The organism is Herbaspirillum sp. YR522 (assembly GCF_000282575.1).
Lineage (GTDB): Bacteria > Pseudomonadota > Gammaproteobacteria > Burkholderiales > Burkholderiaceae_D > Herbaspirillum.
In genome coordinates this window covers 1-57,671 of record NZ_AKJA01000154.1, presented here as the reverse complement: position 1 = coordinate 57,671, position 57,671 = coordinate 1, and the positions used below count along the sequence as shown (strand labels likewise).

Sequence of the window (57,671 nt, the reverse complement as noted above, 5' to 3'; positions counted from 1 at the left end):
GGATAGTCGGCAAAGACGCGGGTGAAAGCCCCCGAAAGGTAATCGGCCAGCGCCGCGTCGCTGGCCTTGGCTTGTGTTGCAGGCGTCGGCGCGGCAGGGGCGGCCAGGACGGTGCTGGCGCTGGCGCGGGCGCGGCCGGCGCGTACTGCCGGTGCGGCCGGCTGGTGTGCGCCAGGGCGGGCAGCGGCACGTTCGTCGGAAGAGAGGGGCGGCTGCGCATGTGGCGTCGGGAGACGGCCGCTTGGCGAGATTGTCTGCATGGAACGGGTCCTTGGGCGGGTGGAGACATGACGATGCTATGTGGCGCCCGGTCCGCGATGTGCTACATGTTCATTATTTGCATCTCGACATCGCCGGCCTGGCGTAAGCACATCGCGGGCCATCTGCCGTAGAATTTCCGCTGGCCCTTTTTTTGCAGAGATCCGTCCATGACCGACACCACCCGCATCGATAAATGGTGCTGGGCCGCGCGCTTCTTCAAGACCCGCTCGCTGGCCACCGACGCCATCGAGCGCGGCCGCGTCAAGCTCAACGGCGAGCGCACCAAGCCAGCCCACAGTGTCAAGCCGGGCGACCTGCTGCAGATCGACAATGGCGCCACCGAATGGCAGGTGCATGTCACCGGCATTGCCGATAAACGTGGCTCGGCCGCGATTGCCGCCACGCTCTATGCCGAGACCGAGGACAGCCTGCAGCGCCGCCAGGCCGGTGCCGAGCAGCAGCGCCTGTTTCGCGAACCGGCATCCCGGATCAAGGGCCGGCCGACCAAGCGCGACCGGCGCCTGCTGGATCGCTCGTCGCAATGAATGGCCGCGCCATTGGGCGTTGTAAGATAACGGCAGATCTCCGGCCACTCTCCTGACAGAAGGTACGAATGTCCCAGGCAGCCCTGTTCCTGCAAGCGATCCGCAAGGAGTGCCCGCCCGGCGCATGCAAGTGCCAGCGCGAGCAGTTGCTGGACGACCTGGCCGCGCCCGCGGCGCGGGTGTTGATGCTGACCCGCGAGGAAGAAAAACGCCTGATCGAGCGCATCGCCCGGATCGACTCCTTCGAAGACCTGCAGCGGGTCGGCATGCTGATGCAGCGCAACCTGGGCATCGTGCTGCAGATCGTGCCCGTCGCACGCGAGGTGCGCACCGTGCGCGGACTGCAGATTCGCCTGCTGGACCAGCCCGGCCTGTGCCACAAGACACGCCAGACCATTCCCGCGGCCATCCGCAAGCGCCTCGAGGAAACCCCGACCATCGTCTATGCGCTGCTGGACGCCCACGACCTGTTGGGCATCGCCGCGCCCGGCGCCGACTGAGGTCTTGCCACCCGGCAAGCGGCCGGCCGTTGCCCACCGAATTTCGTTTGACATTTGGGTGGCGATGAATAATAGTACGATCGTTCGAATATATTCAGTGCGCTGAAAAACGCCGGCAAGACGGCAACACGCAACACGGCGGAGTGGCGCACGGCAGTGACGGCAGTCGGCATCCCGGCGCCGATATCAACGAGACAATAATGAACGAGACCAGCAAGAGCACTGCCGCCATCGCGCGGCCCAAGTTTTTGCGCAAGGGCGAGCAGACCCGGGCGGCGATCCTCGACGTGGCGCTGGAACTGGCCAGCCGCGATGGCCTCGAGGGGCTCACCATCGGCTTGCTGGCCGAGAAGATGAAGATGAGCAAGTCGGGTGTCTTCGCCCATTTCGGCTCGCGCGAAGATTTGCAGATCGAAGTGGTGCGCCTGTATCACAACCGCTTCGAGCAGGACGTGTTCTATCCCTCCATCAAGGAACTGCGTGGCCTGCCTCGGCTGCAAAGCATGTTTGCGCGCTGGGTCAAGCAAGTCACGGTCGAAATCGCGCTGGGCTGTATCTATATCAGTGGCGCGGTGGAGTACGACGATCGCCCCGGCGCCATCCGCGACCACCTGGTGGCCATGGTGCAGGCCTGGCGCGACGCCCTCGAGCGCAGTATCAAGCAGGCGGTCGAACAGGGCCATCTGCGCGCCGACCTTGACGTGGGCCTGATGGTCTACGAGATCTACGGCCTGATCCTGGCGCTGCACCACGATGCCCGCTTCCTCAACATCCCGGGCAGCGTCGAGCGCGCCCAGGCCAGCTTTGACCGGCTCATCGAGAGCTATCGCCCCAGCGGCAGCGGCGACGCCGTCAAAGTCACCAAGAATTCCAAATCGGTTGCCAAGAAAGCAGCCTGAACCCAAGACCATCGGAGACAGCCATGCCCCAATACCAAGCCCCCATTCGCGATATGCAATTCGTGCTGCACGAACTGCTCAACGTCGAAGAGGTCTTGAAAGACCTGCCGCCGCACGCGGACACCAACCGCGAACTGATCGACCAGGTGCTCGAGGAGGGCGGCAAGTTCACCTCGCAGGTGCTGTTTCCGCTGAACCATCCGGGCGACCGCGAAGGCTGCCATTTCGACCGCGAGACCCACAGCGTGACCACGCCCAAGGGGTTCAAGGAAGCCTACCGGCAGTACATCGAAGCCGGCTGGCCGGCCCTGGCGTGCGATACCGAATACGGCGGCCAGGGCTTGCCGCTGGTGCTCAACAACTCGTTCTACGAGATGCTCAACTCGTCCAACCAGGCCTGGACCATGTACCCCGGCCTGTCGCATGGAGCCTATGAATGCCTGCACGCGCATGGCTCGGACGAGCAGAAGAAGCTGTACCTGCCCAAGCTGGTCTCGGGTGAATGGACCGGCACCATGTGCCTGACCGAAGCGCATTGCGGCACCGACCTGGGCCTGCTGCGCAGCAAGGCCGAGCCGCAGGCCGATGGCAGCTACAAGATCACCGGCAACAAGATCTTCATCTCGGCCGGCGAAAACGACATGTCGGCCAACATCGTGCACCTGGTGCTGGCGCGCCTGCCCGATTCGCCGCAGGGCTCCAAGGGCATCTCGCTGTTCATCGTGCCCAAGTTCCTGCCCCAGGCCGATGGCTCGCTGGGTGGGCGCAACCCGGTCACCTGTGGCGCCATCGAGGAAAAGATGGGCATCCACGGCAACGCCACCTGCCAGATCAACCTGGACGGCGCCACCGGCTGGCTGATCGGCCAGCCGCACAAGGGCTTGCAGGCGATGTTCGTATTCATGAACGCGGCGCGCCTGGGCGTGGGCATGCAGGGCCTGGGCCTGACCGAGGTGGCCTACCAGAATGCCGTGACCTATGCCAAGGACCGGGTGCAGATGCGTAGCCTGTCGGGCATCAAGGCACCCGAGAAGGCGGCCGACCCGATCATCGTGCATCCCGATGTGCGACGCATGTTGCTGACCGCGCGCGCCTATGCAGAAGGCGGTCGCGCCTTCTGCTCGTATGTCGCGCTCGAGCTGGACCGCGAACTGAGCCATCCCGACGAGCAGGTGCGCCGCGACGCGGGCGATATCGTGGCCTTGCTCACACCGGTGGTCAAGGCATTCCTGACCGACAATGCCTGGAGCGCCACCTCCGAGTGCCTGCAGGTCTATGGCGGCCATGGCTATATCTCGGAATGGGGCATGGAGCAGTACGTGCGCGACGCCCGCATCAACATGATCTACGAAGGTACCAATACCATCCAGTCGCTCGACCTGCTGGGGCGCAAGGTGCTGATGGACAATGGCGCCAAGCTCAAGAAGTTCGGCGCGCTGATCCAGGCCTTCGTCGAAGAGCACGGCACCGACGAGGCCATGTCCGAATTCATCACGCCGCTGGCCGACATCGGCGACAAGGTCAGCAAGCTGACCATGGAAATCGGCATGAAGTCCTTCGCCAACCAGGACGAAGCCGGCGCGGCTGCGGTGCCCTACCTGCGCGTGGTGGGACACCTGGTGTTCGCCTGGCTGTTTGCCCGTTCGGCCAGCATCGCCCTGGCCAAGCAGGACAGTGGCGACAGCTTCTACACCGCCAAGCTGGCCACGGCGCGCTTCTATTTCGCCCGCCTGCTGCCGGAAACGGCAATGCTGATCCGCCAGGCCCGTTCCGGCTCGGCCAATCTCATGGCGCTGGATGCCGACCTGTTCTGAGGTATAACTAGCACCTCGGTGGTCCCGGCGCAGGCCGGGACACAGGCCCCCCGGCCCCAGGCTTTCAGTCCGAATTCGTTTCGCCTCATTGAAGCATCAGCAAAGGAGACTTGCGTGTCCAATTTCATCGTCAAAAAAGTGGCCGTACTTGGCGCCGGCGTCATGGGGGCGCAGATCGCCGCCCATTGCATCAACGCCCGCGTGCCCGTGGTGCTGTTCGACCTGCCGGCCAAGGAAGGCCCCAAGAATGGCATCGTGCTGCGCGCCATCGACAACCTCAAGAAGCTCAGCCCGGCGCCGCTGGGCAACAAGGACGACGCCGCGCTGATCCAGGTCGCCAACTACGAGGATGACCTGGCCCAGCTGGCCGGTTGCGACCTGATCATCGAAGCCATCGCCGAGCGCATGGACTGGAAGCACGACCTGTACAAGAAGGTCGCGCCCCATATCGGTCCCGACACCATCTTCGCCTCCAATACCTCGGGCCTGTCGATCACTGCCCTGGCGGACGGTTTCGATGCCGGGCTCAAGGCGCGCTTCTGCGGCGTGCACTTCTTCAACCCGCCGCGCTACATGCACCTGGTCGAGCTGATCCCCACCGCCACCACGGCGCCCGAGATCCTCGACAAGCTCGAGGTGTTCCTCACCACCACCTTGGGCAAGGGCGTGGTGCGGGCTTTCGATACCCCCAACTTCGTCGCCAACCGGGTCGGTATCTTCGGTATCCTGGCCACCGTCATCGAGGCCGACAAGTATGGCCTGTCGGTCGACGTGGTCGATGACCTGACCGGCGCCAAGCTGGGCCGCGCCAAGTCGGGCACATTCCGTACCGCCGACGTGGTCGGGCTCGACACCATGGGCCACGTGATCCGCACCATGCAGGACAACCTCAAGGACGACCCCTTCTTCGCCACCTACGCCACGCCGCCGCTGCTGGCCAAGCTGATCGAGCAGGGTGCATTGGGGCAGAAGAGCGGCGCCGGTTTCTACAAGAAGGTGGGCAAGGACATCCTGCGCATCGATCCGGCCAAGGGCGATTACGTGGCCGGCGGCGGCAAGGCCGACGACATCATCGTGCGGATCCTCAAGGAGAAGGATCCGGTCAAGCGCATGAAGGCGCTGCACGACTCGACCAATCCACAGGGGCAGTTCCTGTGGGCGATCTTCCGCGACATGTTCCACTACATCGCCGTGCACCTGGAATCGGTGGCCGACAACGCGCGCGACCTCGATTTCGCCATGCGCTGGGGCTTTGGCTGGAGCGTGGGCCCATTCGAAACCTGGCAAGCCTCGGGCTGGCAGCAGATCGCGCAGTGGGTCAAGGAAGACATCGAAGCCGGTCGCGCCTTGTCCAGCGCGCCCCTGCCGGCCTGGGTGTTCGACGGTCGCCAGGGCGTGCATGGCGCCGGCGGTTCGTATTCGCCATCCAGGCAGGCCGATGTAGCGCGCTCCCAGTTGCCGATCTACCAGCGCCAGGCTTTCCGTGCGCCGCTGGCGGGCGAAGGCGTGGCCGACGGCAAGCTGGCCGGCACCACCTTCTTCGAAGACGAATCGGTGCGCGTCTGGCACCAGGGCGACGAAGTGTTGATCCTGTCGTTCAAGACCAAGATGCACGTGATCGGCCAGGGCGTCATCGATGGCATGAATCGCGCCATCACCGAAGCCGAGCGGAACTTCAAGGGCCTGGTGATCTGGCATCCGGACGCCGCCGAAGGCGGCGCCTTCTCGGCCGGTGCCGACCTGCAGTCGATGCTGCCCCTGTTCATGTCGGGCGGCGTCAAGGCCATCGAGCCGGTGGTGCATCAACTGCAGCAGGCGCACCAGCGCCTCAAGTATGCCGGCGTGCCGGTGGTGGCGGCGGTGGCCGGGCTGGCCCTGGGCGGCGGCTGCGAACTGTTGCTGCACGCCGCCAAGCGGGTGGTATCGATCGAGTCCTATATCGGCCTGGTCGAAGTCGGCGTGGGCCTGATTCCGGCCGGTGGCGGCCTCAAGGAAGCGGCGGTGCGCGCCGCGCGCCAAGCCAAGGGCAACGACATCCTGCCGTTCCTCAAGGACTACATGCTGGCCGCGGCCACCGCCAATGTGTCCAAGTCGGCGCTCGAAGCCAGGAAGCTGGGCTACCTGCGCGAGGACGACGTGATCGTCTTCAACCCCTACGAATTGCTGCACGTGGCCAAGGTCGAGGCACGTGCCCTGTTCGATGCCGGTTACCGGGCGCCGTTGCCGCCGCAGATCCCGGTGATCGGGCGCAACGGCCTGGCCACCATCATGGCGCAGCTGGTCAACATGCGCGACGGTGGTTTTATCTCGGCGCACGACTTCAAGCTGGGCAAGATGATTGCCGAGACCGTCGCCGGTGGCGAAGTGGAAGAGGGCAGTATCGTCAACGAACAATGGCTGCTCGACATCGAGCGCAGGTTCTTCATGGAGCTGCTCAATCACCCCAAGACGCAGGAACGGATCATGGGAATGATGCAGACCGGCAAACCAGTGCGCAATTGATGCCAGGCCGTAGCCAAGTCCTAATAAGCATTCGCCCCATACAGGAGCAACAACAATGAGCAAACAACTGCAAGACGCGTACATCGTCGCCGCCACCCGCACCCCGATCGGCAAGGCGCCGCGCGGCATGTTCAAGAACACCCGTCCGGACGACCTGCTGGTACGCGCCATCCAGTCTGCCGTGGCGCAGGTCCCGGGGCTGGACCCCAAGCTGATCGAGGACGCCATCATCGGCTGCTCCTTCCCCGAAGGCGCGGCGGGCCTGAACATGGCGCGTAACGCCGTGCTGCTGGCCGGCCTGCCCAATACCATCGGCGGCGTCACCATCAACCGTTTCTGCGCCTCGGGCATCACTGCCGTGGCGATGGCGGCCGACCGTATCCGCGTCGGCGAAGCCGACATCATGATCGCCGGCGGTGCCGAGTCGATGTCGATGGTGCCGATGATGGGATTTCATCCCTCGGTCAACATCGATGCCTTCAAGGACGAGAACGTGGGCATGGCCTATGGCATGGGCCTGACCGCGGAAAAGGTGGCCCAGCAATGGAAGGTCTCGCGCGAGGCCCAGGACGAGTTCGCCCTGGCGTCGCACCAGAAGGCGATCGCCGCCCAGCAGGCCGGTGAATTCGCCGACGAGATGACGCCGTTCGAGATCATCGAGCGCTTCCCCAACCTGGGCAGCGGCGAGATCGACGTCAAGACCCGCACCGTGAGCCTGGACGAAGGTCCGCGCGCCGATTCCAGCATCGCCGCGCTGGCCAAGCTCAAGCCGGTGTTCGCCGCCAAGGGCAGCGTCACCGCGGGCAACAGTTCGCAGACCTCCGACGGCGCCGGCGCGCTGATCATCGTCTCCGAGAAGATCCTCAAGCAGTTCAACCTGACCCCGCTGGCGCGCTTTGTCTCGTTCGCGGTGCGCGGCGTGCCGCCCGAGATCATGGGGATCGGCCCCAAGGAAGCGATTCCGGCCGCGCTCAAGGCCGCCGGCCTGACCCAGGACCAGATCGACTGGATCGAGCTCAACGAAGCCTTTGCCGCCCAGGCGCTGGCCGTCATCGGCGACCTCGGGCTGGACCCGGCCAAGGTCAACCCGATGGGCGGCGCCATCGCACTGGGCCACCCGCTGGGCGCCACCGGCGCCATCCGTGCGGCCACCACCATCCATGCGCTGCGCCGCAAGAACCTGAAGTACGGCATGGTGACCATGTGCGTGGGCACGGGCATGGGAGCCGCCGGTATTTTCGAGCGCATGTAATCGATGTGATGCCCCAGGCGACAGCCGCACCGCTTGCGCCGTGCGGCTGTTTTTTCAACCTATCCACAGCCGGCGTACGAACCGGGAGACCCATGGACATCGAACTGAGCAAGCAGGACGGCATTCTGACCATCGCCTTCGATCGTGAAGACAAGAAGAACGCCATTACCGCCGCCATGTACCAGCAGCTGGCCGACGCCCTCAAGGAGGCCGAGCAGGACGCTGCCGTGCGCGCGATCCTGTTCTGTGGCAAGCCCAAGGTATTCACTGCCGGCAACGACCTGGAAGATTTTCTCAGGCACCCGCCCAGCGACAAGGACGCACCCGTGTTCCAGTTCCTGTGGCAGCTCAGTCACGCCGGCAAGCCCATCGTGGCCGCCGTCGCTGGCGCGGCGGTGGGCATCGGCACCACCTTGCTGCTGCACTGCGACCTGGTCTATGCGGCCGACAACGCGCGCTTCTCGATGCCGTTCACGCAATTGGGCCTGTGCCCGGAGGCGGCGTCGTCGCTGCTGCTGCCGCATATCGCCGGCTATCAGCGCGCCGCCGAAAAGCTGTTGCTGGGCGAGCCTTTCGATGCCCTTGAGGCGCGCGACATGGGCTTGGTCAACCGCGTGCTGCCGGGCGACGAATTGCTGCCTTTCGCGCGCCAGCAGGCCAGCAAGCTGGCTGCGCTGCCGGCGGCATCGATCCGGGTGACCAAGCAATTGATGAAGAAGAACCGAGTGAGCGCCACCGAGCAGCAGATCAGCGCGGAAGTGGAACACTTCGCCCGCATGCTGGTGGCGCCCGAGGCCAAGGAAGCCTTTACCGCGTTCCTGGAGAAGAGAAAGCCGGACTTTTCGCAGTTCGCGTGAACGATTCCCTTTTTGCCGCCCCGGCAGCGTAGGAAAGGCGCTGCGCCGGTTGCGACCGGGAGCGCTCAAGTCAGCCGTTCCAGCGAAAAAAAAATGCCGTCCAGTCGACACTGGACGGCACCACGTTACCGGGCTGGCGTCAGCCCATCACGAGTTGTTCTTTGCCCGGCCATGCTTGCGCTCGTACATGGCCTTGTCGGCCGCTGCCAGCAAGGCGTGGAAGTCGCACATCTCGGACGGGGTGACGGTGGCCGCGCCCAGGCTGACCTCGATGTCGGTGTGCGGCCACTTCACGCGCGCGACTGCCTGCTTGATGCGGTCGGCGACCTGCATGGCGCCGATCTCGTCGGTGTCGGGCAGGATCAGCGCGAATTCGTCGCCGCCGTAGCGGGCCAGGAAGTCGCTGGCGCGCAGCGGCGAGCGCAGCACCAGGGCCAGCTGGGTCAGCAACGCATCACCGGCGGGGTGGCCGTAGGTATCGTTGTACTGCTTGAAGTAGTCCACATCCACCATCAACATCGACAGCGGGCGCGCATTGCGCAGGTGACGCGTCCATTCTTCACGCAGGCGCAGGTCGAAGTTGCGACGGTTGCCGATGGCAGTGAGCGAGTCGGTCAGCGTCTGCTGCTCGAGCTTTTGCATGGTGCGGCGGCTTTCGAACTGGGCTTCGAGCTGGCGCGCCAGCTTTTGCAGGCCATCGCGCTCGGCCGCGCTCAGGGTGCGCACCGTGCGGTCCATCACGCACAACGTGCCCAGCGCATCGCCATTCTCGGCCAGCAGTGGTACGGCGGCATAGAAGCGCACGTGCGGCATGCTGGTAGCCAGTTCGCTCTGGCCGAAACGCAGGTCGGACTGCAGGTCGCTGATTTCCGTCAGGTTGCGGCCACGACGCACGGCCGCTTCGCACAGCGAAAAATCGACCGCGCTACGGGATACGCCGTTCTGCCCGGCAAAGCGCCACCATTGGTTGCGCACATCGCCGCGACCATTGACCACCGACACGAAGGGATGCTGCAGACCGAGGTCGCCATGCAATTGGGTCATCATGCCGAACGGCGCATTGCATACATTGCAAGCCAGCGACAGGAAGTCGGCCAGCATCGGCTCAAGCCAGGCATCGGACTCGCCACCGAAGTTGGCCAGCTGCAGGCGCGAATCGGCCGGACCACGAGTGGTCATGCCCCGATTGGACGGGCCGCGCTCGCGCGCTGGTTGCATGGAACGCTTGAAGGCATCCGGTCTAACAGGTGTCTGTAGGTTTCTGATGGTCATGGCGCACTATTGTCTGGTTGGGCTCGTTGCCTGACATCCCGTGGTGGACATCAAGACAACGTGTTGCTGTTAGTTGGCTTTTTCGCTTTCCGTCGTTTCTTATTCGCATTTTGGCCGGAAGCCTTTATTGCCCTGCGACATCAAAGTAGCAGATAAAAATCACTTGTAAATGTTTTTGCTACATCCTCTTACAAATTAAACGTTTCGGTAGCAGAAACAGTGCAATTCCGCTCACAAATGCCGCTATTTGCATGATCATGATGACAATTGATCGCTTGTCATCAAGGCTGGAAGGGCTATCCGATGTTGACAAGATTAGCCCATTTCGATGCCGGTCGGCATCGGACATCGCCACCGATTGGTGTAGGCAATGTCCTATATTGCGATGCACTATTCGTATTTGTCGCCGGGAGGCGACATGGACGCAATGACAACGGAAGGCGACAAAAATGGACTTGCCAAGCCAGTACCACAAAAATAAACTCTGCCGTTCCCGGCAGCGGTGCGCCTGCATCAGGCATGGCACCGAGGCGCCTGACCACGTTTTTTTTTGAAAGCAGAGATGTCGATCCAGCCCAAAGCAGGCGCAGTCCTGTTCGCCAAGGATGTCGCCCGGCTTGCCGCGTTCTACGCGCAGGTCCTGGCGGTGGTGCCCAAGCATGCCGAAGCCGAGAAGGTGGTCATCGAAACCGACACCTTCCTGCTGGTGATCCACGCCATTCCGGCGGCGGTCGCGGCCAAGGTCGAGATTGCCTCGCCGCCGGTACTGCGCCAGCAGGTGCCGGTCAAGCTGTTCCTGCCGGTGCGTTCACTGGCCCAGGCACGGGTGAACGCGCAGGGTAGCGGTGGCGACATCAGGCCGGTTGAGTTCGAATGGAGTGCGGCGGACGTCACCGCCTGTGATGGCAACGACCCGGAAGGCAATGTGGTGCAATTCCGGCAGGCATTGCAATGAAGGCACGGCTCCATCGCACCGATGGAGCCCGACCAGGCCGCTGGCTCAGGCCGCCGGCGGCAGCACCAGCTTGCCGTAGATGTCGCGCTGCATGTCGATCACCTCGGCGGTGATCTGGACCTGGGTGCCGGTCGGCCAGGTCTGGCCCTGCTGCACGGTTGCCACCAGCAGGTCGGCGACCTGCTTCTTCACCTCCGGTGTTCGTCCCGAAAGAATCGTCAGCCGAATGTGCAGGAAGCCGCGGCGCGCCTGCGGCTCGGTGCCGACCAGGTAATCGTCGAGCTTGATGGCGCGTGCCTTGATGGCATTTTCATCGAAGTGGCCGCTGGCCACCAATGCCTGGTTGATGTTGTGCAGGGTCTGGCGAGTGTCGATGTCCAGGTTGTCGGTGTATTCGAAAAACAGATGCGGCATGGTGGTCCTCGTCTTGTTCGGGAAAGTTGAAGCCTGCTCAGCTTGCCAGATAACCGGCCAGCTTGCCCAGGTCGACGTTGCCGCCGCTGATGATCACCCCCACCCGCTTGCCCTGTAGTTGCTCGCGCATCCTGCGGGCGGCGGCAAAGGCCAGGCAGCCGGTCGGCTCGACCACCATCTTCATGCGTTCGGCAAAGAAACGCATGCACTGCACCAGTTCGGCATCGCTGACGGTATGGATGTCGTCCACGTCGCGCCGGATCACCTCGAAGGTATAGTCGCCCAGGAAGGCCGTCTGGGCGCCATCGGCAATCGTCCTGGGGGTGTCGATGCTGATGATGCGCCCGGCCCGCAGCGACTGCTGGCCATCATTGCCCGCTTCCGGCTCGACACCGTAGAGACGACATTGCGGCGACAGGGCACGGGCAGCCAGCGCCGCGCCGGACAACAGCCCGCCGCCACCCAGGCAGACGAACAGGGCATCGAGGGGACCGGTCTGCTGCAGCAGTTCGAGGGTAGCCGTGCCCTGTCCGGCGATGATGTGCGGATGGTCATAGGGCGGGATGATGGTCATGCCGCGCTCGTCGGCCAGGCGCTGGCAGATCTGCGCCCGGTCCTGCTGGTAGCGGTCGTAGGTCACGATCTCGGCGCCATAGCCGCGGGTGGCGGCCAGCTTGGCGGCCGGCGCGTCGAGCGGCATCACGATGGTGGCCGGGATGCCCAGCAACTGCGCCGCCAGCGCAGTGCCTTGCGCATGGTTGCCCGAGGAGAAGGTGACCACCCCGGCACGGCGCTGCTCGGCATCGAATTGCGACAGCGAATTCATCGCGCCGCGAAACTTGAAGGCGCCCATGCGCTGGAAGTTCTCGGCCTTGAAGAACAGGCTGGCGCCGAGCTCGGCATCGGCGGTGCGCGAACGCAGCACCGGGGTGCGATGGGCCCACGGCCTGATGCGTTCGGCCGCCAGCAACACGTCGGCGAAGGTCGGCAGTTCGGTGGCGCTGGAGCGGGGGATGGCGGAGTCGGTCATGGCAAAGGTCCTTGGCAATGAAAGGGCGTCAGGCGTGACGATACGTCGCCTGCGCCCTTGTGTATAGAAACAGAGCCGCCGGATGGGGGCCGGATCAGGGCGCCGAGAGCGAATCGGTGAGCGCCCGGGCGACCGCGTCGAACACCAGGCGCAGGCGGGCCGGCATCGGGCCACGTTGCGGGCGATACAGGTACATGTCCCAGGGATCCGGTTCCAGCGCCGGCAACAAGGGTACCAGGCGGCCACTGGCGATGTCATCGGCCACCAGGAAGCTGACGATCTGGCCGGCCGCCTGGCCGCTGCGCACGAACTGGTATTCCGCCTCGGAGTCGTCGCACACGAAGCGCGCCGCACTCGGGTTCATCTGCCGTTCGCCGGCAAACATCCAGGGCCACAGGCGCCCGGTGTCGTGGTCGACGATGGCGGTGTGCGGCATGGCCTGCAATTGATCCAGGTTGCGCGGCGTGCCATGCCGGCGCAGGTAGCGCGGCGTGGCCACCACGTGCAGCCGGGTCTTGGCCAGCTTGCGCACCACGAAGCGGTTGTCGCGCAGGAAGCCGACCCGGATGCCGATGTCGATCTTCTCGGCGATCACGTCGATGCGCTGGTCGTTCAAGCGCACATCGAAACGCAGGCCCGGATACTGTGCGCCCAGCGCCTCGATCACCGGTAGCAGGCGCCGCCGTCCCAACGAAGAGGGCGCTGCCAGTCGCACCAGGCCTTCCATCTCCTGCTCGGGGGTAGCCGTGCGTGGCTGCTCGAACAACGCATCGAGCTGCAGCATGCTGCTGCGGGCGCGTTCGGCCAGCGCCTCGCCGAAGGCGGTGATACGGACCTGTCGGGTATTGCGATGAAACAGCATTTCGCCCTGCAGCCGTTCCAGCTCCTTGACCGCGCGGGTGACGGCCTGGGGCGAGATGCCCAGGCGCACCGCCGCCTCCTTGAAACTGCCCGCCTCGGCGGCGGTGCAGAAGATACGGATCATTTCGAGGCGATTGAGCATGGGCGTGGATGGAAGGTGATGATTCCAATTTATGGAATTCTGAAATCTTATCATTTCCATTGTTTGGCATGAACCAGGCCACCATACTTGGTCTTGTCGCCATGCAGCCGGCGCCAGATCCAACCCCGGACAAAACACAAAGGAACCATCATGAACGCAAATATCAAGGACAAGGTCGTCATCATCACCGGCGCCAGCAGCGGCCTGGGCGAAGCCACCGCGCGCCACCTGGGCGAACGCGGTGCCAGGCTGGTGCTGGCCGCGCGCCGGGTCGACCGGCTCGAGGCGCTGGTGGCCGAGATCACCGCCGCCGGTGGCCAGGCCATTGCGGTGGCCACCGATGTGGCCCGCCAGGCCGATGTCGAGGCCATGGTCGAGCGCGCGGTGGCGCACTTCGGCCGGGTCGATGTACTGGTCAACAATGCCGGCACCATGCCGCTGTCACCGTTGGCCAAGCTCAAGGTCGACGAATGGGATCGCACCATCGACATCAATATCAAGGGCGTGCTGTACGGCATTGCCGCGGTGCTCCCGCGCTTCGCGGCGCAGGGCTCGGGGCATGTGATCAATGTGTCGTCGGTGGCCGGCATCAAGGTGTTCGCCCCGATCGGCACCGTCTACAGCGCCACCAAGTTCGCAGTGCGCGCCATCAGCGAAGGCCTGCGCATGGAAGCGCCCGAGGGCGTGCGCACCACCATCATCTCGCCGGGCGCGGTCGCCTCCGAACTGAAGCTGCACAGCAGCGACACCGAAACCGCCAGCGCGGTGCAGGCCTTCTATGCGGCCAACGAGATCCCGGCCGATTCGGTGGCGCGTGCCATTGCCTACGCCATCGAGCAGCCGGCCAATGTCGACATCAACGAAGTGGTGCTGCGTCCGGTGGCGCAGGAGTTCTAGGCGGAGGCGGGTTCGGGGGGCATTTGCACCCTGACAACACTCCCGCAAGGCATGTTGCTTGCTTCAAACACGGCCGTGGCCGTGTGCAGACAAGCACGGGCGATTTCTATATGATTGCCGGCCGAAAATGAAGGAGTGATCGATGGCCAATGCTTGCGGTGTGGATTTCGGCACCTCCAACTCCACCGTGGGCTGGGTCCGTGCGGCAGGCGACGTACGCCTGCTGACCCTGGAAGAAGACAAGGCGACATTGCCATCGGTGGTGTTCTTCAACGCCGACGAAAACCAGTTCAGCTACGGTCGCGCCGCGCTCGGCGAATACCTGGCCGGCTACGAAGGGCGACTGATGCGTTCGCTCAAGAGCCTGCTCGGCTCGGGCGCCATCGACGGCCAGACCGAAGTCGGAGGGCGGGCCTTGCCCTATCGCGGCTTGCTGGCGCAGTTCATCGGCGAGCTCAAGCGGCGCGGCGAAAGCGCCGCCGGGCAGTCGTTCTCGAAGGTGGTGATGGGGCGGCCGGTGCATTTCGTCGACGACGATGCCGATGCCGACCGCCTGGCGCAGGATACGCTGGAAGAAATCGCCCGCAGTGTCGGTTTCGACGAGATCGCCTTCCAGTTCGAGCCCATTGCCGCGGCCTTCGACTACGAGTCGCGCATCGCGCGCGAAGAACTGGTGCTGATCGTCGACATCGGCGGCGGTACGTCCGACTTCTCGCTGGTGCGCCTGTCGCCCCAGCGGGCCGGCAAGAGCGAGCGGCGTGACGATATCCTGGCCAACGGCGGGGTGCATATCGGTGGTACCGACTTCGACAAGTATTTCAGCCTGTCCTGCGTGATGCCGTTGCTCGGATTGGGCGGTCGCCTGGGCGGCAATGCCGAGGTGCCATCCAGTTATTACTTCAACCTGGCCACCTGGCACACCATCAACCAGCTCTATACCCGCAAGGTGTGGCAGCAGTTGCAGGATGTGGCACGTGAAGTGGCCGACCGTGAGAGGTTTGCCCGCCTGCTCGACGTGGTCGAGCAGCGCTGTGGCCACTGGCTGGCCTTGCAAGTCGAGGGCGGCAAGATTGCGCTATCGTCGCAAGACAGCGCCACGCTGGACCTGGATCGCCTGCGCCCGCCCGAGCAACTGCAGCTCAAGCGTGAAGACTTCGATATCGCCGTCGACCACCTGGTGCAGTCGGTCGAGCACACTGTCACGGGACTGCTGCAACAGGCCGGCCTGCGTCCGGCCGATATCGACAGCGTGTTCTTCACCGGCGGCTCGTCGGGCGTGAGACTGCTGCGCCAGCGCATTGGCGCGCTGGTGCCCGACGCCCGTCATGTCGAAGGCGACCTGTTCGGCAGTATCGGTAGCGGCCTGGCCCTCGACGCGGCGCGCAAGTTCGGCTGACCTGCCTGCGCCGCCAGCCCGTCGCGGCGCGGCGCCAAGGGCGCTGCTACAATGCGCCGACCGTGACCATCGGGCCGTCGTCGCCCGTCTTCCATGAAATCCTCATCCGAATCGTTCGTCAGGCGCGTGCGCAGCAGGCTGGACGAATTGTCGACCATCGAACGCCAGTTGGCCGATTTCCTGCTGGAGTTTCCCGGCGAGCTGGCCAGCTACGCCGGTAACGAACTGGCGCAACTGGCCGGCGTTTCGCCGTCCACGGTGAGCCGCTTCATCCGTCGCCTGGGGTATGAAAACTATGACGAAGCGCGGCGCCAGGTGCGCCAGGAGCAGGAAATCGGCTCGCCCCTGCTGCAGGCCGGGGCCACCGCGCCGCGCCACCTGAAGTCGGTGGCGGCGCACTTCCAGCAGTCGCAGGCCAATTTGGCCGATACCTTCGAGCGTCTGTCGGATGCCATGATGGGCGAGATCAGCCGAGCCATCGCCGGCGCGCCCCAGGTGCTGATCTTCGGCAGTCGCAGCAGCCATGCCTTCGCCATGTACCTGCGCTGGCAGATCATCCAGGTGTTGCCGCGCGTGCTGGCCATTCCCGGCCCTGGCGAGACCGTGGCCGAACATACGGCCGGCCTGGGCGAGCTCGATTGCGTGATCGTGTTCGGCACCCGACGCCAGACCGCGCAGATGGAACGCGTGCTGCAAGCCGCGCAACGCGCCGGCGCCCGGATCGTCTATATCAGCGACCAGGCCTCGCCCGACTTCGCCGGTGCCACCTGGTCCCTGCAGTGCCAATGCCGCGGTCCGGGTCCGCTCGACAACCATGTGGCCGTCATGGCGCTGTGCGACCTGTTGTCGACGATGGTGATCGAAGCCGCCGGCAGCGCCGGGCGCAAGCGCCTGGCGGCGGTCGAGCAAGGGCATGAGGAACTGGCCGACTTCGACTGAGGCTTGAAATCATTATTTCGTCCATCGTCGTATATGAATCACCATTTTCACGCAGGCCTGCGCCACCACGGTGCGATCGCCGTGGCGCCGTGCCGTATGCTGGCGCGCCGCGGCCGTTAAGGGCACTTCATGCACACCCGCCGGCTGGCACGACAATTGCTCGACCACTCCTGAACTTGAAATATTAATTTCAATTTATATAAATAGCTGAAATTAATGTTCCATCCGTCGTTTCCTACGCACGAGGAGCTGAGCATGGCTGCTGGACCCACCCTATCTTCCGCGGATACCCCGCGCATTGCCGAACTCGACGGTGCGCTGGACAAGATCGGCGTGACCCGTTCGCATCACACCATCATCTTCCTGGTATTGATCGGTTGCCTGTTCGACAGCTTCGAGCAGAACGCCATCGGCCTGGTGGGACCGTTGCTCAAGCAGCAATGGGGGCTGGACGCTACCGCCATCGGCCTGCTCAATACGGTCACCTTTGCCAGCGCCGCCATCGGTCGTATCGTCTCCGGCCTGGTGGCCGACCGCTACGGCCGGCGTGTCATGCTGAGCCTGGACTTGCTGTTGTTCACGCTGGGTGCCGGCATCTGCGCCCTGGCGCCGGACCTGACGGTGATGGCCATCGGTCGCGCCATCGTCGGCTTCGGACTGGGCGGCGAGATCGCCATCGCCGTGACCATGCTGTCCGAATTCTGCTCCAGCAAGTTTCGGGGCACCGCCGTGGGCCTGGTCAACGTCGGGGCCGGCGGGCTGGGCAACTTCCTGGCGCCGGCATTCGGCTTGCTGGTCTTTACGCTCTTTCCCGGCCCGGACGGCTGGCGCTGGCTGTTCTTCTGCCTGATGCTGCCAGCGCTGCTGGGCGCCTTCTATCGGCGCTACATTCCCGAAACCCCGCGTTTCCTGCTGTCGCGGCAGCGCATCGCCGAGGCCAACCAGGTGCTCTCGCGCCTGGCCAGCGGAAAGTTGTCCGGACCCGCGCCGCAGGCGCGGCAATGGATCGCCGACGATGGCCGACGCGACCAGGCGCGCGGCGCCAAGGTGCGCCCGCAGGAGATCTTCCAGGGCGCGCTGGCGCGCCGCACGGTGCCGCTGTGCATCGCCATCTGGATGACCTACGGCGCGCAGATCTCGGTGCTCACGCTGATGCCGACCATCCTGGTCAGCCTGGGCTACAGCATGTCCAAGAGCCTGTTGTTTACCATGGTGATGCAAAGCGGCAGCCTGCTGGGTGCCATCGCCGCCTCGGCCTTCGGTTTCCACCTGCCGCGCAAGCGGGTGCTGACGGCGGGTGCCGTGTGCGCCTGCGGCGCGGCGCTGGCCATCGGTTTCCTGGCCAAGAGCATTGCCGTGATCCTGGTGGCCGGTGCCGTGTTCCAGTTCTTCGTGCTGCTGTTGAACACCACCATCTGGATCTTCGCGCCGGAGCTGTATCCGACCCGCGTGCGCGCCTTTGGCACCGCCTTCATCCTGGCCACCGGCACCGCCGCCGGTGCCTTCATGCCGCTGGCGGCCGGACGCCTGTTCGACGCCTTCGGCCTGGCCGGCGTGTTCGGGATGATCGCGGTGATGTACCTGGTCTTCACCATCAGCATTCGCGCCGTACCGGAGACCTACGGCAAGTCGCCCGATGCCCCGCTCGACCAGGCCGGCCTTGCCGGCGCCTGACCGATTGTCCATGGAGGAGCCGCCAGGCATGCATCACATCCTGCTGATCAATCCCAATTCGTCGGCGACCACCACCGATATGATGGTGGCCATCGCCGCGGCCGAACTGCCGGCCGGCTTTGCCGTCGACGGCGTCAGCGCCGGGCATGGCCCGTCGATGATCGTCAACGATATCGAACTGGCGGCCGCCGCGCCCGAGGTCGAGCGCAACTGGCGTGATGCCGGCAGCCATTATGCCGGGGTCATCATCAGCGCCTTCGGCGACCCCGGCATCGAGGCCGTGCGCGCGGCCAGCCGGGTGCCGGTGGCCGGCATCTGCGAAGCGTCGATGCTGGAAGCGGCCCAGGGCGCGCGCCGCTTCGGCGTGGCCACGGTGACCCCGGAACTGGCTGGCGCCATCGCGGCCAGGGCCGGCGCACTGGGACTGGAGCACCTCTACAGCGGCATTCGTCTGACCGCCGGCGATCCGCGCGCCTTGGCGGCCGATCCCCAGGCGCTGGAACAGGCATTGGCCATCGCGGTGCAGCAATGCATCGAACTCGACGGCGCCCAGGCGGTGGTGATCGGGGGTGGGCCACTGGGCCAGGCGGCGATGGCCCTGGCCCGGCGTTTTGCAGTGCCGGTGATCGCACCGATACCGGCGGCGGTGCGTCACCTGCTGCGGCAACTGCAGGCCCGGTGACGCAGAACGGTGGACTACAGCATGGCCAACGGCTGCTTGCGTCGCGGTGGCGCGAACGCCGCATCCAGCGCCTGCAGATCGGCTGGCGACAGGTCCAGCTCCAGGCTGGCCCGGTTTTCCCGAACGTGCTTTTCGCTGGCCGCCTTGGGAATGGCGATCACCCCGGGCTGCTTCGATACCCACGCCAGGGCCACCTGGGCGGGGCTGGCGCGGTGCTGTGCGGCGATGGCGGCCAGCACCGGATGGTCCAGGATGCGGCCCTGCTCGATGGGTGAGTAAGCCATCACCGGCATGGCCAGTTCGCGCGCCTGCGGCAACAGGTCGAACTCGATGCCGCGTCGGCTCAGGTTGTACAGCACCTGGTTGACCAGGCATTGGTCGCCTTGCTCCAGCGCCAGCAGCTCGTCGATGTCGTCCACGTCCAGGTTGCTCACGCCCCAGCCACCGATCTTGCCCTGCGCCACCAGCGTCTGCATCGCCTCGACCGTGGCCGACAGCGGGTGCGTGCCGCGCCAGTGCAACAGGTAGAGCTCGATATGATCGGTGCCCAGGCGCTTGAGGCTGGCCTCGCAGGCGGCGGTGGTGCCGCGGCGCGACGCATTGTGCGGCAACACCTTGCTGACCAGCGTGACTTCGTTGCGACGCCCGGCGATGGCCTGGCCCACCACTTTCTCGGCGCCGCCGTCGGCATACATCTCGGCGGTATCGATCAGTGTCATGCCCAGTGCGATACCGGCCTGCAGCGCCTTGACCTCGGCCGCGGCGCTGGCGGCGGCCTCGCCCATGTTCCAGGTTCCCTGGCCCAGGGTGGGGATGCGCGCGCCATTGCGCAATACCGTGCTCGGAATCTGCTTCATTGCTTCTCCTGTGGTCAGTGTGTCGATATGAGGGCCGATGCGCGCCGGCGTTCACTGATGCCGAAGGGCAATATTGTGGCCGCGCCGATCTGCTGGCATGATCGCAGCCAATTAGATCCAGGGGGAAGTGATGTTGCGTCGATTGCGTCAGGCGGGGGCCAAGTACTGGGCGCGCTGGTTGCTGGCATTGGTGTTGACGGCCGTCGCCGCGGCCCAGGTGACGGCGTACCTGCCGGGCCAGTGGGTGGGGCGGCTGGACCTGTTCTTTTATGACTTGCGCATGCGGGTGGTCAAGCCGGTGCTGGATCCGCGCATCGTCATCGTCGACATCGACGAAAAGAGCATTGCCGAAGTCGGGCGCTGGCCCTGGAGCCGTGACGTGGTGGCCCAGCTGGTGCGGCAGATGACGCAAGGCTACCTGTCGCCTGCGGTCGGTTTCGACGTGGTGTTCGCCGAGCCCGACACCAGTTCCGGCTACAGTCGGCTGGAGCAACTGGCGCACGGGGAATTGAAGGACGTGCCGCAATTCGGGCGCCAGTTGCAGGGCCTCAAGTCCGAGATGGATTACGACGCCCGGCTGGCGGCGGCCCTCCAGGGACAGCCGGTGGTGATGGGCTACAACCTGTCCAATGAAGCCGGCGCCATCGCCAAGGGGCAATTGCCGGACCCGGCCTTCACCGTGGCCGACCTGGGCGGGCGTCGCCTGGACGTGACCCGCTGGCGTGCCTACGGCGCCAACCTGCCGCAGCTGCAACAGGCCGCGCGCTCGGGTGGCTTCTTCAACCCGCTGCCCGATGACGACGGCCTCATTCGCGCCGTGCCGCTAGTGGCGCAGGTGGGCGAGAATTTCTATGAGTCGCTGGCACTGGCGACGGCGCGCGTGGCGTTGCGGGGGCGGCAGATCAAGCCGGTGTTCCTGCACGACGACGCGCTGCTGTCGCAGCAGCAATTGCGCGACTACGGCGCACTCGAGGCTATCGCCATGGACGTCAAGCCGGAACCGCTGTTCATCCCGGTCGAACGCCATCTGACCACGCTGGTCACCTATCGCGGCCACGGCGGCCCGGCCGGCGGCGCGTTCCGCTATGTGCCGGCCGTGGATGTGCTCAAGGGGCGCGTGCCACACCAGGACCTGGATGGCCGCGTCATGCTGGTCGGCACCACCGTGCCGGGCTTGAACGACCTGCGGGCCACGCCGGTCAGCCCGGTCTATCCGGGGGTCGAGGTGCATGCCAACCTGATCGCGTCGATCATCGACGGCGATTTCAAGCAGCGTCCCGAATTCGCCGTCGGCTACGACCTGGTCCAGGTGCTGCTGATCGGGTTGGTGCTGGGCGTGCTGCTGCCGATGCTGGGGCCGCTGTGGTCGATCGTGCTGACCGTGGCCGTGGGCGGCGGGCTGGGCGCGTTCAATTTCTGGCTGTACGACGCCGGTGGTCTGGTACTGCCGCTGGCCACCGCCTTGCTGCTGGTGGCGGCCCTGTTCATCAGCAACCTGGGCTGGGGCTATCTGTTCGAATACCGCAACCGCCGCGCCATCGTCAACCTGTTCGGTGAATATGTCGCGCCCGAGCTGGTGGCCGAAATGGCGGCCAACCCGGCCAGCTACAACATGGAAGGCGAGATCCGCGAGCTGACCGTGATGTTCTCGGATGTGCGTGGCTTCACCACCATCTCCGAAAGCCTGCAACCCAATGAATTGCGTGAATACATCAACGCCTACCTGACCGCCATGTCGGAAGACATACGGGGTAACCGCGGCACGCTGGACAAGTACATCGGCGACGCCGTCATGGCGTTCTGGGGGGCGCCGCTGGACCTGCCCGACCATGCCGCGCGGGCGGTGACGACGGCGCTGCAGATGCAGCAGACCACGGTGCTGTTGAACCAGCAGTTCGCGCTGCGCAACTGGCCGCCGCTGAAGATCGGCATCGGCTTGAACACCGGCTCGATGCGGGTGGGCGACATGGGCTCGAAGATCCGGCGCGCCTACACCGTCATGGGCGACGCGGTCAACCTGTCGTCGCGCCTGGAATCCATCACCAAGGTCTACGGGGTGGGGGTGCTGGTGGGGCAGGCCACGCGTGATGCAGCGCCCGGCTTCGTCTATCGCGAACTGGATCGGGTTCGGGTCAAGGGCAAGAACGAACCGGTGCCGATCTTCGAGCCGCTGGCCGCAGAAGGCGAACTCGATGCGGATGCCGGCGCCGACCTGGCGCAATGGCACACGGCGCTGGCGTTGGTGCGCGCGCAACAGTGGGATGAGGCGCAACGCATCATCGACGAGCTGCACCGCAAGTCGCCCCATGGCCTGTACTGGCTCTACCTGGAGCGGATCGCCCACTTTCGCAGCGCGCCGCCGCCGCCCGACTGGGACGGCGTGACCACCTTCGATACCAAATAGCAGTGGTCTGCCGCACCGATGTCCAGATTGACATTGTCGATCTGGACATCGGTGCGGCAAGTGACCAAAAATAATTTCCGCGTGGAAATCAATGCGTGGCAAAAACCGGGTCCAGGCCAATGGTGGCGGGGTTTTTTAGCGATTTGTGTCGACGCCCGCAATGCGAATATCTATACTTTACACGCGTCAAGAAATGCAGCAGCGCCTCCGGAGGGCGGGCGTCTGCCTGATTCTCGCCGCAGGGGAATTGCATTGATCTTCAGATGATTCAGGTCGCCACCTGGCGTGGCGTGGGAGCCTGTGGTCGCACGAAAATCGATCCACGGGCCGGCAGCGGGCCATGGGAAAAATACGGGCGTCGTCGGCAGGCGGCGCATCCGAAAAGACAGGAAGAGGGAGGCGAGTGACCCGATCACGGGCGTTCGCACAGGGATGAAACAACGCTTTCAACACACCGTCATGGGCATGGCGCTGGCTACGGCTGCGCTGGGCGCATTCGCGCAATCGCCCGCGACCACCGGCCAGGAGCCGATGGCCGAGGCCGTCGACCGATTCGAGATCAGGCGCTTCGAGATCCAGGGCAACACCTTGCTCAAGCCGGCCGAGCTCGAGCGCGCGGTCAATCCCTACACCGGCACCGGCCGGGTATATGGCGACGTGCAAAAGGCGCTCGAAGCGCTGGAAGCGGCCTATCGCGGCGCCGGCTACAGCGCCGTGCAGGTGTTCGTGCCCGAGCAGGAACTGAGCGCTGGCGTGGTGCGCATCGAGGTGGTCGAGACCGTGATCGGGCGCGTCACCGTGGCCGACAACAAGCATTTCAGCGCCGCCAACATCCGCGCCAGCATCCCTGGGCTGCAAGAGGGGCGCACGCCCAACCTGCGGCGCATCTCGGAATCGGTGCAACTGGCCAACGACAACCCGGCCAAGCAGGTCAACGTCAACCTGGCCACCGCCGACGATGGCGGGATCGACGCCACCGTCAACGTCACCGACTACAACCCGTTGCGCGTGATGCTCACGGTCGACAACAGCGGCACGGCCGACACCGGACACTTTCGCACCGGCGTGGCGCTGCAGCACTCCAACCTGTTCGACCGCGACCATGTGGGTACGGTGGCCTACACCACGTCGCCCGACAGCCCCGCCGGTTCCAAGGTCGATCTCTATTCGCTGGGTTACCGGGTGCCGCTGTACGGCATCGGTGACAGCATCGATTTCATCTACGGCAAATCCAATGTCACCTCGGGCCAGTCGCCCACCTTGGGCGGGGTGCTGGCCATCACCGGCAAGGGCAACGTCTATGCGATGCGCTGGAACCACTTCTTTGCGCGCCAGGGCGAACGAACCAGCAAGCTGGTGTTCGGCGCCGACTACAAGAAGGTCGATTCGACCTGCTCGCTGCTGGGCATCAGCGCCGGCATCGAAAGCTGCGCACCCTATTCGACACTGCCGCTGTCGCTGACCTACAGTGCCCAGCAGCAGAGCATCGGGCAGGTGCTCGACTACAACCTCGGCATCGCCCGCAATATCGCCACCGGCGCGGCGCGTACCGGCAGTACCGGGCTCACCGATCGTTACTCCGTGTTCGCCAGCGGACGTCGCGCGGCCGATCATTTCGTCATCGTGCGTGGCGGCGCGTCGTTGTTCAAGGGCTTTGCCAATGACTGGCAATTGCGCCTGGCCAGTACCGTGCAGGTGTCACCCCATGCGCTGGTGCCGGTCGAGCAGGTCGGCCTGGTGGGGGCGTCGGCGGTACGTGGCTTTACCGAACGCGCGGTGGCAGCCGATAGCGGGGTAATCGTCAACAGCGAGATCTATACCCCGGACCTGCTGGCCAAAAGCGAAGTCAAGGGCAGCCTGCGCCTGCTGGGATTCATCGATGCCGGGCGCGGGTTCAACAACAACACCGGCGGCAGCACGCTGGCGTCGACCGTCAGCGTGGCCAGCATCGGCCTTGGCGCGCGCTATGCGCTGGGCCGCGACTTCAACCTGCGCCTGGATGTGGCACGGGTCCAATTGAACGGTGGCGCCAGCACGGAAAAACGGGGCGACCTCAATGCCCACCTGAGCGCTGTCCTGGGGTTCTAACATGACAAAGACGACAAGAAATTTCGCCAAGCCCGCCATCGAACTGGTGCCGCCCTCGGTCCTGATACGGGCAGGTCGACGCCGCCTGAGGCTCACCTGGCGTCCTCGGCTGCGCCTGCCCAGCCTGTTGTCGGGCCTGTTGCGACGCTCGTTCAAACGGGTGCTGGCGCCGGCATTGAAGGTGTCGATCGCCACGGCCGCCGTGTGCGGCGCCTGGCAGATGCCGGCGTTGGCGGCGGCACCGGCGCCCGGTACGCTGCCGGCCGGCTGGAGCGTGGTCAACGGCAACGTCACCTTTACCCAGAACGGCAACACCCTGAACATCAACCAGCTCTCGCCGCAGGCGATTGCCAATTTCGTCTCGTTCTCGGTCGGTTCGGACGCCACCGTCAACGTCAACCAGCCCGGTTCGCTGGCGGCACTGCTGGCGCGCGTGACCGGCGGCGACATTTCGCAGATCTACGGCAAGCTGGCCGCACCCGGCACCGTGGTGCTTTACAACCCGAACGGCCTGGTGATCGGCCCGGGTGGCATGGTCGATGTGGGCCGCTTCATCGGCACCACGCTCAACATCAGCGACAGCGATTTCCTGGCTGGCAAGTTCAATTTCGCCAAGCAGGCGGTGGCCGGTGCGGTCGACAACCAGGGCACCATCCAGTCTGCCACCGGGGGCAGCGTCTACCTGGTCGGCAGCAGTGTCAGCAATAGCGGTGTCATCCGCAGTGCCGGCGGGCAGGTGATCCTGGGCGCCGGTGACACCGTTACCCTGGCCGACACCGCCACCCCCGGCGTGACGGTCAAGGTCACCGGCAGCGCCGGCAGCGTGACCAACCTGGGTACCATCACGGCCGATGCCGGCCGCATCGGCGTGGCTGCGGGCCTGATCAACAACAGTGGCGTCATCAGCGCATCGAGCGTGGTCAAGGAAGGCGGCCGCATCTTCCTGCGCGCCTCGCAGAACCTGACCACGAGTGCCGGCTCCAGCATTGCCGCCGATGGCACCAGCGGCGGCAATGTCACCCTGTACTCGGAAGGAGCGGCCTTCATCGACGGTGCGGTGTCGGCCACCGGTGCGACCGGCCACGGCGGCTTTGTCGAGACCTCCGGCCTGCAGCAGCTCGATGTGGTCAGGGCGCCTACGGTGGGTGCCGGCGGCACCTGGTATATCGATCCGTACAACCTGGAAGTGGTGGCCGGCAACAACGTCGCCAGCAACGTGACCAGCAGCGGCAACGTCATCACCTCCAACGGCGACACCTCGCAGATCAGCAACGGCACCATCAACCAGATGCTCGATGCCAACCAGAGCGTGGTGCTGGCCACTGGCGGCGACGGCACGGGCGGCAATATCGTGGTCAATGCCGATATCACCAACACCCATGGGCAGGGCACCACGCTGACCCTGCAGGCCGACGCCAACATCAGCATCAATGCCAACATCACCAGCAACGACAGCTTGCCGATGGGCCTGGTATTGACCACCAACTATCGCGACAAGAACAGCGGCACTTTCGGGGTGCAGATCGCTCAGGACGTCACCGTGCGCACCGGCGGCGACGTGCTGGTCAACCAGGGTTCCACCGGCCATGGAAACGGCGCCCTCGGCCTGGGCAACAATGCCACCCTCGATATCGGCGGTGGCAGCCTGCGCGCGGGGCAGATCGAGCTTTCAAGCTATGCCAACCTGACCCTGGGCAGCGGCAGCTCGCTGGTTGCCACCGGCCTTGCCACCCTGGCCGAGGCCAATGTGAATGCCGAGGGTGCGGCCCTGTTCCAGCTTGGAAACCTCACCAATGTGGGCAATGTGACGCTGCTCGGTGTAAACAATGCGACCGTCAACAATGTCGACAACCAGGGCAACCTGAGCTTGCGCGACACCAATTTCACGGTGAATACGGGTTTCGAGAACAACTATAACGGCACGCTCACTACCGGAGGGTCCAGCACCCTCGTGCTCAATGGCAACCTGACCAATCACGACGGCGCCAATGTCAGCTTCGGTGGCGCCGACCATAGCGCCGGTACCACCAACGTCACCGGCAGCGGCACGCTGGTGGCCGACGGCGGCTATGTGGTGGTGGCCGCCAACTACGGCTATTACGGCGAAGGAGGTCTCGGCGCCTACGGCGGTGACTACGCCCATACGCTCAACATGACCAATGCCGGCGGCCTGAAGCTGGTCGACAGCGGCGCCTTGCTCATCGACCGCGACGTGGCCACCGCGACATTGAACAAGCTGGTGGTACAGGCCGGCTCCATCGAGAGCAACGGCGGTGTGCTGGTCACCAGCGGCAACCTCAGCGTGTCCGGCAGCACCCTCGTCGACGGCAAGCTCGAAGTCAGCGGCGGCAATACGATCCTCGGTGGCAGCACCAACATTACCGGTTCCGGCTATGTGCGCATGACCGGCGGCAACCTGAGTGCAAACGGCACCGCCATCATCGACGGCAGTGTGTACATGTACGGCAGCTCCAACCTGACGCTCAACGCCAATACCACCGGCGGCGGATCCATCACCCTGTCCGGTAGCGATGACAGCCCGGGCGAGGGGTTCAGGTCACTGGTCGTGGCCACCCCCGACAGCCCGACCCTGGTGCTCAACAACGTCAGCTCGACCATCGGCGTCGATATCAGCAACGCCAGTATGCAGCTCAACGGCAGCGTGCGCCTTGCCAGCCTGTCGGTATCGGGTACGGCAACGGTCAACGGCGCTGCCGGTTCGCGCCTGAACGTGTCGGAATCGTTCTCGCAGAGCGGCGGCACCCTGACCCTGGCCGACGCCGCCTTGAGCAGCAGCAGCTGCGGCACGCTGTCGGTGGGTGACATCACCGCCAACAACCTGGTGATCGATTCGCAGTCCGGTGCCATCGACCAGCTGAGCGGTACCTCCCTGCACGTCAAGACGCAGCTGATCGCCTCTGCGGTCAACGGCATCGACCTGTCGGGTGGCTCGGACAACCAGATCGCCGCGTTCGCCGCCAATAACAGCGGCCAGGGCGATATCAAGTTGACCAACCGCCTCAACAGCACCGACACCAGCGCCGTGGTTCTCAACGGTATCAGCACCGCTACCGGCAACGTCAGCATCGACAACACCGGCGCCATGCAGACCGCGGCCATCGGCAGCAAGGCCGATTTCCTGGCGGGCCTGCCCACCTTCACCAGCAACACGGCGGCGGCCAAGCTGGCGCTGCTGGGGATCGACACCAGCGGCCAGGTCAAGACCGTCACGGGCAATGTCTCGCTGGCCACGCATAGTCCGCTGACCATCGGTTCGGGGGGCGTGAGTGCGGGTGGAAATATAGGCTTGACCGCGGGCGCGCCCAACGACCCCACCAGCAACCTGGCGATCAATGGGGTACTGTCAGGCGCCAACGTCAACCTGGTCGCGGGCAATAACATCAACGTCAATGCCAATGTGGTGGCCAGCGGCACCTACACGGTGTCGGCCACTGGCGCGCTGACCTATGCAGCAGGGGTGTCCTACGCGCAAGGCGGTGGCGCCGCGGTGATACCGAACCCGCAGCAGCCGACGCCTACACCGACGCCTACACCAACACCAACACCGACACAAGTTGCACCCACGTCGGCGCCGGCCACGTCGGCCACCGTCGTGCAAAGCCAGAGCCAGCAGGCGCAGAATCTGGCGAGCACGGTCAACATCACGCAAATCGGCAGTGGCACGAAAAGCGATGGCGACGTCCAGCAGGGCGGCGCCACCGCGCAGGGCGGCGGCGGCAGTTTCGGCGAAGAGGGCGCTACCACGGCGCCCAAGAAACTGCCGATGTGCACCTGAGGCCCGACATGTTCAACACCATCATCATCAATGGCAGCACCGGGCAGGCAATGAACTTTTCGAAACCACATCGCAGTAGCCATTTGTGGCGCCAACTGCTGCTGTGGACGCTGGCCCTGGCGCTGCTGGGCGCCAGCATGGCCGCGCACGCGCAGCAGGTAGTGGGCCAGGTCACCCATCTCTCGGGTGTGCTCAGCGTGCGTCACGCCGATGGCACGCGCAAGGTGCTGGGCCTGAAGTCGGCCATCCTGCAGGGCGACACGCTCATCACCGAACGCGAGACCTATACCCGCGTCAAGTTCGTCGACAATGCCGAGATCGTGCTGCGCCCGGGTAGCGAAGTGTCGGTGGACAAGTATGTCTATGACGAGAAGAAGCCCGAGAGCGACTCGGTCGCCATCGGCCTGGTCAAGGGCGGCTTGCGTGCGGTGACGGGGCTGGTCGGCAAGCGTAACCACGAGGCCGTCAACTTCAATACGCCTACCGCCACCATCGGTATTCGCGGCACCAATTTCGGCGCCATCTTCTGCCAGGCCGATTGCGGCGGCATTCCTACCGCCACCGGTGTCGCGCCGCCGCCGGGGCTGTATGTCGATGTCTCGAGCGGGGCGGTGCTGGTGTCCAACCAGGGTGGGCAGCAATTGTTCAACGCCGGGCAGTTCGGCTTTGTGCCCGGCATGAACCAGGCACCGATCATCGTGCCGCCAGCCAATGGCTTGCAGTTCACGATGCCGCCGAGCATCAGCCAGAACAACAGCAACGGCAGCAATGGCGTGGCCAAGGGCGCGCCGGTGTGCGTGGTCCAGTAAGGTGAAAGACGCCCCGGATGCGGGGCGTCAGAATTGCAGGACGGTGCCGGGCGCGAGCATGCGCGGTTGATGCGCACCGGCCCCGGTCGCGATCTCCTGGGTAATCTGCGCCAGCTGGCTGGGTTTGGCATGGGTCACCAGCACTTCAGGGCGGCTGTGCAGCTTTTCCAGTTCGGCATGCAGCAGGCTGGGGCACAGATGCTTCGACAACAGCGCCAGGTCGCGCTCGCAGTCGGCGAAGGCAGCCTCGATGATCAGGTAGCGCAGGTCATCGATGGCGTTGACCGCTTCCCACAGCGGCTCGCAAGTGGTGGTGTCGCCGCTGAAGGCAAGCGAAGCCCCGCTATCGTGGTCGTGCAGGTGGTAACCGACCGCTGGCACCGTGTGCATCGCCGGCAGCGGCGTGATGCTGCGCTGGCCCAGTTGCACCGGCTGGCCCAGTTCGATCGTGGTAAAGCGCAGGAAAGGGGCCTGCGGCGTGGGGATCTGGCTGAAGTCGGGCCAGATGTGCCAGTTGAAGATGTGACGGCGAATGATTTCCAGTGTCTCGCCGGTGGCATGCACGGTGATGGGGGTGCGCCGCATGTCGCCCACGCTGTCGACCATCAGGGGCAGGCAGGCGATATGGTCCAGGTGCGCATGGGTGATGAAGACATGGTCGATCCCGGCCAGGCGCTGCAGCGGCAGGTCGCCCACGCCGGTGCCGGCGTCGACCAGGATATCGTCGTCGACCAGCAGCGAGGTAGTGCGCATGCCGTTTCCGCCGATACCGCCGCTGCAACCGAGAATTTCTACACGCATGTCAAAGCCATCGTTAATGTTGTAAGCCGTGCAAGCCCCTTGCGACGACTCTGGTTGCAGACCGGAAACCCCCGTCCCGACTGGATTTGCGAAAACTATGGCAAATCTTGCAACAGTGGTCGATGTTAATTTATTCGGGCCTCTAAATCAACGAAAAGAACCTGCTGTCCAGCCCCGGTGTTGCAGCCGGTGTCGCGGCCCGGCCAGGCATGTCATCGGGTTGTCAGGACAAGCCGCAGAATTGCAGGCGATTTCGGCCCAAGCTCGCGGTAAGCACGGCGCAGGCGCGGCCTTACAATCCGCAGGATGCCGTCAGAGCATCCTCGAAAACGCCACAACGCGCCAACGCGCCGCGAGGGCGCACCGCATGGTCGATAAACGATTGGCAATATGAACGCACCCGAATTCCCATCCACTAACGTGCCGGCCCAAGCCATGGACAAGCAGCGCGATATCTCGTACCGGCTGGACCAGCTCACCGAGCTGAGCCGGGCGCTCGGCAACAGCCGCGATATCCCGCGGCTGCTCGAGCGCATCCTGCTCACCGCCAAGGACATCACCCGCGCCGATGGCGGCACGCTGTATCGCATCGACGACAGCGACCACAGCCTGATGTTCTACATCTCGATCAACGATACCCTGCGCATGCACCAGGGCGGCACCAGCGCCGAGCCGATCTCGATTCCCAACATCGCGCTGACGCTGCCCGACGGCCAGCCCAACCTGTCGGCGGTGGCCGCCTATGCGGCCAATACCCGCAAGTCGGTCAATATCGCCGATGTCTACCAGGCCACCGACTTCAACTTCAACGGCATGCGCCTGTTCGACGAGAAGTACGGCTACCAGTCGAAGTCGTTCCTGACCGTACCGATGCAGGACCACGAGGGTGAACTGGTCGGTGTGTTGCAGCTGGTCAATGCCATCGACCCGGTGACCGGCGAGGCCGAGCCGTTTTCCGAGACCGACCGGCATTTCATCGAGGCGCTGGCCTCGCAGGCGGCCATCGCCATGGCCAACCAGCAACTGATCCTGCGCCTGGAAAGCCTGTTCGAAGGCCTGATCAAGCTCATCAACGTGGGCATCGGCGAAAAATCGCCGCACACCGGCCGCCATTGCGAGCATGTGCCGGAGCTGGCGATGATGATCGCCGAGGCGGTGCACGACACGACCGAGGGACCGCTGGCCGGTTTCCGCATGACCGAGGCCGATCGCCGCGAGCTGTGGGTGGCCGGCCTGCTGCACGACTGCGGCAAGATCGGCACCCCCACCCATATCGTCGAGAAAGCGACCAAGATGGAAACCATCTTCGATCGCATCCATCTCATCGACACCCGTTTCGAGGTCATCAAGCGCGACGCCGAGATCCGCGTGCTGCACGAAAAGCTTGCGCTGGGCCCGGCCCTGACCCCGCAGCACGGTGCCGAGCTCGATGCCCGGCTGCAGGCCGAGCTGGCCCAGCTCGACGATGAACGTGATTTCCTGCGGCGAAGCAATTTCGGCACCGAAGGCATGCGCGCCGAGGACCAGCAACGCGTGCTCGATATTGCCGCGCGTCACTGGCGCGGACCCGACGGCCAGTTGCGACCGCTGCTGGACGAGGAAGAAGCGGGCAACCTGCGCATCCGTGCCGGCACGCTCAATGACGCCGAGCGCCAGATCATCAACAACCATATCGTGGTGACGATCAAGATGCTCGAATCCCTCCCCTGGCCCAAGCAGTTGCGCAACGTCACCGAATATGCCGGCGGCCACCACGAGCGGGTCGACGGCAAGGGGTATCCACGCGGCCTGACGCGCGAGCAGATGTCGGTGCCGGCGCGCATCATGGCGGTGGCCGACATCTTCGAGGCGGTCACCGCCGCCGACCGCCCCTACAAGCGCGGCAATACGCTCAACGAAGCCATCGATATCCTGTCCGGCTTCAAGGCGCGCAACCATATCGACCCCGATGTCTTCGATATCTTCATCCGCAACAAGGTCTACCAGCGCTATGCGGAGCAGTTCATGCACGCCAGCCAGATCGACGAGGTCGACCTGTCGAAGATTTCCGGGGCGGCATGAGGGTGGCGGGTGGAATCGTTCGCATCTGGGTTATGCTGCCGGGTGATCGGCGCGGTCGGTGACCCGGCTGCGCCCCTTGCATCCATGCGTATCGAGGAACCGTATTGTCCCAGGCAGTAATCGCTCCCGCTTCTCCTGCTGCTCGCGCCGGTAAAAAGCGCTCGAGCTTCATCGGCCGCCACTGGCGCGGCGACTATTCGCTCGGCCGTTCCTACTGGTTGCATACGGTGCTGCTGTCGTCGCTGTTGCCGGCATTCGCCATTTCGGTGCTGGCGCGGCTGACCAACGATATGCCGGCGCGCTACGGCGTCGGTGGGGTGTTGGTCATCGCCGGCTTCAGTTACGTGGCCTGGACCTGGGGCGTGCGCGGCTGCTGGATGTCGGCCAGCCGCCATGTGGCGCGTGGCGGGCGACGCTGGGCCGAAGTGGCGGTCAAGTTCCTGATCGTCTGCGGCGCCATCAGCGTGGTATCGAGCAGCTGGAACGCACGCCACTCGCTGCGCCAGCAGTTCGATATCGCGCGCGGCAGGCAACTGGGCCCACCGGTCAGTTACCAGTTGCGGGTCGATGGCAGGTCGGTGCTGCTGCAGGGAGGCATGAACGACGGCGCCGCCGAGGGCCTGGAGGCGCTGTTGCAGCGCTCGCCCCAGGTGCGCACGGTGGTGTTGTATTCGGCCGGGGGCTGGGTGCGCGAGGGCAAGCTGGTGGGTGAAGTGATCCGGCGCCGCGGGCTCGACACCTATGTCGAGCAGGAATGTTCGTCTTCCTGCACCCTGGCCTTCCTGGCCGGGCGCGAGCGCGCCATCGACCCGCGCGCCCACATCGGCTTTCACACGCTCTATACGGTGGGGGGCGACGATCGCATCAACAAGGGCTTCGACCGCAAGCTGACCCTCGACACCTACCGCAAGTTCGGCCTGCCGCGCGAGTTCATCGAACACATCGCCAACACGCCGCCGCGCGATAGCTGGTATCCCGAACTGGGGCAACTGCTGCAGGCCGGCGTGGTCACGCGCCTGAGCAACGGCGGCGAGACGGCGCGCCTGGCCACCATCGCCACCACCCGCGGCATCCTCGAGCACGAATTCACCCGCACCGCCCTGTTCGACATCATGGCGCGCTACCACCCGCAGGACTTCGCGCGCCTGATCGACCTGGCCTGGGCCCGGGTGCAGGCGCATGCGTCCGATGCCGAGATCACGGCGGTCGGGCGCGAGCAGGTCGGCCTGCTCAGCCGCAAGCTGTTGCCGATCGCGTCGGACCAATCGTTGCAGGAGTTCCAGCAGCTGCTGCTGGACCAGGCCGTGGCGCTGCGCGGCATCAGTGCCACCGCTTGCACCGAACTGATCTACCCCCGTTCGCGCAGCGATGCGGTGGCCGGCCGCGAAGCGCCGCAGGCCGCGCTGTCGCCCGAATTCGCCAACCGCGAGCTGGCCATGACGCAACATCTCATGCGCGACGCCAACGGCGCCAACGCCGTGCGCTTCTCGCTGGCCGAGCGCACCCGCGTGATCCGCCGTGCGCTGGCACCGCTGACGCAGGACCAGCTCAAGCTGCTGTCGTCGCCGCAGCGCCGCCAGGCCGACCCCGGCGCCACCTGCGATGCCTCGATCGCCTATCTGCGCGCGGTCACCGACTTGCCGGCCGACGAACGACGCATCGCCCTGCGGGTCATCTACTCGCGCGACTGACCCGGATCGCAGGCGCCGGCCGGTGTAGAATCGCGGCTTTCCCCGACCTCCCGGTCGCCGCCTTGCCGCCTGCCTGCCATGACCCAACTCGATTCCTCTTCCAGCGTGACCCTTCCCGTGTCGCGTGCCAGCCTGCTCAGGCGCGAAACGCTGGCCGGCCTGACGACCTCGTTCGCACTGGTGCCGGAGTGCATCGCCTTCGCGCTGGTGGCGCAACTGAACCCGCTCATGGGGCTGTATGGTGCCTTCTTCATCTGCACCATCACCGCGTTGTTCGGCGGGCGGCCCGGCATGATCTCGGGCGCGGCCGGCTCGATGGCGGTGGTGATCGTGGCGCTGGTCGTGCAGCACGGTGCCCAGTATTTCCTGCTCACGGTGCTGCTGTCGGGGCTGGTGATGCTGCTGTTTGGCGCATTGCGCTTGGGCAAGCTGGTGCGCATGGTGCCGCATCCGGTGATGCTGGGCTTCGTCAATGGCCTGGCCATCGTCATCGCCTGGGCCCAGCTGGAACATTTCAGGCACGATAGCGGAGCCGGCCCGCAGTGGCTGCAAGGCACGCAGCTGGCGATCATGATCGGACTGACGCTGGTCACCATGCTCATTACCTGGTTGCTGCCGCGCGTGACGCGCGCGCTGCCGCCGGCGCTGGTGGCCATCGTCGGCGTCGGACTGGTGACGCAGTTGCTGGACGTGCCCACGCCGACCCTGGGCGACATGGCCAGGATCGCCGGCGGCCTGCCGCTGTTTCATTTTCCCGAGGTGCCGCTGACGCTGGAGACGCTGCGCATCGTGGCGCCCTATGCGGTGCTGATGGCCATCGTCGGTTTGCTCGAGACGCTGTTGACCTTCAACCTGACCGATGAAATCACCGCTTCGCGTGGCCAGCCCAATCGCGAATGCCTGGCGCTGGGTGCGGCCAATATCGCATCGGGCCTGTTCGGCGGCATGGGCGGCTGCGCCATGATCGGGCAGACCATGATCAATCTCGGCTCGGGCGGGCGTTCGCGCATCTCGGGTGTGGTGGCCGGGGTGATGATCCTGCTGTTCATCCTGTTCCTGTCGCCGGCCATCGAGCGCATTCCGCTGGCCGCGCTGGCCGGCGTCATGTTCGTGGTGGCCCAGGAAACCTTCGCCTGGGGCTCGCTGCGGGTGCTGGGCAAGGTCCCCAGGAGCGACGCCATCGTGATCGTCGCCGTGACCATCATCACCGTGTTGACCGACCTGGCCGTGGCGGTGCTGTGCGGTATCGTGATCGCGGCCCTCAACTTTGCCTGGCAGCACGCGCGCGAGGTGCGTGCCGACATCGTCGACGCCGCGGGCATCCGCACCTATGTGCCGCACGGCACCCTGTTCTTCGCCTCGGTGGCGCACTTCCTGGAACTGTTCGACATCGACCACGCGACGGACACCGTGGTGCTGGATTGTCGCCACCTGCGCCTGGCCGATCATTCGGCCATTGCTGCGCTCGAGACGCTGCGTCAACGTTATGTCCGGGCCGGAAGGCAACTTCGTATCGAGGGCCTGTCAGCGCGTTGCCAACAGCTTTTGCGCCGCGCCGACGCGCATCACTGATCAATAACCGCCCGCACACCGGCGTCCTTGCCCGCAGCGATAGGCGCCAGCGCCTGTCCTCGATGCTGCATTGGCTGCCGCGTAAGTGTTTCTCCCCGTGTCGCTTTGAGACAAATCCGATTGGGCAGTGCCCCCCCGGGTTGGTAGACTATCGTTGTCATCAAGTCGCTGGGATATGGAGCAGCAACAGCAACCGGCCGTCAAAACGGTAAGGGCATTGCGAGGGGGCGTTGCCTAGATGACCCGGTTGCCCGCGTGGCACGCAGTAGCATATCCAATCCTCGCTGGTGCTTGCCTTGCCGGACCGCAGTCTGGTACCGCAGCGCAATTAGTCCAAAACCTTTGCTGTGTTGTCACCCCTTACATTCGGGAAGAGCGAGCGATGAAATCGTGGTTGATGGTCCTCATGGTGTTATTTTTCGGCCAGGCAGGCAGTGCGTGGGCGACATGTCGTGCAGGCGCAGTCGATGCGCGATTCGGTTCTGCTCAAATTAGCGCCGACGCGCCCGTCGGCACCGAGGTTGGAAACACCACAGTGACGGTGACCTACACCTGCGATAGCGCTACGTTGACAGCCGGGAACAAGACCAACGATGTGGTGTTCCAGCTCAAGCCCACCGGCGCGTTCACGGCAATCGATTTCGTCTATCCTACCGGCGTGGCGGGGATAGGCGTGCGTCTGAGCGAACAGTCGACCGGGCTGTTTGTCGTCAAGCCCGGCCGGGATCGCGTGTCCACCGCGGTCAACAGTTTTTGCTGGCGCCGGATGTCAGGCGGCTACGACGACGAGGGGTGTGGCAAACTGCCTGCCGGTTATTGCCAATTAGGCTCCAACGGCGGGCAATGCAGCATCAGTTTCCGCGCCAGCCTGGTCAAGCTGGGCGCGTTCACCGCAGGCAGGCTGGACTCCAAATACGGGAACATCGAATATTATTCACCGGGCGTCTCCGGCGGGAGTCTTCTCGCCGAGATGAGGATCAGCGGGACCGTGGCGGTGCGCGCCAGTTGCACGATTCGCGACATGTACGTCGATCTTGGCAAGGTTGGCCTGAACAGCCTGCCAGGTACCGGTGCGATCCCTGCCAAGCAATTCGATGTGACGGTGACCGGTTGCGCGCCGAATCAATCGATCACCATGAGCTTTTCCACGCTCAGGCAATCAGGCACGGTCTGCCAAGGCCTCATGTCCAACGGCGCGGGCGGCACTGCAACCGGAGTGGGGATCAAGATTACCCATGGCGATGGTACGACGCTGTGCTGGGGCGAGACCTTGTCTTACCCGGGGCGGCCTGACGGCATTGTCAAGGTGCCTTTGCGGGCCGCCATGACGCGCCTGACATCCAATCCCCAGCCTGGGACGGTGGTCGGCACGATGACGGTACAGGTAAGTTACCTGTAGCTGTCAAAAAAAAAGCCCGCCGTCAGGCGGGCAAGTACCACGGGAATTCATCACGGCACGGGTCGTTACAGGCCCAGGTAATCCATCTTGCCCAGCTTGACCCCCTTGTGACGCAGGATGTCGTAGGCGGTCACCACGTGAAAGCTGAAGTTGGGCAGGCCGAAGCGGGTCAGGTAGTCGAGCCCGCGCATGCTCTGCTCCTCGCCGCGCAACATCATCTTGACCTGGCGCTCCTGCTGGCCATCGATGGCATCGGCCGGGATCGCCTCCAGGAACACGATGGTCTTGTTGATGCGCGCCTGCAATTGGTCGAAGCTGGTCTCGTCGTCGGAGAAGTTGGGCGCGGCCAGCCCCGACAGGCGGCTGGCGGTGGCCTTGGCGGTATCGCTGGCGCGCTGCACCTGGGCCGTCAATGGATACATGTCGTCGAACAGCCGTGCCGACAGCAGCACATGGTGTTCGAGCTGCTGCTGGTCGGCGTGCTGCTGTGCGCGGTCCAGCAGGCCGGACAGGTTCTGCAGGCCCTTGATGAGCAATGGGATACTGATTTGATGCAGGGTGATGGACATGGTGTTCTCGTTGTCAGCTGATGGAAGATTGCCGTCGTCCCGACCCGGTCGGGATGACGGCCTGTTGCCTGGGCCTACCGGGCGCTGTCGGCCTGCGACAGCCGGGTGTCGGGCACCGGTGCCGGGTTCGGTGCCGGTCCCCAGCCGCCACCCAGGGCGCGGATCAGGTTGACCGTGGAACGCGCCCGTTCGCCGTCGAGCTGTACCGATACGCGTTGCTGTTGCAGTACCGTGCGGTCGGCATCGATCACGCCAAAATAACTCACCGACCCTTCGCGATATTGCACATGCGACAGCTTGGCCGCGCGCGACGAGGCCGCCACGGCTTCGTCCTGGGCGCGGTTCTGGTCGCCCAGGATGCGCAGGTTGGCCAGGTTGTCCTCGACTTCACGGAAGGCGTTCAAGACCGTGCCGCGATAGGTCGCCACCTGCTCTTCATAGCTGGCGCGGGCGCGATCGACGCCGGCCTGGCGCCGGCCGCCATCGAACAGCGGCATGCTCAGCGCCGTGCCCACCAGCGGACCCAGCAGGAAAGTGCGGCTGGACCAGTTGAACAGGTCACCCAGCTGGGCCGACTCGTAACCCAGTCCACCGGTCAGGTTCAGGCTGGGAAAGAAGGCCGACCTGGCCACGCCCACGCGGGCGTTGGCTGCCGCCATTGCGCGCTCGGCGGCGGCGATGTCGGGACGGCGCTCCAGCAGCGCCGAGGGCAGGCCGGCCGGGACGTCGATGGTGATGCGCGAGAGCGGGCGCGCCGGCAGCGAGAACTCCGCCGGCGTACTGCCCAGCAGGATCGCCAACGCATGTTCGGCCGTGGCGCGCTGGCGGGCGATGCCGAGTGCTTCCGATTGTGCCGAGGCCAGTTCGGACCGGGCGCGAGCCACATCGACTTCGCTGATGTCGCCTTCGTCGAAACGGCGCTGCACCAGCTTCAACGACTGCCCCCGCAACTCCACCGTGCCGCGATACAGTTCCAGCGCGGCGTCGAGTTCGCGCACCTGGAAGTACTGCTGGGCAACGTCGGCTTGCAAGGCCAGTAACACCGAGTGGAACAAGGCTTCGCTGCGCTGGGCATCGGCGGTGGCGGCGTCGACATTGGCGGCGACGCGACCGAACAGGTCGACTTCGTACGACACGCCCAGTTGGGCGCGGTACAGCGTCGAGGGCCGGGTGTCGGCATCGGCCGCCAGGCCCTGCGAGGCCGGCGACGGCCGCTGGCGGGTGGCGCCCAGGCCGGCGTCGACCTGTGGCAGGTAGGCCGAACGGGCGTCGCGGGTCAGGGCCCGCGCCTGGCCCAGGCGGGCGGCGGCTGCCTTGAGGTCGAAGTTGGCCTGCTGGGCCCGCTCCTGCAGGGCGTCGAGGCTGTCATCGCCGAAGATCTTCCACCATTGGCCGCGGGTGATGTCTTCGGCCGGCTGGGCCGTCTTCCACTGGCTGCCGTCCTGGCCCGGCGCGGCTTCCTTGAAGGCCGCCGGGGTGTCGACCGAGGGGCGTTCGTAGGTCGGCGTCACCGAGCAGCCGGCCAGCGCCAGCAGCGCCGCCAGCAGTACCGAGCTGATGCGCACCGGGCGCAGCAGGGTATTGATCGTAAGTGCGTTCATTTTTCTTGGCTCCAATTAATGCGTGCTGACTTGCGGGCCGGACAGCGGGGCTTCGTGATGCGAAGCCGAGTGCAACTTGCGGCGATTGATGGTGCGCAGCAGGACGTAGAACACCGGTGTCAGGAACAGCCCGAACAGGGTCACGCCGAGCATGCCGAAGAACACCGCGATACCCATCGCATAGCGCATTTCCGAACCGGCGCCGGTCGATGTCACCAGCGGGATCACACCCATGATGAAGGCGATCGAGGTCATCAGGATCGGACGCAGGCGCAAGCGGCTCGATTCGATGGCTGCCTGCACGGCCGACCGGCCCTGCATTTCCAGTTCGCGTGCGAATTCCACGATCAGGATGGCGTTCTTGGCCGACAGCCCCACCAGTACCATCAAGCCGATCTGGGTGAAGATGTTGTTGTCGCCCTTGGTCAGCCATACACCGGTCAGTGCCGCCAGGATGCTCATGGGCACGATCAGGATCACCGCCAGCGGCAGGGTCAGGCTTTCGTACAGCGCGGCCAGTACCAGGAACACCAGCAGCACGCTGATCGGGAACACCCATATACCGGCATTGCCCGCGAGGATCTTCTGGTAGGTCAGGTCGGTCCACTCGAACTTCACGCCACGCGGCAGGGTAGCGGCAGCCACCCGTTCGGCGGCGGCCTGCGCCTGGTCCGACGAATAACCGGGGGCGGGGCCACCGTTGATGTCGGCAGCGGTATAGCCGTTGTAGCGCACCACCATTTCAGGACCGAAGGTCTGCTTGACCTTGACCACCGACGACAACGGCACCATCTCGCCGGCCTCGTTGCGGGTCTTCAACTGCAGGATGTCCTCGGCCCTGGCGCGGAAGGGCGCGTCGGCCTGGGCTCGGACCTGGTAGACCCGGCCGAAGCGGTTGAAGTCGTTCACGTAGAGCGAGCCCAGGTAGATCTGCATGGTGTTGAATACGTCCGTCACCGGAATGCCCAGCTGCTTGGCCTTGACCCGGTCCAGGTCGACGTCGAGTTGCGGCACGTTGATCTGGTAGCTGGAGAACATCGGACCCAGCGCCGGTTCCTTGGCGGCGGCCTTCATGAACTGCTGCGCCGCCTTGTCCAGTTCGGCGTAGCCCACCGCATCGCGGTCCTCGATCTGCATCTTGAAGCCGCCCAGCGTGCCCAGGCCCATCACCGGTGGCGGCGGGAACACGGCAGTGAAGGCTTCCTTGATGCCACCGAACTTCTTGTTGAGCGAGCCGGCAATGGCGTTGCCCGACAATTCCTTGCTGCGGCGCTCTTCGAACGGCTTGAGGCCGACGAAGACGATACCGGCCGAGGAGCTGTTGGTGAAACCGTTGATCGACAGGCCGGGGAAGGCGATGGCGCTATCGACGCCCGGTTCCTTGAGCATGATCTCGCTCATCTTGCGCATCACGTCTTCGCTGCGGTCGATGGAGGCGCCGTTGGGCAATTGGGCGAAGGCCACCAGGTATTGCTTGTCCTGGCCGGGTACGAAGCCGCCCGGCACCAGGTACGAGATACCCAGGGTCGCCGCCAGCAGCACCACATACACCGCCATGGTCGATCCCTTGCGCTTGATGACGCCGGTGACGCCGCGGCCGTAGCTGTCCGAGGCGCGGTTGAAGAAGCGGTTGAAGCGCACGAAGAAGCCGCCCAGGAAGCGATCCATCACCCGCGTGAGCCAGTCCGGTTTCTCGCCATGGCCCTTGAGCAGCATGGCCGCCAGCGCCGGCGACAGGGTCAGCGAGTTGAAGGCCGAGATCACCGTCGAGATGGCGATGGTCATGGCGAACTGCTTGTAGAACTGGCCGGTCAGGCCGGTCATGAAGGCCAGCGGCACGAACACCGCTACCAGTGTGAGGGCGATGGCGATGATCGGGCCCGACACTTCCTGCATGGCGCGATAGGTGGCGTCGCGCGGCGACAGCCCGGCGCCGATGTTGCGTTCGACGTTCTCGACCACCACGATGGCATCATCGACCACGATACCGATGGCCAGCACCATGCCGAACAGCGACAGGGCGTTGATGGTGTAGCCGAAACCGAGCATCAGCGAGAAGGTACCGATGATCGATACCGGCACCGCCAGCAGCGGGATGATCGAGGCGCGCCAGGTCTGCAGGAACACGATCACCACGATCACCACCAGCAGGATCGCTTCGAGCAGCGTATGGACCACCGCCTCGATGGAGGCGCGCACGAACTGGGTGGGGTCGTACACGATGCGATACTCGACCGAGGACGGGAAGTCGGCCGACAGTTCCTTCATCGCCGCCCGTACCTGGGTGGACACGTCCAGTGCGTTCGAACCGGGTGCCTGGAAGATCGGGATCGCCACTGCCGGCTTGTTGTCCAGCAGCGAGCGCAATCCATATTCCGACGCCGCCAGCTCGACCCGGGCCACGTCACCCAGGCGCGTGACGGCGCCGTTGGGCGAACCCTTGAGGATGATGTCGCGGAAGTCGGCCTCGGTCTTGAGGCGACCCTGGGCGTTGACCGACAGCTGCACGGGCACATCGGGCGAGCTGGGCGAGGCGCCGATCACACCGGCGGCGACCTGCACGTTCTGTTCGCGAATCGAGCGCACCACGTCGGTGGCGGTCAGGCCACGCTGTGCCACCTTGTTGGGATCGAGCCAGACACGCATGGCGTAGTTGCCCGAGCCGAACATGCCCACTTCACCCACGCCCTGGATGCGGGCCAGGCGATCCTTGACGTTGAGCACCGCGTAGTTGCGCAGGTAGGTGGTGTCGTAGCGGTTGTCGGGCGAGATCAGGTGCACCACCATGGTCAGCGTGGGCGAACTCTTGATGGTGGTCACGCCCAGGCGCTGCACGTCCTCGGGCAGGCGCGGCAGCGCTTGCGATACCCGGTTCTGCACCAGCTGCTGGGCCTTGTCGGGATCGACCCCAAGGCGGAAGTTGACGGTGATGGTGAGATTGCCGTCGCTGTTGGCCTGCGACTGCATGTAGAGCATGTTCTCGACGCCGTTGATCTGCTCTTCCAGCGGCGAGGCCACGGTTTCGGCGATCACCTTGGGGTTGGCGCCCGGATACTGCGCGCGCACCACCACCGACGGTGGCACCACTTCCGGGTATTCCGAGATCGGCAGCTGCAGCATCGCCAGCACCCCGCCCAGCAACAGCAGTACCGACAGCACACCGGCGAAGATCGGGCGGTCGATAAAGAATTTTGAAATGTTCATTTGAAGGTTCCTCCAGCGCCGCAGGCAGCGCTGATGTTTTTATTAAGCCTTGGCGTCGGTCTTTGGTTCGGCCTGCATCGGTACCACGGTCGGTGTGATGGCGTCGCCCGGACGGATCCGTTGCAGGCCATTGACCACCACGCGCTCGCCCGACTTCAGCCCTTGCTCGATGACCACCAGTCCGTCCTGGCTGGCGCCCACACGCACCTGGCGATAGTTGGCGTGGTTGTTGCCGTCGGCGACCATCACGAAGCGCTTGTCCTGGTCGGTGCCGAGTGCCTTCTCATCGATCATCAGGGCGTCGTGCGGGGCGCCGCCGCCCAGTCGCACACGGGCATACAGGCCAGGGATCAGTTGTCCATCGGCGTTATCGAACACGGCCCGCACGCGGATCGTGCCGGACGCCGTATCGAGCCGGTTGTCGACCGAGCCGACACGACCCTGGCGCGAGTAGCCGTCTTCGTTGGCCAGGCCCAGCGACACCGGCACCGAGGTGCCCGCCGCGCGGGCCGGGTTGACGTACTTCAGGAAGCTCTGCTCATCGACATCGAACGATGCGTAGACCTTGGCCACCGATACCAGGGTGGTCAGCGAGGCATTGGCCGAACCAGGATTGACGACGTTGCCGACCGTGACTTCGGCGCGCGAGATGCGGCCCGATACCGGTGCGGTGATCTGGGTGTATTCCAGGTTCAGGCGCGCGGCGCGCAACGCCGCCTTGGCTGCGGCGACGTTGGCGGCAGCCTCGCGCGAGGCGTTCTGCTTTTCTTCGTAGTCGCGGCGGGCGATGGCGTTGTCACCCAGCAGGCGCTGGCCGCGCGCCACGTCCGCTGCGGTGTAGGCCGCGCGGGCTTCGGCGCCTTGCAGCTGCGCCTCGGCGCGGGCTACTTCGGCCGCATAGGGGCGCGGGTCGATGGTAAACAACACATCGCCCTTCTTGACCAGGGCGCCATCCTTGAAGTGCACCGCAGTCAGCGTGCCACCGACCAGCGGACGCACGTCGACCCGGTCGACGGCTTCGATGCGGCCCGAGTAGGCCTGCCAGTCGACGATCTGGCGATTGACGACTTCGGCCACGTCGACCGCTGCCGCCGGTGGGGCGGTTGGCGCGGTGCTGGCGTTGGCCGACAGGCCGACGGCGGAAATGGCGCCGCCGACGGTCAGGGCAATGACGGCCAGCACGGTGGCGGTAAGGGCGAAGCGACGGCGCAGTGTTGTGGGAGAGTTCATGTTCTAGGCCTCAAAGGGAAGGTTGGAAAGCAAACGGGATGGTGTGGTCGCCGCCGTTCTTGGCAAAACGGCAGCGCAGGAAATTGACGATCTCGGTCAGCAGCGGAATATGGGTGCGCAGTGCTCCGTGGGTGATGCCGACGAAGCGCGCGACCTGGGTCGGCACGCCGGCCAGCATCAGGCCCGAGGCGTACTTCTCGGCTTCCGGACACAGCACGTCACGCTCGGCGGTGGCGATGAAGGCGGTCGGCAGTCCGGCCAGCCGGCTCACTTCCAGCGGCGCGGCATAGGGATGCAGGCGCTGCATGGTCTGCGGCAGGTACTGGCGGTAGCGGGTGGCGCAGCTTTCCACGCTGAGATCGGACTTGAGGCGCTCGGCGTCGCCCACCAGGCGCATGCTGGGGTCGAGCATGGGGCTGATCAGTACCTGCGCGGCCAGCGGGCGGGCGCAGCGGTCGCGTGTCATCAGGGTCAGGCTTACCGCCAGGCCGCCACCGGCGTCGTCCCCGGCGACCACCATGCGATCGATGTCGATGTTGAGTTCGTCGGCGTGCTTGCAGGCCCAGACGGCGGCGGCGTAGGCGTCTTCGGGAGCGGCCGGGAACGGCTTGGCCGGTGCCAGCGAGTAGGCCACCGACAGCACCACGCTGTGGCTGTACTGGGCGATGAAGCGGGCAGGCGTGTCGGCGTCGTCGAGCGAGCCACCCACGAAGCCGCCGCCATGGAAGTACATCACCAGCGGCAACGGCTTTTGCTGGCTGCCGGCCACCGCATGCAGCGGCTGGTAGAGGCGCACCGGGATGCGTCCCAGCGGGCCGGGAACGAAGAAATCGCGGATGTCGAGAGAAAGCGAGCCGTGCATGATGTGCGCCTTGGCCAGATGCCATTGTGGGAGAGTGAGGCGGATTGTGCGCCACAGCACGGACTCAAATAAACTCATATAATCCAACAACACTGTTCGCCAAGATCGAACAATCACGAGGTCGAATCCCGGCAAAATACGGCTCGAGGTCGCCCGGGCCAGGTAAGCGCATGGATCGGATGGGTGCTCGACAGCGTGGCTTTTTGACAAGGGTTTTTGATGGATTTGCAGTTCTTTCCGGTGGATTTGGCCGACGTTGGCGAAATCTTTCCATCGTTTTGCAACGGCCGGCATCGGGGGCGATGGCGGTTCGAGACCGGATTTGCGCGCGCCCCCCCGCATGCCGCTTGCCCGCTGTTCGGGCAACCGGATAAAAGGAGAGAGCGATGGACCGTTTTCAAGCGATGCAGGTATTTACCGCGGTGGTCGATGCCAATAGTTTCACGCGAGCAGCAGACAACCTGAATTTGCCGCGCACCACCGTTACCACCATCATCCAGGGGCTGGAAGGCCTGCTGCAGGTGCGATTGCTCAATCGCACCACGCGTCGTATCAGCCTCACGCCCGATGGCGCGGCCTACTACGAGCGCTGCGTGCGCATCCTGGCCGATGTGGACGAGACCGAACAATCGTTTCGCAATGTCACGCGCGGCCCGCAAGGACGGCTGCGCATCGACGTTCCCGCCTCGATCGGCCGCCTGCTGCTGTTGCCCAACCTGTGCGACTTCTATGCCAAGTACCCCGACATCGAACTGGCCATGGGCATGGGCGACCGTCCCGTCGACATGGTCCAGGAGGCGGTCGATTGCGTACTGCGCGTCGGCGCCCTGCAGGATTCGTCGATGGTGGCGCGCCGCGTCGGCACCTTCCAGACCGTGACCTGCGCCGCGCCGCTGTACCTGGAGCGGCATGGCGTGCCGCACACCATCGAAGACCTGGCCAACCACAAGTCGGTGCATTATTTCTCGAGCCGCACCGGTCGCACCATCGACTGGGACTTCGTGGTCGATGGCGTCACCCGCGAAGTGAAGATGGACGGCAAGCTGTCGGTCAACGACGGCGATGCCTACGTCGATTGCGCGCTGCAGGGATTCGGCATGGTGCAGGCACCGCTCTACATGGTCATGCGCCACATCGAGGAGGGGCGCCTGGTGGAGGTGCTGTCGCAGTGGAAGCCGGCGCCGCTGCCGATTTCGGTGGTCTACCTGCACAACCGCCACCTGTCGCCCAAGGTACGCGCCTTCGTCGACTGGGTCGCCGAGCTGTTCTCGACCTGTCCCCTGCACAAGGCCTGCACCATGGGCATGGAGACGGTCGAGGGCGAATGCCGTTTCGTCGATCGCGCCCTGCCCAGCACGGTGCGCAACGTGGTCGAGCAGCACAACATCGCCGAAAGCGTTTTCTAGCGGCTGTCGCAGCGGTGCCATCGGGCAGGTCTGGCTGGAGCGGTTCATGGTCGGGGTTCCTGTGGCGATGCGGTTGCGACCGGCCGTCACCGGCCTGGACGGCGGTGTTGGCGGATGGCGCGGGAAAGAATGAAAAAGGCGCAGGCAGGGCGGCGCCTGCGTTACTGCGGCGTGCCAGGCTCGCCTCGGGCGCCGTTGGCGTCGATGGCGGCGATGTCGCGAGGTGGTCGGTGACGTGCAAGGATTATGCGACGGCAGGCTTGCTTCAGACGTGCAAAAAGCTGTCGATTACTTGCCTGATTCTACGAAGTGGCGATGAATAGGCAAATCCGGGCGCAGGCTGAGCGCCCGTGAAGTTGCATGGCATACCTGATTCTCCAGATATCTTGCCCATTCCTCCGCTGCCCGATTCGGGAGAATCAGGCAGTCCTGCAAGCTGCTAAGCTGGTGCATCCAACCCATCTTCCGAACCGCCATGGACCTGAACCCGACCGACCCCGCCCACTCGCCACCGTCCTCGCATGAGCCGGGCGAGCCTGCCATGCCCGAGGCCGAGGTGCAGCGCTTCGAGGCCATGCGACGTGAGCTGCTGGCGGTCATCGAACACATCACGCATGGTGTGGAGGGTTTGCTGGAGACGGCCGTGGAGGGACTGGGGGTGTACCGGGTGACCAACCCGGGCGGTCCCAAGCATTCGGTGCAGAAACCGGTATTCGCGGTGATCGCCCAGGGCTCCAAGCAGCTTCTGATCGGCGACGAAGTGGTGGAATACGATCCGATGCATTACCTGGTGGCTTCGGTCGACATGCCGGTGGTGGGGCGGGTGCTGATCCGCAGCCCCGACGAACCCTACCTGGGCCTGCGGCTGGAACTGGATATTCGCGAGATCGGCGACCTGATCGGCGACGAACACCTGCCGCAGGACATTGCCAGCGACGGCGCTTCGCGCGGCCTGTACGTCAACCGCCTCGACTGCGCGCTGCTCGATGCGGTGCTGCGGCTGCTGCGCCTGCACCAGAACCCGCGCGACATTGCGATCCTGGCGCCGATGGTGCGGCGGGAGATCCTGTACCGATTGCTGATGAACGGCCAGGGGGCGCTGCTGCGCCAGACGGTGCTGCAGGACAGCCAGATGAATCGCGTGGCCAAGGCCATCAGGCTCATGCGCGATAGCTATGCGCAGTCGCTGCGGGTGGAGGATATCGCCCGCGATGTCCACATGAGCGTGTCGTCGCTGCATCACCATTTCAAGCAGGTCACCGCCATGAGCCCGCTGCAGTACCAGAAGAACCTGCGCCTGCAAGAGGCGCGCCGGTTGATCCTGACCGCTGACATGAGCGTGGCATTGGCCGCGCATACGGTCGGCTACGAGAGCTCGTCGCAGTTCAGCCGCGAGTACAGCCGCCTGTTCGGGGCGCCGCCGCTGCGCGACAAGCGGCGCTGGCAGGAAGAGGAAACCGCGATCCTTTAAAATGGCCATCCATTTTGCCCACATCCCACTGGAGACAGCATGCAATACCGACGACTCGGCAACAGCAACCTGAAGGTGTCCACCCTGTGCCTGGGCACCATGATGTTCGGCGACCAGACCGACCAGTCCGAGGCCGGCAATATCCTGGCGTCGGCGCGCGAACACGGCGTCAATTTCATCGACACCGCCGATGTCTACACCAAGGGACGTTCCGAGGAAATGGTGGGCATGCTGCTCAAGGGGCAGCGCCAGCACTGGGTGCTGGCCAGCAAGTTGGGTAATCCGATGGGCCAGGCGCCCAACGAGTCGCATTATTCGCGCCACTGGATCGTGCGCGAGACCGATGCCATCCTCAAGCGCCTGCAGACCGACCACCTGGATATCCTCTACCTGCATCGCGACTATGCCGACGAGAACCTGGAAGAAGCGGTGCAGTCGTTGGGCGACCTGATCCGGGCCGGCAAGATCCGTGGTTTTGGCGTCTCCAATTTCCGTGGCTGGCGCATTGCCGAGATGGTGCGCCTGTGCGAAAAGAACCACGTGCCGCGGCCGCTGGTGTGCCAGCCCTACTACAACCTGTTGAACCGGCAGCCGGAAGTCGAGATCCTGCCCGCTTGCCACCATCATGGCCTGGGCGTGGTGCCATATAGCCCGATTGCACGTGGCGTGCTGAGCGGCAAATACCAGCCGGGCGCCAAGCCGCCCGAGGACAGCCGTGCCGGCCGGGGCGACAAGCGCATGATGGAAACAGAGTTCCGCGAGGAATCGCTGCTGATCGCCCAGCGCCTGCAGCAGCATTGCGCCGCGCGCGGCGTCAAGCTGGGCCAGTTCGCTACCGCCTGGGTGCTGGCCAACCAGGTGGTCAGCAGCGTCATCGCCGGCCCGCGGACGCTGCTGCAGATGGAGGACTATTACGACGCCGTCACGCTCGCCATCAGCCCCGAGGAAGAAGCGCTGGTCGATTCGCTGGTCACGCCCGGCCATGCGTCGACCCACGGCTACAACGATCCCAACTATCCGTTCTTCGGCCGCACGCTGGTGCGTTGACGCTCAGGTGGCCACGCGCGGCGCGCTCTTGCGTGTTCGCGTGCGCGGGTGGCGCTCGGAGGGCGCTGTGCAGCCGCTGCGCAGCGCCAGTAGCAGATAGGGAGGCGGGCTGGCCTGGGCAGGCGCCACCTGTTGCTGGGTGGTCCCGGCCATCCACGGCAAGGAGCAATGCGCTGCCAGCGCCAGCAGCGTCGACAGGCTGGCGCTGCCCAGTGCAATGGCTATGGCACGGCCTGCCGAGGTTGGCCGTTGCGTTGGCGAAGATGATGGTGGCGACATGTCCGATCCATTTGAATGGGACATGCGACGTCGCATCTTCCCGAAACGAAATTATCGGGAAACGTGCCGGGCGTTTATATAGGATGATTCCCAAAACATCTTCGACACCGAGGCGGGACGGTTCGCTAGCGTAGCGCGGCGATGCGCCGTCCTGCTTCAGCCTTGAGCAGCTGGATATCGGTACCCGGCGCCACCAGGTCGAGCCCGAATTGCTTCATGCGCTGCGCCATGTCCATGGTGCCGGCGAAGATCCCCACCAGCTTGCCATGCCGCGCGCCCAGTTCGACCAGGTGCCGGATGGCGTCGTTGAGTCGCGGTGCATCGTAGTCGTCCGGCGCCAGGCCCATTTCGATATTGAGGTCGGCCGGGCCGATGAAGATGCCGTCCAGGTCGGGCACCTGCAGGATCGCCTCGGCGTTGGCAAAGCCCAGGTTGGTCTCGATCATGGCCAGGGTCAGCACGGTGCGATTGGCCTGGTCGAAATAATCGGCACCGCCATACAGGAAGCCGCGCGCCGGACCGTAACTGCGTGTGCCGCGCGGCGAATAATGGCAGGCACGCACAAAGCGCTCGGCGTCGTCGACGGTGTTGACCAGGGGGCAGATCACGCCATAGGCGCCGGCATCGAGCAGCTTGTTGATCTCGCCCAGGCCGTTTTCGCAACAGCGCACCAGCGGCACCGCGTCGGTGGTGGAGATGGCCTGCAACATGGGCAGCGCCGATTCGATCGAGAACAATCCGTGCTGCAGGTCGACGGTGACGGCGTCATAGCCACAGCTGGCGATGACTTCGGTCAGCAGCGAATCGCCCATCGATACCCAGCCGGTCAAGGCCATCTGCTTTTGCGCGAACAGCGTGCGCAGCTTGTTTGGTCGCATGTCGAGGTCTCCATCGTGAAACGGCAAGCGCCCATCTTAGTCGCAAAACCGCACCTGCCATGGCCACCTTCGGTGAAAGCTTCTCAGGCCAGCGTGAAAGCTTTTACTGCCGCCAGCGGAATGGCGCATCGTCGATGGCGCCATGGCGTCCGGCGATCTGGTCGGCCAGCAGGGCGGCGCTGCCGCAGGCCAGGGTCCAGCCCAATGCGCCCTGTCCGATGTTGAGATAGAGGTTGGGCACCGGTGAGGCGCCGATGATCGGCACCCCGCTGGGGGTGGCCGGACGGAACCCGGCCCAGGGCGACAGCGTGGTGTCGGAGCCCAGCGTGCATCCGGGGAACAGTTCACGCACGCCAGCCTTGAGTTCATCGATGGCGCGTTGGGCGATGCAGGCATCCCGGCCCACCAGCTCGATACGGCCTGCCACGCGCAGGCGCTGGCCCAGGCGGGCGTAGACGATCTTGCGAGCGATGTCGGTGATGGAGACCCGGGGCGCGGCGTGGCGGCTGGCCTCGTCCTCCAGCGGCACGGTGATGCTGTAGCCCTTGAGTGGGTAGAGCGGGAGCGACAGGCCCACTTGCTGCGCAAAGGCGCGACTGTCGGCGCCCAGCGCCAGCACGAAGCGCTCGGCCTCGATCCACTGGCCACCCGCTTGCACCGCGCGCAACGCGCCGGCTTCGGTGCGCACCGCATCGGCCCGGGCGCCGCCGATGAAGCGGAACCGGGGATCGGCCTGCATCGCTGCCACCAGCGCACGACAGAAGCCGGGGCAGTCGCCGGCTTCTTCGCTGGGGGTATGCACGCCACCGGCCCAGTCCCGTTGCGAGTGGCCCAGGCTCGGTTCGATGGCAATGCAGCGGGCCGCGTCCAGCACTTCCTGCTGGCAGCCGAATTGCGCCTGGAACCGCACCTGGTGCCGTGCCGCATCCAGCGCGGCGGGATCGGTGAACATGACCAGCTTGCCGGAGGCCTGGTGGTCGAATTGCAGGTCCAGGTGCGCGTTCCATTGCCGCAGCTGGTCGCGGCTGAAGAAGGCCAGTTGCAGCAGATCGATGGTGGTGCGCTGCACGCGAGCGGCATTGCAGCAGCGCAGGAACGCGAACAGCCAGCGATATTGCTGCCATTCCAGGGTTGGCTTGAAGGTCAGCGGCGAGTCGCTGCTGAAGAGATAGTAGGACCACTTGGACCATACCGACGGGTCGGCCAGGGGCGCTACGTACGAGTAGCTCAACTGGGCGCCATTGCCCAGGCTGGTGCCGTTGCCCGGGGCGTCGCTGGCATCGACCAGGGTGACCTGGTGGCCATCCTGCAGCAGGCGGTAGGCGCTGGTCACGCCGATGATGCCGGCGCCCAATACACAGATATGCATGGTGAGTGGTCTTCAGGTTCTAGTCATCGCGGCAGTCCACTATACGAACAATGCCGCGCGCTGTCCCATGCCGAATCGGCATCGGCGGTCGGCGTGTCGCTAGCGGCATCATTGTCGGCGTATCGGCAGCGCTGCGGTACAATGGCGCCCGATGCAGGCCAGACAGTCGCTGGCCGCCTCTTTCGGGGGGCGGCGGGAGGAAGGTCCGGACTCCACAGAGCAGGGTGACGGTTAACGGCCGTCCGCCGAAAGCCGGTGCAAGCCGGTATAAGGCGAGGAACAGGGCCACAGAGACGAGCGTATTTAGTTACGGTGAAACGCGGTAACCTCCACCTGGAGCAATTTCAAATAGGCACGCGGTGATGCTGCTCGCGGAGCGTGCGGGTAGAAAGCTTGAGCGCCGGAGTAATCCGGCGCCTAGAGGAATGGCTGTCATAGCGGGCAACCGCCGTAACAGAATCCGGCCTATCGGCCTGCATCATTTATTTCCGGGAGTCCCGGCGCGAAGTCGGGGCACCCTTAACAAAGCGGCCTGCGCACCGAAGCGAACAGCCAGCGGGTCCGCGTCAGAGACGTCAGGACTCCCATGCAAGCACCGGTTTTGTTCGACGAGCTGGTGGCCACCAATGGCCGCCGCATCGGCGTGGCCACGTTGGCTTCCGAGAAGACGCTGCACGCCATCTCGCTGGAGATGGTCGACCTGTTGACGCCGCAGCTGCGCGCCTGGCAGGCCGACCCGCAGGTCGCGCTGGTGATCCTGCAGGCGCAGGGAGAGAAGGCCTTCTGTGCCGGCGGCGACCTGCAACGGCTCTATCGCACCATGCGCGATCACCATGCCTCGCCCGAGCGCGACGATATTGCCGCCAATCGCTACGCGGCCGAATTCTTCGAACACGAATACCGCCTCGACTACCTGCTCCATACCTTCGACAAGCCGATCCTGGCGTGGGGGCATGGCATCGTGATGGGCGGCGGCATCGGCCTGATGGCCGGCTGCAGCCACCGGGTGGTGACCGAACGCTCGCGCCTGGCGATGCCGGAGATCACCATCGGCCTGTATCCGGATGTCGGCGGCAGCTGGTTCCTGGCGCGCATGCCGGGCAGTATCGGCATCTTCCTGGCGCTGACCGGGGCCCACCTCAATGCGCGCGACGCGGTGTTCGCCAAGCTGGCCGACTATGGCGTGGCGCAGGCATCCAAGCCGTCGGTGATCGAGGCACTGCTGGCCCAGCCCTGGGGCGAGGGGGCGGCCGGGAACGCCCGCCTGCTCGATGCCGTGCTGGGCCAGGCGGAGCAGGCCGACCAGTCGCTGCTGGCACCGTCCAACCTGCGCCAGCACTACGACCTGATCGACCGCGTTTGTCGCCAGCCCGACCTGGCGGCGACGGTCCAGGCGATCCTGGCCATCGAGTCCGACGATGCGTGGCTGCACAAGGCCGCTGCCACGCTGCGTGCCGGCGCCCCTGGCTCGGCTGCGCTGGCCTATGCCTTGCAACGGCGCGTGCGGCACATGTCGCTGGCGCAGGTGTTCAGGCTGGAGTTCGTGGTCTCCCTGCATTGCGCGGCGCGCCCCGATTTCGTCGAGGGCATCCGCGCACTGATCGTCGAGAAGGACCAGCGACCCAAGTGGCAACCGGCGACCCTGGCGGCGGCCACGCCCGCCTGGGTGGATGGCTTCTTTGCCGACCCCTGGCCCGCCGCGCAGCACCCGCTGGCAGACCTCGGCGCCTGATCATCCGGTGAGCGCACGCTGTCGCCAGCGCGCCAGCGTACGCACGAACACCTCGCTGTCATCGACGGCGCGCGCCAGCACCAGTGCGCCCTGGATCGCGCCCACGATATCCTCGGCCAGTCCGGCGGCGCTGGCGGCGGGATGCCCGGCACGCAGCAGCGCGCCATGCAGGGCATCGGTCCAGTCGGCGAAATAGCGCCTGACTTCCAGTGCGAAGCGTTCACGCGTGCTCGACAGCGCAAACACCCCCACGATGCACACCCGCTGGCCCGAGTGGAAATAGCGTTCGCAGGCATCGAACATGTGGCCGATGCCGCTTGCGGCGTCGCCGCGCAGCACGGCGAACACCTCCTCTTCGAACCAGCGCCCGATGTGCGCCAGCACTGCTTCGGCCATCTCGTCCTTGCCGCCCGGGAAGAGGTGATAGAGGCTGCCCTTGCCCAGCCCGACATCGGCCGTGATGCGGGCCAGGCTGGCGCCATCGAAGCCATGGGCGCGGAAGACCTCGGCCAGTCGCGGCACCAGCGCCTCGCGCTCTGCCGCCATCAGAGCCCCAGCGCCGACAGGCCGGGGTGGTCCGCCGGACGCGGCCCCGAGCGGTCCCAGTGAAACTTGCGCTGGTCATCGGTGATGGGCAAGTCGTTGATCGACGCGTGACGCACCTGCATCAGGCCGTTGTCGTCGAATTCCCAGTTCTCGTTGCCGTAGGAGCGAAACCAGCTTCCCGCGGCATCCTGCCATTCATAGGCGAAGCGCACGGCGATCCGGTTGCCGCTGCAAGCCCACACTTCCTTGATCAGGCGATATTGCTGCTCGCGCTGCCACTTGGCCGACAGGAATTGCACGATCTCGGCGCGACCGTTGACGAAATCGGCGCGGTTGCGCCAGCGGCTGTCTTCGGTATAGGCCAGCGAGACGCGTTGCGGGTCGCACGAATTCCAGGCGTCCTCGGCCGCGCGCGCCTTCTGCGCGGCGCTGTCCAGGGTGAACGGGGGGTAAGGTGGTCGTTGGGCGATGCTCATGCGGGCTCCTGGCGGTTTGTCGAGGGATGTTTGTACCAATCGGTACAATTTCATTCTAGGGGCACATTGCAGAGGCGGCAACGCGCTTTGCGCCGATACCGGCGGTGGTGGGTCTGTGCCTGAGCCGGCGGTGGTCAGCTGTACTTTTCGTCGGTGTCTTTATGATGTTTTTTTAAGAATTTTCTTATTGGTCGCGTGTTGGCCGCTCGTCAGAATGTGGTCTCCGATTCGAATGCCGTCGCGACCCGCATCGGTTTTTTGCGAGCTTGTCGGGCCGTAGTCCCACCTCACCCCAAGAGGAATCCTCATGAAAAAGCCGTTGCCCACGTTAATGATGGTCTGCCTGGCTGCCCTCTGCAGTCCCTGCCTGGCCCAGCAATCGGAGCTCCGCATCGCGGGCGTGATCAAGCCAACCGCCTGTGTTCCCCAATTGGCGGGCGACTCTACCTTTGACCTGGGGAACCTGCAAGCGGCCGGTGTCGACGGCCAGGGGCAGCCGATCGAGCGCGACCTGGCCATCGTCATTACCTGCGATGCGCCCACCCGGGTCGGCATCAGGCCGCAGGACAACCGTGCCGACAGCGTGGCGCAGCAGCTGGCGCACCCTCGGCAACGCCGGGTAGCCGATGCCAGCCTCGGGGACGACCTGTTTGGCCTGGGTACGTCCGGACGCAGGAAGCTGGGCGGCTACGAAGTCATCTTCGTACCCGGCAGTTTCGTCGCCGATGGCCAGCAGGTCGACACCATCGGTTCACGTGCGGGGCCCCAGGGGGCTGGCGCCAACTGGTTCAAGCGCGGTGCCGGGCGCCTGCGCAGTGGTGTCGTCAATACCTGGGCTCCCACCGGGACCCTGCAGCCGGGCGCCTATTCCTCGATCAGCGGCACCCTGCGGGTGCGCGCGATGCTGGCGCCCAGCAGCGCCCTGCAACTGACCGACCGCATGCAGCTGGACGGTTCGATCACGCTCGAGATGCACTACCTGTGAAGCGAACCCGCGTAACGATGGCGGGGTGGCTGGATAAGGCGCATCAGGCGGTGGAAAGCGTGGAAAGCGTGGAAAGCCTGGAAAGCGGCGGGGGACAGCAAAGCAGGGGGATACGGCGGGAAATGCGGGGAGTGAATACGGCGCAAGGAATGCGCGGGTAATGCGTGGGTAATGCGCGGGTGACGGGAAGGTAATGCGCAGAGGATGCGTAGGTGATGCGCAAGTAATGCAGGTCGACGACAGCAGGCGAGGCAATAAATTTGAATGCCATGAACATGATTCATGGCATTCAAATTCGGGAATTATTTCTTCTTCTTGTTCACGGCTTCCTTGAAAGCCTTGCCAGCCGAGAACTTGACCGTGGTCGCAGCAGCGATCTTGATCTCTTCGCCGGTTTGCGGATTGCGGCCGGTACGTGCAGCACGCTTGCCAGTCGAGTACGAACCAAAACCAACCAATTGCACTGTATCGCCCTTGGTAACAGCCTTGATGATGTTCTCGATGACGGAGTCCAGCGCGCGCTGGGCAGCAGCCTTGGAGAGATCAGTATCAGCAGCGATAACGTCAACCAATTCAGATTTGTTCACTTTAAAATTCCTTTCACTGTTAAGGTGCCGAGATTTTAGCACTGGTATGCGGCGGATCAGCAAGCCCTATCTGCTTTTCAGCCGATCTGGCACATCCGGTCCAGCCTCTGATTCAAAAATATCGACAGCCCCTGAGGGCCGCTGAAAATCACTTTCGAGTCGATATCCCTAAAAACGTGGATAGTAAAAGTACGGAGCCGTATTAGTCAAAGTAAAAAAGGCCTCGTTACAGTTTTAAGACCATTGACGGATCTTGCAGTGGCCGAAAAGTGAACTAAAGTTGCAGTGCAAAATCCATGCTCCCACGTTTCAGTTCTTTCCACTCGCGGGGTAATCCGTGATCGGAATGACATGCCTTGCGCGGTGATCGATCTTGGTGACTTCAGCGCCCCAAGTACGCTATCCATCGCCCGCAAAACCGCGCCGTTGTGCAATCTTGGCGATAAACACATGTGTATATCTCAAGTTGAACATTCAGTATGGTGCATAAGTCCTTCATTTTCTTCGATAATCCATTTCCTGGGGTGTTTTAAGGAAGTGCGCTAAGTCTTTGACTTTATTGGCAAAATCCCGGTTTATTCCTCCGTTTACTGCTTGACCTGTAATAGTGCATCCACTAAAGTGGGCGGCAGTGTCAAAAAGTGTTTTTTTGTGGGGTATTTTGCAAAGTTACCTGCCTATACCCATTCAGAAAAATCACCCGATCAGCAGTTTCACTCGCCGCAAGCGACAGGACAAACAAAGTGTTTCAGGGCGCGTCAGCACTCAACCTCGATGCCAAGGGCCGGATGACCATTCCGGCCAAGCATCGTGACGCCCTGATGGTGCAGTGCGAAGGACGGGTCACGCTGACGCGTCATCCGCATGGCTGCCTGTTGTTCTTCCCCCGTCCTACCTGGGAATCGCATCGCGAGCAGATCGCCGCATGGCCGATGTCGGCACGGGCGTGGCAGCGCATCTTCCTGGGTAACGCCTCCGATGTCGAGTTCGATAGCGCCGGCCGTATCCTGGTGGCGCCGGAGTTGCGTGCGGCAGTGGGTTTGCAGCGCGACGTGATGTTGCTGGGCATGGGTAGCCACTTCGAGATCTGGGATGCCGCCAAGCTGGCCGAGAGCGAGTCCGAGGCCGTGGCCGCGGGCATGCCCGATGTATTGAGCAATTTTTCCTTCTGACGGCGCGCTGACATGACTTTGCAACCGGTGCCAGAGCTGCAGCACCGCACCGTGCTGTTGGAAGAAGCCGTGGACGCGCTGGCCATCGAAGGCGAGCGCGCCGATGGCATTTACCTGGACGGTACGTTCGGGCGCGGCGGCCATAGCCGGGCCATCCTGGCCAAGCTGGGTCCGCGCGGCCGACTGATCGCATTTGACAAGGACCCGTTGGCCATCGCCACGGCACGGCAGATCGCCGATCCCCGCTTCGAGATCGTGCATGACAGCTTTGCCACGCTGGACCAGGCACTGGCGGTGCGCGGCATCGCGCAGGTCGACGGCATATTGATGGATCTCGGCATCTCGTCGCCGCAAGTCGACGATGCCGCTCGCGGTTTCAGTTTCAGGCTCGATGGCCCGCTGGACATGCGCATGGATACCACGCGCGGTGTGTCGGCAGCGGAATGGCTGGCAACGGCGGATGTAGAGAAGATAGCAAAGGTAATTCGAGATTATGGGGAAGAACGGTTTGCTTTTCAGATTGCAAAGGCGATTGTTGCTCGCCGGGCAGTCGAGCCAATTTCAGGCACACGACAGCTTGCCGCGCTCGTGGCTGAAGTCGTCAAAACCCGCGAGAAAGGCAAAGACCCGGCCACTCGCACCTTTCAGGCTGTACGGATTTTCGTCAATCAAGAGCTTGAAGAGCTCGAAGTAGGCCTGGATAAAGCATTTGAGCAGATGGCGCTACACGGGAGATTGGTCGTGATCAGCTTTCACTCGCTGGAAGATCGCATCGTCAAGCAGTTCATGGCTTCCAAAGCCAATGCGCCGCAGCCCGACCGTCGCCTGCCGATTCGTGCCGTCGATTTGCCGCAGCCGCCGGCCCGCCTGCTGGGCCGGACCATGCCCAGCGATGCCGAAGTCGGCGCCAACCCGCGCGCCAGGTCGGCCGTGATGCGCAACCTCGAGCGCATCGTCGCACCGGGAGGGCAGTCGTGACCGGTCGCCTGTGTCTCTTGCTCACCGCCGTGCTGGTGCTGTGTTCGCTGGCCGTGGTCAGCGCCCAGTACAAGGCGCGTAGCCTCTTCATCGAACTCGAGCGCGCCTCGAGCACGGCGCGCCAGCTCGATGTCGACTGGGCACAGTTGCAACTGGACCAGTCGACCCTGGGCAAGAACGCCCGGATCGAAGAGCTGGCCCGGCGCGACCTGAACATGGTGCCGCTGACGGCGGCCCGTACCCAATACCTGACGGTGGGAGGCAAATGACCCGCATGCCCCCGCGCACCAACCTGACCAATGGCCGCGTCGCCGCGTCCAAGGGTGTGGCGTTCTCGTCCAATCCCATCTTGCAGGTGAAGCTGCCGGCGTGGCGTTCGCGCTTCGTGCTGTTTGTCATGTTCGCCGCCTTCCTGGCATTGGTGGCGCGCGCCTTCTGGCTGCAGGGCGTATCGACCGACTTCCTGCAGAAACAAGGCGCCTCGCGCTATGCGCGCACGCTGGAGTTGCCCGCCACGCGCGGCAAGATCACCGACCGTAACGGCCAGGTGCTGGCTTCGTCGGTGCCGGTCAAGGCGATCTGGGCCATTCCCGATGACGTGCAGTCGGCGCCCCCCGAGAAATTGCGCGAGCTGGCGCGCCTGCTCGAGATGAGCGACGCCGAGCTGCGCAAGAAGCTCGATTCGGATCGCAGCTTCGTGTACCTCAAGCGCCAGGTCGAGCAGGAGACCTCCGACAAGATCGTCAAGCTGGGCATCGCCGGCATCGAGACCCGCAAGGAATACAAGCGCTTCTATCCCGAAGGCGAGGTGATGGCGCACGTGGTCGGCTTCACCAACGTCGAGGATGCCGGCCAGGACGGCATGGAGCTGGGCGCGCAGAAGACGCTGGCGGGCACGACCGGTAGCCG

Annotated in this window: 47 protein-coding genes, 1 other RNA gene and 1 pseudogene (1 of these 49 running past the window's edge); 31 read left to right on the top strand and 18 right to left on the bottom strand. The window is 64.7% G+C overall.

Annotated features, from left to right (window positions below; all coding sequences use genetic code 11):
* A protein-coding gene (locus PMI40_RS21515) for a membrane-targeted effector domain-containing toxin (protein ID WP_008119852.1) crosses the window boundary here: on the bottom strand, positions 1-260 show its beginning. 2,257 nt of this gene lie to the left of the window's left edge; 260 of the gene's 2,517 nt are visible here — the first part of the coding sequence; its start codon is at positions 258-260; the stop codon falls past the left edge of the window.
* 168 nt (positions 261-428) lie between these two features.
* On the opposite strand from PMI40_RS21515, the gene PMI40_RS21510 reads away from it, so the two are divergent.
* The 7 genes from PMI40_RS21510 to PMI40_RS21480 all read left to right on the top strand — a co-directional run bounded on the left by PMI40_RS21510 (position 429) and on the right by PMI40_RS21480 (position 8,630).
* Positions 429-806, top strand: a complete 378-nt coding sequence (locus PMI40_RS21510; protein WP_008119850.1) for an RNA-binding S4 domain-containing protein — start codon at positions 429-431, stop codon at positions 804-806.
* 68 nt (positions 807-874) lie between these two features.
* The gene (locus PMI40_RS21505) at positions 875-1,306 is read left to right on the top strand and encodes a hypothetical protein (protein WP_008119848.1); all 432 of its coding nucleotides are present in this window, start codon (positions 875-877) and stop codon (positions 1,304-1,306) included.
* Positions 1,307-1,506: 200 nt separating this feature from the next.
* Positions 1,507-2,205 (top strand): TetR/AcrR family transcriptional regulator, encoded by a 699-nt coding sequence (locus tag PMI40_RS21500; RefSeq protein WP_008119846.1) that lies wholly within the window; start codon positions 1,507-1,509, stop codon positions 2,203-2,205.
* A 23-nt stretch (positions 2,206-2,228) separates the two neighbouring features.
* A complete protein-coding gene (locus tag PMI40_RS21495) occupies positions 2,229-4,019 on the top strand; it encodes an acyl-CoA dehydrogenase C-terminal domain-containing protein (RefSeq protein ID WP_008119844.1) in 1,791 nt (596 codons plus the stop codon).
* A 114-nt stretch (positions 4,020-4,133) separates the two neighbouring features.
* Positions 4,134-6,521 carry a 3-hydroxyacyl-CoA dehydrogenase/enoyl-CoA hydratase family protein gene (locus PMI40_RS21490; RefSeq protein WP_008119842.1) on the top strand — a complete coding sequence of 796 codons (2,388 nt, stop codon included), beginning with the start codon at positions 4,134-4,136 and terminating at the stop codon, positions 6,519-6,521.
* Between the two features lie 55 nt (positions 6,522-6,576).
* The gene (locus PMI40_RS21485) at positions 6,577-7,773 is read left to right on the top strand and encodes an acetyl-CoA C-acyltransferase (protein ID WP_008119840.1); all 1,197 of its coding nucleotides are present in this window, start codon (positions 6,577-6,579) and stop codon (positions 7,771-7,773) included.
* Positions 7,774-7,865: 92 nt separating this feature from the next.
* A complete protein-coding gene (locus PMI40_RS21480; RefSeq protein WP_008119838.1) occupies positions 7,866-8,630 on the top strand; it encodes an enoyl-CoA hydratase in 765 nt (254 codons plus the stop codon).
* 147 nt (positions 8,631-8,777) lie between these two features.
* On the opposite strand, the gene PMI40_RS21475 is transcribed toward PMI40_RS21480, so the two are convergent.
* Positions 8,778-9,848, bottom strand: a complete 1,071-nt coding sequence (locus PMI40_RS21475) for a sensor domain-containing diguanylate cyclase (RefSeq protein WP_008119836.1) — start codon at positions 9,846-9,848, stop codon at positions 8,778-8,780.
* Between the two features lie 616 nt (positions 9,849-10,464).
* On the opposite strand from PMI40_RS21475, the gene PMI40_RS21470 reads away from it, so the two are divergent.
* Complete coding sequence (locus tag PMI40_RS21470) at positions 10,465-10,857, top strand: VOC family protein (protein WP_008119834.1); 393 nt, start codon at positions 10,465-10,467, stop codon at positions 10,855-10,857.
* A gap of 45 nt (positions 10,858-10,902) precedes the next feature.
* Here the strand turns inward: PMI40_RS21470 and PMI40_RS21465 are convergent, their stop codons facing one another.
* The 3 genes from PMI40_RS21465 to PMI40_RS21455 all read right to left on the bottom strand — a co-directional run bounded on the left by PMI40_RS21465 (position 10,903) and on the right by PMI40_RS21455 (position 13,304).
* Positions 10,903-11,271, bottom strand: a complete 369-nt coding sequence (locus tag PMI40_RS21465) for a 5-carboxymethyl-2-hydroxymuconate Delta-isomerase (protein ID WP_008119833.1) — start codon at positions 11,269-11,271, stop codon at positions 10,903-10,905.
* Positions 11,272-11,308: 37 nt separating this feature from the next.
* Entirely contained in the window at positions 11,309-12,301 is a 993-nt protein-coding gene (locus PMI40_RS21460) for a threo-3-hydroxy-L-aspartate ammonia-lyase (protein WP_008119831.1), read from the bottom strand.
* A gap of 94 nt (positions 12,302-12,395) precedes the next feature.
* Positions 12,396-13,304 (bottom strand): LysR family transcriptional regulator, encoded by a 909-nt coding sequence (locus tag PMI40_RS21455; protein ID WP_008119829.1) that lies wholly within the window; start codon positions 13,302-13,304, stop codon positions 12,396-12,398.
* Between the two features lie 150 nt (positions 13,305-13,454).
* Between PMI40_RS21455 and PMI40_RS21450 the strand changes: the two genes are divergently transcribed.
* From PMI40_RS21450 to PMI40_RS21430, 5 genes are all read left to right on the top strand, one after another.
* On the top strand, positions 13,455-14,201 hold the full coding sequence (locus PMI40_RS21450; RefSeq protein WP_008119826.1) for an SDR family oxidoreductase: 747 nt from the start codon (positions 13,455-13,457) through the stop codon (positions 14,199-14,201).
* Between the two features lie 142 nt (positions 14,202-14,343).
* Positions 14,344-15,597 (top strand): Hsp70 family protein, encoded by a 1,254-nt coding sequence (locus PMI40_RS21445; protein WP_008119825.1) that lies wholly within the window; start codon positions 14,344-14,346, stop codon positions 15,595-15,597.
* 93 nt (positions 15,598-15,690) lie between these two features.
* Positions 15,691-16,536, top strand: a complete 846-nt coding sequence (locus tag PMI40_RS21440) for a MurR/RpiR family transcriptional regulator (RefSeq protein WP_008119823.1) — start codon at positions 15,691-15,693, stop codon at positions 16,534-16,536.
* 255 nt (positions 16,537-16,791) lie between these two features.
* Complete coding sequence (locus PMI40_RS21435) at positions 16,792-18,210, top strand: MFS transporter (RefSeq protein ID WP_008119821.1); 1,419 nt, start codon at positions 16,792-16,794, stop codon at positions 18,208-18,210.
* A gap of 28 nt (positions 18,211-18,238) precedes the next feature.
* On the top strand, positions 18,239-18,892 hold the full coding sequence (locus PMI40_RS21430) for an aspartate/glutamate racemase family protein (RefSeq protein ID WP_008119819.1): 654 nt from the start codon (positions 18,239-18,241) through the stop codon (positions 18,890-18,892).
* Positions 18,893-18,906: 14 nt separating this feature from the next.
* On the opposite strand, the gene PMI40_RS21425 is transcribed toward PMI40_RS21430, so the two are convergent.
* On the bottom strand, positions 18,907-19,749 hold the full coding sequence (locus PMI40_RS21425) for an aldo/keto reductase (protein ID WP_008119817.1): 843 nt from the start codon (positions 19,747-19,749) through the stop codon (positions 18,907-18,909).
* A 130-nt stretch (positions 19,750-19,879) separates the two neighbouring features.
* On the opposite strand from PMI40_RS21425, the gene PMI40_RS21420 reads away from it, so the two are divergent.
* The 4 genes from PMI40_RS21420 (at position 19,880) to PMI40_RS21405 (ending at position 28,846) form a co-directional block, all read left to right on the top strand.
* On the top strand, positions 19,880-22,153 hold the full coding sequence (locus PMI40_RS21420) for a CHASE2 domain-containing protein (protein WP_008119816.1): 2,274 nt from the start codon (positions 19,880-19,882) through the stop codon (positions 22,151-22,153).
* Positions 22,154-22,585: 432 nt separating this feature from the next.
* Positions 22,586-24,241 (top strand): ShlB/FhaC/HecB family hemolysin secretion/activation protein, encoded by a 1,656-nt coding sequence (locus PMI40_RS21415; RefSeq protein WP_051001868.1) that lies wholly within the window; start codon positions 22,586-22,588, stop codon positions 24,239-24,241.
* Between the two features lies 1 nt (position 24,242).
* Positions 24,243-28,037, top strand: a complete 3,795-nt coding sequence (locus PMI40_RS21410; RefSeq protein ID WP_008119812.1) for a filamentous hemagglutinin N-terminal domain-containing protein — start codon at positions 24,243-24,245, stop codon at positions 28,035-28,037.
* An 8-nt stretch (positions 28,038-28,045) separates the two neighbouring features.
* Complete coding sequence (locus PMI40_RS21405; RefSeq protein ID WP_008119809.1) at positions 28,046-28,846, top strand: FecR domain-containing protein; 801 nt, start codon at positions 28,046-28,048, stop codon at positions 28,844-28,846.
* A 27-nt stretch (positions 28,847-28,873) separates the two neighbouring features.
* Here the strand turns inward: PMI40_RS21405 and PMI40_RS21400 are convergent, their stop codons facing one another.
* Positions 28,874-29,647, bottom strand: coding sequence for a 3',5'-cyclic-nucleotide phosphodiesterase (locus tag PMI40_RS21400; RefSeq protein ID WP_008119807.1), 774 nt, complete (start codon positions 29,645-29,647; stop codon positions 28,874-28,876).
* Between the two features lie 390 nt (positions 29,648-30,037).
* On the opposite strand from PMI40_RS21400, the gene PMI40_RS21395 reads away from it, so the two are divergent.
* The 4 genes from PMI40_RS21395 (at position 30,038) to PMI40_RS21380 (ending at position 36,370) form a co-directional block, all read left to right on the top strand.
* Positions 30,038-31,708, top strand: coding sequence for an HD family phosphohydrolase (locus PMI40_RS21395; RefSeq protein WP_238540996.1), 1,671 nt, complete (start codon positions 30,038-30,040; stop codon positions 31,706-31,708).
* Positions 31,709-31,812: 104 nt separating this feature from the next.
* Positions 31,813-33,399: a hypothetical protein gene (locus tag PMI40_RS21390; RefSeq protein WP_008119803.1), complete on the top strand. Its 1,587-nt coding sequence runs from the start codon at positions 31,813-31,815 to the stop codon at positions 33,397-33,399.
* Positions 33,400-33,477: 78 nt separating this feature from the next.
* Positions 33,478-34,971: a SulP family inorganic anion transporter gene (locus PMI40_RS21385; protein ID WP_008119801.1), complete on the top strand. Its 1,494-nt coding sequence runs from the start codon at positions 33,478-33,480 to the stop codon at positions 34,969-34,971.
* Positions 34,972-35,353: 382 nt separating this feature from the next.
* Entirely contained in the window at positions 35,354-36,370 is a 1,017-nt protein-coding gene (locus tag PMI40_RS21380; RefSeq protein WP_008119799.1) for a fimbrial protein, read from the top strand.
* A 65-nt stretch (positions 36,371-36,435) separates the two neighbouring features.
* Here PMI40_RS21380 and PMI40_RS21375 read toward each other — a convergent pair whose 3' ends face one another.
* The 5 genes from PMI40_RS21375 to PMI40_RS21355 form a co-directional block, all read right to left on the bottom strand.
* Positions 36,436-36,939: a DUF1993 family protein gene (locus tag PMI40_RS21375; RefSeq protein ID WP_008119797.1), complete on the bottom strand. Its 504-nt coding sequence runs from the start codon at positions 36,937-36,939 to the stop codon at positions 36,436-36,438.
* A 74-nt stretch (positions 36,940-37,013) separates the two neighbouring features.
* On the bottom strand, positions 37,014-38,540 hold the full coding sequence (locus PMI40_RS21370) for an efflux transporter outer membrane subunit (protein ID WP_008119796.1): 1,527 nt from the start codon (positions 38,538-38,540) through the stop codon (positions 37,014-37,016).
* A gap of 15 nt (positions 38,541-38,555) precedes the next feature.
* Positions 38,556-41,744 carry an efflux RND transporter permease subunit gene (locus PMI40_RS21365; RefSeq protein WP_008119794.1) on the bottom strand — a complete coding sequence of 1,063 codons (3,189 nt, stop codon included), beginning with the start codon at positions 41,742-41,744 and terminating at the stop codon, positions 38,556-38,558.
* 42 nt (positions 41,745-41,786) lie between these two features.
* Positions 41,787-42,974: an efflux RND transporter periplasmic adaptor subunit gene (locus PMI40_RS21360; RefSeq protein ID WP_008119791.1), complete on the bottom strand. Its 1,188-nt coding sequence runs from the start codon at positions 42,972-42,974 to the stop codon at positions 41,787-41,789.
* A 10-nt stretch (positions 42,975-42,984) separates the two neighbouring features.
* The gene (locus tag PMI40_RS21355) at positions 42,985-43,836 is read right to left on the bottom strand and encodes an alpha/beta hydrolase fold domain-containing protein (protein ID WP_238540995.1); all 852 of its coding nucleotides are present in this window, start codon (positions 43,834-43,836) and stop codon (positions 42,985-42,987) included.
* Between the two features lie 386 nt (positions 43,837-44,222).
* On the opposite strand from PMI40_RS21355, the gene PMI40_RS21350 reads away from it, so the two are divergent.
* The 3 genes from PMI40_RS21350 (at position 44,223) to PMI40_RS21340 (ending at position 47,760) form a co-directional block, all read left to right on the top strand.
* The gene (locus PMI40_RS21350) at positions 44,223-45,242 is read left to right on the top strand and encodes a LysR family transcriptional regulator (RefSeq protein WP_008119787.1); all 1,020 of its coding nucleotides are present in this window, start codon (positions 44,223-44,225) and stop codon (positions 45,240-45,242) included.
* A 475-nt stretch (positions 45,243-45,717) separates the two neighbouring features.
* The gene (locus PMI40_RS21345; RefSeq protein ID WP_008119785.1) at positions 45,718-46,713 is read left to right on the top strand and encodes an AraC family transcriptional regulator; all 996 of its coding nucleotides are present in this window, start codon (positions 45,718-45,720) and stop codon (positions 46,711-46,713) included.
* Between the two features lie 39 nt (positions 46,714-46,752).
* On the top strand, positions 46,753-47,760 hold the full coding sequence (locus tag PMI40_RS21340; RefSeq protein WP_008119783.1) for an aldo/keto reductase: 1,008 nt from the start codon (positions 46,753-46,755) through the stop codon (positions 47,758-47,760).
* A 3-nt stretch (positions 47,761-47,763) separates the two neighbouring features.
* Here the strand turns inward: PMI40_RS21340 and PMI40_RS24155 are convergent, their stop codons facing one another.
* The 3 genes from PMI40_RS24155 to PMI40_RS21330 all read right to left on the bottom strand — a co-directional run bounded on the left by PMI40_RS24155 (position 47,764) and on the right by PMI40_RS21330 (position 50,286).
* Positions 47,764-48,039 (bottom strand): hypothetical protein, encoded by a 276-nt coding sequence (locus PMI40_RS24155; RefSeq protein ID WP_157221648.1) that lies wholly within the window; start codon positions 48,037-48,039, stop codon positions 47,764-47,766.
* Positions 48,040-48,164: 125 nt separating this feature from the next.
* A complete protein-coding gene (locus PMI40_RS21335) occupies positions 48,165-48,917 on the bottom strand; it encodes an HpcH/HpaI aldolase/citrate lyase family protein (protein ID WP_008119781.1) in 753 nt (250 codons plus the stop codon).
* Positions 48,918-49,020: 103 nt separating this feature from the next.
* Complete coding sequence (locus PMI40_RS21330) at positions 49,021-50,286, bottom strand: D-amino acid dehydrogenase (protein WP_008119778.1); 1,266 nt, start codon at positions 50,284-50,286, stop codon at positions 49,021-49,023.
* Positions 50,287-50,436: 150 nt separating this feature from the next.
* Here PMI40_RS21330 and rnpB point away from each other — a divergent pair.
* Both rnpB and PMI40_RS21325 read left to right on the top strand, forming a co-directional pair.
* Positions 50,437-50,770, top strand: an RNA gene (gene rnpB, locus PMI40_RS23040) — RNase P RNA component class A.
* 102 nt (positions 50,771-50,872) lie between these two features.
* A complete protein-coding gene (locus PMI40_RS21325) occupies positions 50,873-52,018 on the top strand; it encodes an enoyl-CoA hydratase/isomerase family protein (RefSeq protein ID WP_008119775.1) in 1,146 nt (381 codons plus the stop codon).
* Here PMI40_RS21325 and PMI40_RS21320 read toward each other — a convergent pair whose 3' ends face one another.
* Together PMI40_RS21320 and PMI40_RS21315 are read right to left on the bottom strand one after the other, a co-directional pair.
* Positions 52,019-52,564 carry a TetR/AcrR family transcriptional regulator gene (locus PMI40_RS21320; protein ID WP_008119773.1) on the bottom strand — a complete coding sequence of 182 codons (546 nt, stop codon included), beginning with the start codon at positions 52,562-52,564 and terminating at the stop codon, positions 52,019-52,021.
* Entirely contained in the window at positions 52,564-53,040 is a 477-nt protein-coding gene (locus PMI40_RS21315) for a nuclear transport factor 2 family protein (protein WP_008119771.1), read from the bottom strand. Before PMI40_RS21315 ends, PMI40_RS21320 begins: the two co-directional genes overlap by 1 nt.
* Before the next feature lie 307 nt (positions 53,041-53,347).
* On the opposite strand from PMI40_RS21315, the gene PMI40_RS21310 reads away from it, so the two are divergent.
* Positions 53,348-54,025, top strand: coding sequence for a DUF1120 domain-containing protein (locus PMI40_RS21310; protein WP_008119768.1), 678 nt, complete (start codon positions 53,348-53,350; stop codon positions 54,023-54,025).
* A 302-nt stretch (positions 54,026-54,327) separates the two neighbouring features.
* Here PMI40_RS21310 and PMI40_RS21305 read toward each other — a convergent pair whose 3' ends face one another.
* A complete protein-coding gene (locus PMI40_RS21305) occupies positions 54,328-54,612 on the bottom strand; it encodes an HU family DNA-binding protein (protein WP_008119766.1) in 285 nt (94 codons plus the stop codon).
* 743 nt (positions 54,613-55,355) lie between these two features.
* On the opposite strand from PMI40_RS21305, the gene mraZ reads away from it, so the two are divergent.
* The 4 genes and pseudogenes from mraZ to PMI40_RS21285 form a co-directional block, all read left to right on the top strand.
* Positions 55,356-55,784, top strand: coding sequence for a division/cell wall cluster transcriptional repressor MraZ (gene mraZ / locus PMI40_RS21300; protein ID WP_008119764.1), 429 nt, complete (start codon positions 55,356-55,358; stop codon positions 55,782-55,784).
* A gap of 12 nt (positions 55,785-55,796) precedes the next feature.
* Complete coding sequence (gene rsmH, locus PMI40_RS21295) at positions 55,797-56,762, top strand: 16S rRNA (cytosine(1402)-N(4))-methyltransferase RsmH (RefSeq protein WP_008119762.1); 966 nt, start codon at positions 55,797-55,799, stop codon at positions 56,760-56,762.
* Complete coding sequence (gene ftsL, locus PMI40_RS21290) at positions 56,759-57,031, top strand: cell division protein FtsL (protein WP_008119760.1); 273 nt, start codon at positions 56,759-56,761, stop codon at positions 57,029-57,031. The genes rsmH and ftsL overlap by 4 nt, the downstream gene beginning before the upstream one ends.
* A pseudogene (locus tag PMI40_RS21285) lies at positions 57,028-57,671 on the top strand (penicillin-binding protein 2); the annotation flags it as partial. The gene ftsL and the pseudogene PMI40_RS21285, both read left to right, overlap by 4 nt.

Coding starts and splice junctions, on each gene's coding strand:
- PMI40_RS21345 (WP_008119785.1), top strand. CDS start 45,718: ATGGACCTGAACCCGACCGACCCCGCCCACTCGCCACCGTCCTCGCAT.
- PMI40_RS21325 (WP_008119775.1), top strand. CDS start 50,873: ATGCAAGCACCGGTTTTGTTCGACGAGCTGGTGGCCACCAATGGCCGC.
- PMI40_RS21470 (WP_008119834.1), top strand. CDS start 10,465: ATGTCGATCCAGCCCAAAGCAGGCGCAGTCCTGTTCGCCAAGGATGTC.
- PMI40_RS21320 (WP_008119773.1), bottom strand. CDS start 52,564: ATGGCGGCAGAGCGCGAGGCGCTGGTGCCGCGACTGGCCGAGGTCTTC.
- PMI40_RS21395 (WP_238540996.1), top strand. CDS start 30,038: ATGAACGCACCCGAATTCCCATCCACTAACGTGCCGGCCCAAGCCATG.
- PMI40_RS21505 (WP_008119848.1), top strand. CDS start 875: ATGTCCCAGGCAGCCCTGTTCCTGCAAGCGATCCGCAAGGAGTGCCCG.
- PMI40_RS21350 (WP_008119787.1), top strand. CDS start 44,223: ATGGACCGTTTTCAAGCGATGCAGGTATTTACCGCGGTGGTCGATGCC.
- PMI40_RS21340 (WP_008119783.1), top strand. CDS start 46,753: ATGCAATACCGACGACTCGGCAACAGCAACCTGAAGGTGTCCACCCTG.
- PMI40_RS21335 (WP_008119781.1), bottom strand. CDS start 48,917: ATGCGACCAAACAAGCTGCGCACGCTGTTCGCGCAAAAGCAGATGGCC.
- PMI40_RS21450 (WP_008119826.1), top strand. CDS start 13,455: ATGAACGCAAATATCAAGGACAAGGTCGTCATCATCACCGGCGCCAGC.
- PMI40_RS21485 (WP_008119840.1), top strand. CDS start 6,577: ATGAGCAAACAACTGCAAGACGCGTACATCGTCGCCGCCACCCGCACC.
- PMI40_RS21435 (WP_008119821.1), top strand. CDS start 16,792: ATGGCTGCTGGACCCACCCTATCTTCCGCGGATACCCCGCGCATTGCC.
- PMI40_RS21330 (WP_008119778.1), bottom strand. CDS start 50,286: ATGCATATCTGTGTATTGGGCGCCGGCATCATCGGCGTGACCAGCGCC.
- PMI40_RS21370 (WP_008119796.1), bottom strand. CDS start 38,540: ATGAACGCACTTACGATCAATACCCTGCTGCGCCCGGTGCGCATCAGC.
- PMI40_RS21430 (WP_008119819.1), top strand. CDS start 18,239: ATGCATCACATCCTGCTGATCAATCCCAATTCGTCGGCGACCACCACC.
- PMI40_RS21510 (WP_008119850.1), top strand. CDS start 429: ATGACCGACACCACCCGCATCGATAAATGGTGCTGGGCCGCGCGCTTC.
- PMI40_RS21475 (WP_008119836.1), bottom strand. CDS start 9,848: ATGCAACCAGCGCGCGAGCGCGGCCCGTCCAATCGGGGCATGACCACT.
- PMI40_RS21375 (WP_008119797.1), bottom strand. CDS start 36,939: ATGTCCATCACCCTGCATCAAATCAGTATCCCATTGCTCATCAAGGGC.
- PMI40_RS21405 (WP_008119809.1), top strand. CDS start 28,046: ATGTTCAACACCATCATCATCAATGGCAGCACCGGGCAGGCAATGAAC.
- PMI40_RS21315 (WP_008119771.1), bottom strand. CDS start 53,040: ATGAGCATCGCCCAACGACCACCTTACCCCCCGTTCACCCTGGACAGC.
- PMI40_RS21480 (WP_008119838.1), top strand. CDS start 7,866: ATGGACATCGAACTGAGCAAGCAGGACGGCATTCTGACCATCGCCTTC.
- PMI40_RS21495 (WP_008119844.1), top strand. CDS start 2,229: ATGCCCCAATACCAAGCCCCCATTCGCGATATGCAATTCGTGCTGCAC.
- PMI40_RS21415 (WP_051001868.1), top strand. CDS start 22,586: ATGAAACAACGCTTTCAACACACCGTCATGGGCATGGCGCTGGCTACG.
- PMI40_RS21380 (WP_008119799.1), top strand. CDS start 35,354: ATGAAATCGTGGTTGATGGTCCTCATGGTGTTATTTTTCGGCCAGGCA.
- PMI40_RS21465 (WP_008119833.1), bottom strand. CDS start 11,271: ATGCCGCATCTGTTTTTCGAATACACCGACAACCTGGACATCGACACT.
- rsmH (WP_008119762.1), top strand. CDS start 55,797: ATGACTTTGCAACCGGTGCCAGAGCTGCAGCACCGCACCGTGCTGTTG.
- PMI40_RS21360 (WP_008119791.1), bottom strand. CDS start 42,974: ATGAACTCTCCCACAACACTGCGCCGTCGCTTCGCCCTTACCGCCACC.
- PMI40_RS21425 (WP_008119817.1), bottom strand. CDS start 19,749: ATGAAGCAGATTCCGAGCACGGTATTGCGCAATGGCGCGCGCATCCCC.
- PMI40_RS21400 (WP_008119807.1), bottom strand. CDS start 29,647: ATGCGTGTAGAAATTCTCGGTTGCAGCGGCGGTATCGGCGGAAACGGC.
- PMI40_RS21440 (WP_008119823.1), top strand. CDS start 15,691: ATGAAATCCTCATCCGAATCGTTCGTCAGGCGCGTGCGCAGCAGGCTG.
- PMI40_RS21455 (WP_008119829.1), bottom strand. CDS start 13,304: ATGCTCAATCGCCTCGAAATGATCCGTATCTTCTGCACCGCCGCCGAG.
- PMI40_RS21500 (WP_008119846.1), top strand. CDS start 1,507: ATGAACGAGACCAGCAAGAGCACTGCCGCCATCGCGCGGCCCAAGTTT.
- PMI40_RS21410 (WP_008119812.1), top strand. CDS start 24,243: ATGACAAAGACGACAAGAAATTTCGCCAAGCCCGCCATCGAACTGGTG.
- PMI40_RS21460 (WP_008119831.1), bottom strand. CDS start 12,301: ATGACCGACTCCGCCATCCCCCGCTCCAGCGCCACCGAACTGCCGACC.
- PMI40_RS24155 (WP_157221648.1), bottom strand. CDS start 48,039: ATGTCGCCACCATCATCTTCGCCAACGCAACGGCCAACCTCGGCAGGC.
- PMI40_RS21385 (WP_008119801.1), top strand. CDS start 33,478: ATGACCCAACTCGATTCCTCTTCCAGCGTGACCCTTCCCGTGTCGCGT.
- PMI40_RS21445 (WP_008119825.1), top strand. CDS start 14,344: ATGGCCAATGCTTGCGGTGTGGATTTCGGCACCTCCAACTCCACCGTG.
- PMI40_RS21355 (WP_238540995.1), bottom strand. CDS start 43,836: ATGCACGGCTCGCTTTCTCTCGACATCCGCGATTTCTTCGTTCCCGGC.
- PMI40_RS21310 (WP_008119768.1), top strand. CDS start 53,348: ATGAAAAAGCCGTTGCCCACGTTAATGATGGTCTGCCTGGCTGCCCTC.
- PMI40_RS21420 (WP_008119816.1), top strand. CDS start 19,880: ATGTTGCGTCGATTGCGTCAGGCGGGGGCCAAGTACTGGGCGCGCTGG.
- PMI40_RS21365 (WP_008119794.1), bottom strand. CDS start 41,744: ATGAACATTTCAAAATTCTTTATCGACCGCCCGATCTTCGCCGGTGTG.